Here is a 56422-nt window from a genome sequence, read left to right on the forward strand (position 1 = left end):
TCCAGTCGCCATCGTAGGCCTGTGCGCTGGTGGCAAACGTGACACCAACGGTTGCTGTAACAATGAGCCAAGCGACTATGTGTTTCATGGACGTTCTCCTCTTAAATTTCCGATCTGTCTGGTCGCCAAATATATTCTGACTTGCCGCGATTGAATATAAGCATAGAATGAAATACTAATAATTGATCTTGCGCAAATTACTCATGTTACCTCATGTTTTGCAGTATGCATTTCTCCATCAATTGGATTTATGACCGAGATCAGTAATCCCGACGAATTTACTTGGTATTTAGATTTTCCGACTGATTCTCACGCACAGCATTATTTTCATGCGCCCTGAAATGCTTGAGAACAACTGAGCCGATACATTGTCGGACCGAAGGCGGATTGATCTTGAGATAGATAATTCATTCAAGAGTCAAATGTTGTCACATTCTGGCAATAGCGGCCACGCACTCCGCTGATGTGACCGGAAAATGCTCATGCATGCGTCAGAAATAAATTAATCGCCAGCTTCCAGCATTATCAATCCATACGGAATGTAACGTTATTTGAATATTGATAGCTGGTTTTGAAATCCTCGGTGGCTGTGCTTCAATGCCAGATCGTATCGCAGGGAGGCGCTGATGAGCCCGCAACGCGTCAGTCCAAATAATAAAACCTCCGCCGGTATTTCCCTGTCACCCCGGGAAACCCTGGCAGAACGCTACACCACCGTACGGCGCATGAGCGAGGCGCTGTGCCAGCCGCTGGCGCCGGACGATTACAACCTGCAAGCAATACCGGAGGTCAGCCCAGCCAAGTGGCACCTCGCGCACACCACCTGGTTCTTTGAAACTTTCCTGCTCAAGTATTTTCTTTCCCGTTACCAGCCATTCCATCCTCATTTCGAGCACCTGTTCAACTCCTATTATGAACAGGTCGGTCAGCCGTTCCCGCGCGCGCAGCGCGGGCTGATTTCACGACCCACGACGGAGGAAGTTCTTCGTTACCGCGCGCAAGTCGACGCGGCCATGGCGGCCTTGCTGGCCTCGGCGGAAGAGGCCCACTGGCCCGAAGTGGCGGAGCGTGTCAGCCTCGGTTGCCATCACGAAGAACAACATCAGGAACTGTTCCTGACGGATATCAAATACAACCTCTCGATCAATCCGCTCAGGCCGGCTTACCGGTCCGATCTGCCGAAGACTGACACTGGCACGACCACGTCGCTGGCATGGATCGAACAGCCCGGCGGTGTGCAGGAAATCGGGCATGACGGGAATGGTTTTTCCTTTGACAACGAGACGCCACGTCATCGCGTGTTACTGGCAACTTATGCGCTGGGCTCGCGTCTGACTACGAATGGCGAATTTCTTGAATTTATCGAGGCCGGTGGTTATCAGCGTCCGGAATACTGGCTCGCGGACGGCTGGCGCACCGCACGCGAGAAATCCTGGCAGGCGCCGCTTTACTGGGAAAAGGCTGGCGCCCGCTGGCAAGTTTTTACACTCGCGGGCATGCGTGAACTGAACGAACACGAGCCGGCGTGTCATGTGAGTTTCTACGAGGCCGATGCCTACGCGCGCTGGGCCGGGAAACGTCTGCCGAGCGAGGGCGAGTGGGAGGTGATCGCGAATCAGGAAGCGTTGCGCGGCAACCTGCGCGAATCAGGCTACCTGCACCCGGCGCCCGTCACCGGCGAAGAAAGACCGGCACAACTGTATGGTGACGCATGGGAATGGACCCGCAGCGCCTATGCGCCCTATCCCGGCTACCGGCCTGCCGCGGGCGCGCTCGGCGAATACAACGGCAAATTCATGGTCAACCAGCTGGTCTTGCGCGGCGGGTCGTGCGTCACGCCCGCGGATCATGTGCGCGCGAGCTGTCGAAACTTCTTCTATCCCGCGGACCGCTGGCAGTTTTCCGGCATCCGCCTGGCGGACGACCGATGAACCAACGCGCCATTCGCTTCTACGACGACCATCCGGCACCGGCGACAATGCTGGAAGAAGTCCTGCAAGGGCTGGCGTCACGACCCCGGCGCATCGCGCCGAAATTCTTCTACGACGAGCGCGGCTCGCGCCTGTTCGATGCCATCTGCGAATTACCCGAGTACTACCCGACGCGCACCGAGATGGGAATTCTGGAATCCTGCGCCGACGAGGTGGCGCGCCTGTCCGGGCCGGACGGAACGCTGATTGAGCTTGGCAGCGGTGCCAGCAAGAAAATCCGGTTGCTGCTCGAAGCGGTACGGCCGCGCCGCTATCTCGGCATCGACATCTCGCGTGAATTCCTGCGGCAATCCGTGCAGCGCCTGGCACACGATTACCCGTGGCTTGAGGTGCAGGCGGCTTGCACCGATTTCATGCAGGATTTTGAATTGCCCGGAGGCGCGGGGGAGGGGAAAAAACTCGCGTTCTTTCCGGGATCGACCATCGGCAATTTCGAGCCGCATGACGCTTTGGCTTTTCTGCAGCGGGTGCGTCGCCTGGTGCAACCCGACGGCGCCCTGCTGATCGGCGTCGATCTCAAGAAGGACCCGCAGATATTGCACGCGGCCTACAACGACAGCGCCGGCATCACCGCGCAATTCAATCTCAATCTGCTGCTACGCCTGCGCGATGAACTCGGCGCCGAACTCGATCCGCAGGGTTTCAGGCACCGCGCATTTTACAACACCGCCCGTGGCCGCATCGAAATGCATCTGATCAGCCGCCGTGCGCAGGACATCCGCCTGCTCGGACGGCGTTTCCATTTTGAACCGGGAGAAAGCATCCACACCGAGAATTCTTATAAATATACGCTGGAGGAATTTCATGTACTCGCACGTGGCGCCGGTCTGCGGCCACGTCAGGCGTGGCTGGACTCGGCGCATCTTTTCAGCGTTCATTACCTGAGTGTCGTTTCCCGGTCCCGTCCGCGCGCGGCCTGAGACATCTATCCGGTTCTGGGATTTCCCTCCGTGAGTTCTGCATGCCCTTCGGAGAATATTTATATTTCAGAAGTTTCCTGGCCGTCTCTCTTGAGCGCCAGGGCGTGTTCATAGAGTTTGTTTTTTTTAAGTCCGGTAATTTTGGCGGCTAACGCCGCGGCCTGCTTGACGGGCAGCTCTTCCAGCAGGATTTTGAGCACGCGCCCGGTTTCTTCATCCACGGCACTTTGTTCCACACGTGGTACACCATGTATAAGAATCACGAATTCGCCCAGCTGCTGGTTCGCATCGCGGCCAACCCATTCGAGAAGTTCCGCCAGAGTTGCGGAATGCAGGGTTTCAAACTGCTTGGTCAGTTCACGCGCCAGCACCGCTTCGCGCCCATCCCCGAAAACCTCGCTCATGTCCTTCAGGCTTTCCAGAATGCGATGCGGACTTTCGTAAAAAATCAGCGTGCGGCCTTCCTCGCACAACTTCTCAAACACGGCTCGACGCGCGACCGATTTGGCCGGCGGGAACCCCTCGAACACGAAACGGTCGGAAGGTAAACCGGCGGCGGACAAGGCGGCAATAGCGGCGCAGGCGCCGGGCACGGGTGTCACGCGAATGCCCGCCTGTCGGGCGGCGCGCACCAGATGAAAACCCGGATCGCTCACCAGCGGGGTACCCGCGTCGGTGATAAATGCGATAGACTTACCGCCCTTCAGGATTTCGATTAGTCTGGGAACCTGGTTGCGTTCGTTATGCTCATGGATGGCTTCCGTCTTGGTGCCAATACCGAAATGCCGCAAAAGCTTGCCGCTGTGGCGCGTATCCTCGGCGGCGATCAGATCGACCTCCGACAGCGTCCGCACGGCACGCGGCGCCATGTCTTCGAGATTGCCGATCGGCGTGGCCACGACGTAGAGCGTGCCTTGGTTTATTGAAGCGCTATGACTCATTTTCTTCGCGCATTCTAAACAGGAAACTGAATGAAACCCATCCGCTGGCTGGTCATACCTATAATAATATGTGCGGCGATCCTTGCCGGTTGCGAAACCGTGCCCGTGACGCCCACGGCCTTGCCGCCGGTCAGCACGGACACCGCCGAAAAAGCCGAGCGCGACGGCGAATACCTGCTGGCCGCGCGCGAGTACACGCGCCTCGCCGACACCGCCGAATCGCCCCGGAAACAGGACTTCGAACTGCGCGCCGTGGCCGCCCTGCTCAAGGCCGGCCAACTGCGCGAGGCACGCGCGCGCGTCGAGCCGATCGATGTCACGCCACTGGACGCCTCGTTCACCGCGCGCAAGCGCATCTTGCAGGCGCGCGTGCTGATCACCGAGGGCGCGCACGAGAAAGGCATACGCCAGCTGGACGAGGCCAGCCGCCTGCGCAACCTGAGCCCGGCGCTGCTTTCCGAAATCAGCGGCGTGCGCGCGCAGGCGGAACTCGCGCTCGACAATCCCGTGGGCGCGGCGCGCAACCTCATCGCCCGCGAGCAGTATATCGTTGGCAAGGAGGCCGTCACCGAAAACCAGCAGCAATTGTGGAAAATCCTGGTGTCGATGCCACGCGCCCGGCTCGCCGCCGAACTCAACTTGGCGCGCGACCGGGTGCTGTCCGGCTGGATCGAGCTGGCCTTGATCGCCGTGGACAACGCCGGTCAGCCGCTGCGGATGGGCGCCGCTGTCGAACAGTGGAAAAAGGCCAACCCGAATCACCCCGCGGGAGAGATAGTGCTCGGCACATTGATCAGTCAGGCGCCCAGCATGATTGGCCGCATCGACCGCATTGCACTGCTGCTGCCGCTGACCTCCGGTTATGCCGTTGCGGCTCAGGCGGTGCGCGACGGAATCCTGGCCATGGACGCCGCCAACACCGACCCGGACAAACCCAAGATCAAAATCTACGATACCGGACCGGACCCGTTGAAGGTGCGTGATTCCTATGAGCAGGCCGTCAATGACGGTGCGCAGTTTATCGTCGGTCCCCTCGGACGCGAGGCCGCGGAAACCATCATGCGCCAGGCCAGTATCCGGGTACCAACACTGATGCTGAACCACACCGATGACGATCCGGGCTCGACATCAAAATACCTTTTCCAGTTCGGCCTGCCACCGGAACAGGAAGCGCGACAGGTGGCCGAACGAGCCTGGCTCGATGGGCATCGGCAAGCGGCCGTGCTTTATCCAAAAACGCCATGGGGCGAGCGCATGATGACGGCATGGTCCAGTCACTGGCAGCGACTGGGCGGCGTGGTGGTCGCCAACCAACCCTATAACGAGGAGGATGTCGATTTTTCCGATGCAATCAAAAGCCTGCTCAATATCGGCCAGAGCGAAACGCGCAAGGAACAGATCGAGAAAATGATTGGGCAGAAATTGCGCTCTGATGCGCGTGCGCGCCAGGATATCGATTTCATTTTCCTCGCCTCAGACGCCAAACACGGACGGCTGATCAAGCCGCAGCTCAATTTCTATCACGCCGCGCGCGTGCCGGTGTACTCAACCTCGCACATATTCACCGGCGCAGGCGATGCCATGCGGGACATTGACCTCGATGGCATCCAGTTCGGCGACATGCCGTGGATGCTGGTAGGAGACGGAAAAATACTGGAACTGCGACAGGCGCTGCAACGCGACTGGCCGTACGTCCATACCGATCTCGACCGCCTGTACGCACTCGGCGTGGACAGTTATGCCATCCTCCCGCACCTGGGCCGTATCAGCATGGAATCGGGGGGACGCTTCAATGGCGTCACCAGCGGACTCTCCGTTGACCACAGCGGACGCCTGCAGCGGCAACTGCTGTGGGCACGGTTCAGCCGGGGCGTACCGCGGCTGGTCGATACCTTTCTCAAGCACCAGAACCAGTTCAGGATTGAGAACGATGCGGAAACCCCCGACAAATCTCAGCCGCGGTCGTGAGGCGGAGGATCGCGCCTGCCACCACTTGCTGCAACAAGGACTGACGCTGACAGAACGCAATTACCGCAGCCCCTTTGGGGAGATCGATCTCGTCATGCAGGAGCGCGATACCCTGGTCTTTGTCGAGGTTCGATACCGTGCCCGCGGCGATTTTGGCTCCGCCGCCGAGACCGTGGATGCACGCAAACAGGCCCGGTTACGCGCCACCGCCGAGCACTACCGGCAGAACATACCGCGGGCCTCCAAGAAAGCCTGCCGATTTGATATCGTTGCCATCACCGGTGATGGCGAAGACTGTGACTTTCGCTGGCTTCGGAATGTTTTTTAAATGAAGCAAAAACGGCTCACCGCAAAGGCGCGAAGGACGCAAAGAAAGCCTTTTGTAATGCAAAACACTCGTGTTCCTTTGCGCTCTTTGCGTCTTTGCGGTGAAATCTGTTTCTTTAGAGATACTGAATCGAGGATGTAACGCATGGCCAAGAGCAATCTGCAAGCACAGCCTGATTCCACCGTGCTCATCACGCGCGTGAAAAACAATTTTCAGGAAAGCATCCTGACCACGCGTAACTGCATGGAAGACCTGGCGCCGATTATCGCCCAGGCCGCCTCGCAGATGATTCAGGCGCTGCTGACCGACCGCAAGATTCTTGTCTGCGGCAATGGCGGCTCGGCGGCGGATTCGCAACATTTTTCCGCCGAACTGCTAAACCGCTTCGAGCGTGAACGCCCGGGGCTTCCGGCCATCGCGCTCACCACCGACACCTCGACCATCACCGCCATTGGCAATGACTACCATTTTGACGATATCTTTTCCAAACAGGTACGTGCGCTCGGTCAGTCCGGCGACGTGCTGCTGGGCATCTCGACGTCAGGCAATTCACGCAACGTCATCCGCGCCTTCGAAGCAGCACATGAGCGCGGGATCGTTTGTGTCGCGCTGAACGGACGCGAGGGCGGCGAAATCACCGGCCTGCTCACCGGTCAGGACGTCAACATCTGCGTGCCCGGCTCGTCCACGGCACGCATCCAGGAAGTGCATGGCATCGTCATTCATTGCCTGTGCGACCTTATCGACTATCAGCTGCTAGGCCAGGGCTAAAATGCGCACACGGTATATCTTCCTCACGACCATCCTCGGTGCCATCACGCTGGCGCAGGGCTGCGCGCCGATCATCATCGCCGGCGGCGCGACCGCCGCGGCGGTGGCTACTGACCGACGCACCGTCGGCGCTCTGGTGGACGACAACGCCATCGAGCTCAAAGCGAGAAAGGCGCTTAATTCCGATCCGGAAATCGGTGACGATGTGCACGTCAACATCACCAGCATGAATGGCATCGTCCTGCTCACGGGCGAAACAACGACCGGTGAATTGCGCGACCGCGCCTTGGCGCTGATCCGTGATATCCCGGGCATTCGCAGCATCAATAACAACGTCGTAATCGCGGAACCAACGGCCTTCGCCAACCGCACCCATGACAGCTGGATCACCAGCATGGTCAAAGCCAGACTGATTGGCACCGAGAATATCCGCTCCAACCATATCAAGGTGGTGACGGAAAGCTCCGTCGTTTATCTCATGGGACTCGTTAAACAGAAGGAAGGCGAAATGGCCGCTACGGCAACACAGCAAGTTGCTGGAGTCACCAAGATCGTCAAGCTGTTCGAGTACCTGGATTGACCGACAGCGAACGCAAAATCGTCCGTGACGCCACGCAACTCACGGCACGCCTGTCGCAGCTCGGCCGTCCCGTTGTCTTCACCAACGGCTGCTTCGACATTCTGCATCGTGGGCATATCGCCTACCTCGAAAAGGCCGCGGCGCTCGGGAAATCACTGGTCGTCGGCGTCAACAGCGATGCCTCCGTGCGTCGCCTCGAAAAGGGACAGGACCGCCCCATCAATCCTCTCGAGGACCGCATGGCCGTTCTTGCCGCGCTCGGCTGCGTTTCACTGGTCACGGCCTTCGACGACACCACGCCCTTGGCGCTGATCAAGCTCGTGCGACCGGACCATCTGGTAAAGGGCGGCGACTGGACGCCAGACAAGATTGTCGGATCTGACGTCGTCAAAAGCTCCGGCGGCCAGGTTCATTCCATTCCCTTCCAGTTCGAACATTCGACCACGGAACTGCTGCGCCGCATCCGCTCGCATGACTGAAATCCCCGGCCCATTCGTAGAACGGCTCAAGGCCGTTTTGGGCGCGCAGAATGTACTAACCGATCCTGCCGACCGCTGGCCCTACGGCCAGGACAATTCGCGCAAGCACACACCGCCGGACGCCGTGGCCTTCGCCACCACCCATGCCCAGGTGCTGGAAACGGTACGGCTGTGCCACCAGTACAGCATTCCCATCGTCGCGCGCGGACGTGGAACCGGCACCACGGGCAGCGCCATTCCGGTGCGCGGCGGGCTCGTACTGTCACTCGAGCGCATGAATCGGATTGTCGAGATGGACGCCGCCAACCGCGTCATGCGCGTCGAGCCGGGCGTGATCAATCAGGCCATACAGGACAAGGCCGCGCCGCATGGTTTCTTCTGGCCACCCGATCCCACGAGCAGCGCTTACTGCACGGTCGGCGGCAACATTGCATTGAACGCCGCCGGGCCGCGCGCGCTCAAATACGGCACCACGCGCGAGAACGTGCTCGGGCTCGTCGCGGTGACCGGCAAGGGCGATGAGATTCACACCGGCACCTATACCACCAAGGGCGTGGTCGGCTACGACCTGACACGACTGATCATCGGCTCGGAGGGCACGCTCGCCATTGTCACCGAGGCAACGTTGAAGCTGACACCGCTGCCCGAATCCCGTCGTACCCTGCAGGCGGTTTACGCCAGCGTGCGCACCGCCGCCGCGGCCATATCGCGCCTCATGTCGCAATCGGTCACGCCATGCGCGCTGGAATTCATGGATGCGGCCGCGATCGAGATGATACGCAACTATTCCCAGGCGGAATTGCCGCGCGGGGCCGGCGCGCTGCTCATGATCGAACTGGACGGACCGGAGGCGGCGATGGAAACCGCGGTGGCAACGGTCTCGGCCGCTGCCCGTGGTGACGGCCTGCTGAACCTGAACGCGGCCGGAACCAGGGACGAAGCCGCGGCACTGTGGGCCACGCGCAAAGCGCTATCGCCCGCCCTGCGCAACATCGCGCCGAACAAGTTGAACGAGGACGTGGTGGTGCCGGTCTCCCGCATCCCGGAACTCATCGACGGACTGGAAAAACTCTCGCGCGAGTTCGGCATCCCGATCGTCAATTTCGGGCACGCCGGCAATGGCAATATCCACGTGAACCTGCTTTACGATACACAAGACCCACAGCAGGACAACAACGCGCGCCCCTGCCTGTCGCGCGTGTTCGATCTGGTTTTACAGCTGGGGGGGACGCTTTCCGGTGAACACGGCATCGGCGTGGAAAAGCGCGACTACATCAACCGCGCCATCGATCCGGTAACGCTGGATCTCATGCGTTCGATCAAGCGCCAGTTCGATCCCCGGGGGATTTTGAATCCCGACAAGATCTTTCCATCGCAGTAGTGATCGCAATCGTTCTCGCTGCCGCACGCCTGTTTCGGGCGGATGGGCGGTAGGGATTTTGACCTCGTTTACCATTACGATAAAAACATTGGAGTCCCCAGGCGAAGCAGGCTAAACCTCGGAAATCAAGGAGAACACAATGAAACACGCGCTCGCTTTTCTGACAGTTTTTCTGGCCGCTATCTCATCGACTGAAGCGGCTGATGATATCGACCAGATCAATCAGCTGATACAAGCGGACTTCCGCAAGCTATCAGAAGATCTCGGCGCGGCACTCAGCTACAAGGCCGTGATCCCGGCCACGCCGCTCGGCCTGACCGGCTTCGATCTTGGCGTTGAAGTCACGGCCACGAAGCTTGAAAACCGCGAAGCCTGGAACCGCGCCAGTTCCAGCACGGCGCCTGACACGCTGTATATTCCCAAGCTGCATCTGCACAAAGGCCTGCCGGCGGGATTCGATGTGGGCGCTTTCTATACATCGGTCCCCGGCAGCAACATAAAACTCTGGGGCGCCGAGTTACGCTACGCCATCATCGATGGTGGCACTATCGCACCGGCGCTCGGTCTGCGCGGCACTTATTCCAAACTGTCGGGCGTAAACCAGCTCGATTTCCACACGAAGGGTCTTGAACTGCTGGTCTCAAAAGGTTTCACCATCTTCACACCGTATGCCGGCGCGGGACAAGTAAGGACAGTGTCCGAACCGGTGGGCGTGACGAACGTCAGCAAGGAAGAATTTACGCAGGGGAAATATTTTGTCGGCGGAAATATCAATTTGGGCCTTGTCAATCTCGCGTTCGAAGCCGACAAAACCGGTGACGCCGCTACTTATGGTGCCAAGCTCGGATTTCGCTTCTGACTGTAACGCTCAGCGCCCGAGGCAAGCGCTCTTTCGTCAGTGGGCGCCGATAGTCGCAAAGAAAGAACCGCCCTTGGTCGAACCTGCCACGGTCTCAATAAGAACTGTCACACGGGAACCGGCGGCTAGTGCTCGCTCAACTCCATTTTCTCGCTATCGCGCTTCATGTTGAGATGACCGAGGAACGACATGCCGAGCAGCGCTTCGCGCGGGCTGGAACCCTCGACGATACTGGCATCTACGTTATATAAGGTGATATCACCGACCGTGACGTTGTTCAGCTTGATGTAGTACGTAGGCACCGTGCCACCCGCGGTGTTGACGAAGCCGGGACGGCCCTGTTTGCGGTAATCGAGGCCGATACGATTGGCCACGATGCTGTTCATGCCAATAATGGTGGCGCCGGTATCCACCATGAAACGCACGGGAACCCCGTTGACCAGTCCTTCAACAAAATAATGACCGCTGGTTTCAGGGTAAAGTATTACGCTGCCCTTGCCTTTGGAGGCAAATCCGGCGATCACCACGCCCAACTTCAGCACTTCACGTTTGCCACCGATTTCGATTTCGGCCTTTTCCTCCTGCGTGTCGGTGGCCAGCAGTTTGACGCCCTCCGGACTTTCCTCGCCGCTCTTCAGTATCCGGCGTGCGCCATCCACTACAATAATTGCCTTGTCCTTGAACAAGGCCTGCAACGAAATTTTTTCTACCGCACTGGCGGGATTCGCGGCCAGTAGCAGGCCAGTTAATATGATTAACTTCGTTTTCAGAAATCGCATAGCTGTATTTCCTAAAATCATCGCTGACGATACAATCGCCGCATGCAGGAAATCCTGATATTCCGGCACGCGCCGCACGAAGGGCCCGGTTACCTGGCCGATTACCTCGACCGCCAGCACCTGCCCTACCGACTGGTCCGCATCGACCAGAACGATCGCATACCTTCAAGCATAGACGGGGTTGCGGGGATTGTGCTCATGGGCGGGCCCATGAGCGTTAACGACCCGCTGCCCTGGATTCCGAAAGTCACTGATTTGATTCGAAAGGCCGTCGCGGCGGATGTGCCGGTACTGGGTCATTGCCTCGGCGGGCAGCTCATCAGCAAGGCGCTGGGTGGCGCGATAACACGTAACCCTGTAAAAGAAATCGGCTGGCTGCCCGTTACCCGCGTCGAGAGCACGCTCGCGCAAAACTGGCTCGATGACCTGCCGCGGGAATTCGAGGCGTTTCACTGGCACGGCGAAACCTTTTCTATTCCAGCAGGCGCCACGTGCATTCTGTCCTCGCGCGACTGCGCCAACCAGGCATTCGTCATCGGCAAGACGCTAGCGTTTCAGTGCCACATCGAGATGACCGGTGAGATGGTGCGTGAATGGGCGCGTGTGGGTGCCGACGATCTCGCCCCGGTATGTGCCACCGTTCAGAATCCGCAGACCATGACTGCCAATCTCGATGCGCGCGTCGCGCGGCTGCAAGGCCTGGCCGATAAATTTTACGACCGGTGGATTCAGGGTCTCGGATAACCCATCATCAGGAATCCATGTTAAGAATTGGCATCGATCTGGGCGGCACCAAAACCGAAGGCATCGTCATGGACGAGGCCGGCAAGATTCTTTTACGCGAACGCCTGCCCACGCCGCAGACCGAAGGCTATGACGCCATTCTGCAAAACATTTATACGCTGGTGCGCGACCTCGAGAAAAAAACCGGGCAGGCCTGCCATGTGGGCATTGGCACTCCGGGTGCAATTTCCGCGCGTACCGGCCATCTCAAGAATTCCAACACCGTCTGTCTCAACGGCAAACCCATCCAGCAGGATCTTGAAAAAATCCTGGCCCGCCCGATCCGCATCGCCAATGACGCCAATTGTTTTGCACTGTCCGAGGCACTCGACGGGGCGGGAAAAGAATACGGCACAGTGTTCGGCGTGATTCTCGGCACGGGCGTGGGCGGCGGTATTGTGTTTCACGGAAAACTCCATGAAGGCCCGCAGCACATCGCCGGGGAATGGGGGCACAATATCCTCGAAGCCGACGGCCCGCCCTGTTACTGCGGCAAACGCGGCTGCGTGGAAACCTTTCTTTCCGGACCCGGCCTGGTCTACGACTGGTCGCAGCACGGCGGCGATGCCTCGCTCAAGGCCAACAACATCGTGGCGCTGGCCGAACAGGGTGATGCCGGGGCCAATGCCGCGCTGCAGCGTTACCTTTATCGCTTCGGCAAAGCCCTGTCGGTCGTCATCAATATCGTTGATCCGGACGTCGTCGTACTCGGCGGCGGGATGTCGAATATTTCGCGACTCTATACCGACGGACCCGAACGCGTGGCGCGCCACGTTTTTAATGATGAACTTCGCACCAAAATTCTGCCCAATGTTCACGGTGACAGCTCCGGCGTACGCGGCGCGGCCCAGCTCTGGCCGCCACGAGATACTTAAAGAATCTATTACAAAAACGATTCAAACCACGGGGGCACGAGGAAGAGCATGTAAGGAGAGGAATGGCCCACATTTTTCTGACACCTTCCACTCCCCGTGCTCCCCGTGGTTCCAATTATTTTGTCAGGCGCTCTTAACCACACAACACACATCACCGCGATATCCACGCCGGCCTGCGGCAATAAACCGCATATCCTCCGGTGCACCACGGAGATATTCATGCGTTGTTACAGATATCTCAGGTTCTTGCGCAATATTTGATTCCCGTCATGGTAACCCGCTGTAAACGGGAGTATTCAGGCAACAAGGATCGGGGAAATCCGTTCAACCTAGGTGAAACGTTAAGGAGAACTGTCATGAAACGCACATTGCTTTATGCCGCCCTGGTCGCGGCCATGCTCCCGGCCTTTGGAACCGTGGCCTATGCCGCGGACAAGGATCAGGATCGCCTGCAAACACGCGATCAAGTCCGGGACCAGGACCAGATCTACGGCTCGCAGCTCATGACCGATCAGGAGCGCAACGAGTACCGTAACCGCATGCGCGCCGTGAAAACCGAGCAGGAGCGCGAACAGATCCGCAACGAGCATCACGAGCAGATGAAAGTCCGCGCCAAGGAGAAAGGCATGACCCTGCCGGATGAGCCGCCAGCGCGCGGACGCGGCATGGGTCCGGGCAAAGGAATGGGCCCCGGCATGGGTCCTGGTGGTGGCGCGGGCGGCATGGGACCGGGGATGGGCAACGGACGCCGTAATTGATCCGGCGTTAATCCTCGATTACAGATGCTTGCCATTCTTCCCTCGCCCAGACAGGCGGGGGAAGAAGTCCGTGTCTGCGATATACTGAGCCATCGTGATTCAAGACATTCCGGAGATCATATGACCCGTATTATGGTGTTCGTCCTTTCGTTCGGTCTGCTGGCCGGTGGATCCGCGCCGGCCATCGCCGCCGAATCTGATCATCTCAAGCTCTACCACAAGCAGGGAAATTACGAGGACGTCAAACAGGACATCGAGATAGCTGTCACCAACCGGGGACTGGTGATTGACCATGCCTCGCATATCGGCGCCATGCTCGAACGCACCGGCAAGGACCTCGGCACCACCAAGCCGATTTACGGCAACGCCGGCTCCATGCAATTCTGCTCGGCCACGGTTTCGCGTCGCACCATGGAGGCTGATCCCACCAACATCGTCTTTTGCCCCTACATCATCGTGTATTACACCCTGCACAACGATCCGAAGACGGTATATGTCGGTTATCGCCGGCCGGTTCCGGCGGGTTCGGCGGCATCGAAAAAAGCGCTCGAGGACGTGGAAAATCTGCTCGACGGGATTGTGAAAGAGGCGCTGAACATCAAATAGGGTGGGATTTTCCTTGGCTAGCACGGCGCTTTGGCGTGCCGCGCACCTGACTTATACTCCACTCCCGTTTCTGATTAACGAGAATAACGATTCCATGCGCGTTTCCCGATTCCTGCTTGCCACCGTCCGCGAAACCCCGGCCGAGGCTGAAACCCTCAGCCACCAGCTCATGCTGCGCGCGGGCATGATCCGCAAGCTCGCCGCTGGTATTTATTCCTGGCTGCCGCTCGGCCTGCGCGTGCTGCGCAACGTGGAGAGAATCGTGCGCGAAGAAATGAACCGTGCCGGCGCACTGGAAATGCTGATGCCCGCGGTGCAGCCGGCCGAACTGTGGCAGGAGTCCGGGCGCTGGGACCAGTACGGGCCGGAGCTGCTGCGCATGACCGACCGGCACAAGCGCGATTTCTGCTTCGGACCGACGCACGAGGAGGTCATCACCGACCTCATCCGCCGCGAGATCAAGAGCTACCGCCAACTGCCGGCCAATTTCTACCAGATCCAGATGAAATTCCGCGATGAAATCCGCCCGCGCTTCGGCGTGATGCGGGCGCGCGAGTTCCTCATGAAGGACGCCTATTCCTTCCATATTAATGAGGCCTCGCTGGTCGAGACCTATAAAGTCATGCACGCCACCTATTCGCGCATATTCCAGCGCGTGGGGCTGGAATTCCGCCCGGTCGCGGCCGATAGCGGCGCCATCGGCGGCAGCAACTCGCATGAATTCCACGTGCTGGCCGATTCCGGCGAGGACGCCATCGCCATCTGCTCGAAATGCGAGTACGCCGCCAACGTGGAAATGGCGCAGGCCTTGCCACCGCTCGGCAAGCGCCCGGAGCCGGGCAAGCCGATACAGACCGTGGACACACCGGGGCAACATACTATTGAGCAGGTCAGCAAGTTCCTGAAGGTCGATCCGAAGCAAACTATTAAGACTCTGCTGGTCAAAGGCACCGGCGGCGTTATTGCGCTGGTGCTGCGCGGCGATCACGAGCTGAATGAAGTCAAAGCCTCGAAGCTGCCACAAGTAGCGAAACCTCTGGAATTCGTCACGCCGGGAGAGGTGGAGCTGGCCGCCGGCTGTGAACCCGGCTCGATCGGGCCAGTGGGCATGAAAATCACTGTCATTGCCGACGAATCGGCTTTGCGGCTGGCGGATTTCGTCTGCGGCGCGAACGTCAACGGCAAGCACCTTATTAATGTTAATTGGGGCCGCGATACCGCCGAACCGGTAGTGGCCGATCTGCGCAAGGTGGTTGAAGGCGATCCCTGCCCCGATTCCGGCCAGGGCGAATGTGGCGGCACGCTCTCGATCCGCCGCGGCATCGAGGTCGGGCACATATTCCAGCTCGGCACCAAGTACAGCGAGGCCATGCAGGCGAAAGTGCTCGACGAGGCCGGCCAATCCGTGGTCATGCCCATGGGCTGCTACGGCATCGGCGTGTCGCGCGTGGTCGCCGCCGCCATCGAGCAGAACCACGACGACAACGGCATCATCTGGCCCGACGCCATCGCCCCGTTCCAGATCGCGCTGGTGCCCATCGGTTATGCCAAATCAGAAAAGGTCCGCGAAACCATAGATAAACTTTACAACGAGCTGGTGCACGCCGGTTTCGACGTGCTGCTGGATGACCGCGACGAACGCCCCGGCGTCATCTTCGCCGACATGGACCTGGTCGGCATTCCGCACCGTCTCGTGCTCGGCGACAAGGGCCTCGCCAAAGGCGTGGCCGAATACAAAGGGCGGCGCGATAAACAGCTGCGCGAGGTGCCGCTGGATCAGGTTGCCGGTTTTGTGCGCGAGACAGTTAAAAACTGATGGGCTTATTTAAGGGTGCTGACCCCTTAAATTGACCCCTTAAATTGAATTAATCAGAGATTCCTTAATTTAAACGTCGGGCTGCTAAGTCATCCATAGGCTCGTTTCATGCGAGTTCTCAGTGCCCTCACCATCTGTGGGCTACCGTACCGAATTCGCGCAGGACAAAAAGTACGCTCAAACCGGTGTGATCGGGTGGTCTGCAACTACTCAGTTCCAAGAGCGCCGAAATGTCCGCCAAATCCCAGCCGCAGCAGAATCATCTTCTGGCAGCCTTGTCGCCTGACGTTCAAGGCCGTTTGTTCCCGTACCTGGAACTGGTGCGCATGCCGTTGCGCACGCTCCTATATGAATCCCGGCACCCCATGCGTCACGTTTACTTTCCCACCGACTCCATAGTCTCGCTGCAGTACGTGATGGAAAACGGGGCATCGACCGCGATCCTGGTGGTGGGCAATGAGGGATTGCTAGGCATCACCTTGTTTATGGGCGGGGAGAGCACGCCGAGCCGGTCGCTGGTGCAGAGCGCCGGTTACGCATATCGACTCCCCAGAAAGCGGGTGAAAGAGGAGTTCAACCGCCACGGCCAGTTGCTGATGCTGATGCTGCGCTACACGCAGGCCCTGATTACGCAAATCTCCCAGACCGCAGTTTGCAACCGGCATCATTCGATCGACCAGCAGCTCTGCCGTTGGCTCCTGCTTTCCATGGATCGCCTGTCACATAACCACTTGACGATGACACAGGAATTCATCGGCAACATGCTCGGCGTTCGCCGCGAAGGCGTCACCCAAGCCGCGTTAAAATTGCAGCAGCTAGGCGTGATTTCATATTCGCGCGGATTGATCAAGGTGCTTGACCGGCCGAAACTTGAAACTCTGAGTTGCGAGTGCTACAGCGTGGTCAAGAAGGAAACAGATCTGCTGCTTCATTACCTGCCGCAGCGCCACGTGATTACGAATACCGACTCCATACCCACTGCAACGCTTCGAACGCCATAGGCAGTGAGACGTCAATGAAAACGGTGCTTGGGAAACGATTTCACAGCCGCGGCCCAACAAGGCGCTCCAGCCGAACTTCGCGCCTTCGGGGCTCTTCGGCTGAGCTTAGGCGGTTAGCCCGCCCTATGCAAAAAGAGAGATACTTATGAAATCAAAAGATATAAAAAAAACCGTATCCGCCAAAAAAGCTTCGCTTGGACGCGTGCTTAAGAAAAATGAGAAGATTAAAAAAACTGTCAAGGACGCTGCCAGTGAACTTACATTGGTAAATGAAGTTCTAAAGCAAGAAAAGGTCTCTGTTCCGATTATGAAACAGGCCCTCACTCAGAATGAAGATGTTGAGCAGAAGGTTGCGAAAGCCGCAGGCGATTTGAAGCTGGTTAACATCCAACTCACCGAAGAAATAGCTGACCGAATAGTCATCGAATCCGAGCTCGCCAATACAAAAACCGACTTGGCTGAAGTACGCGACGATTTATCAAAAGCCCAGGTAAAAACGCAAGAAGCGCAACAAATGGCGCTTCAGGACGCACTCACGGGTCTTCCCAACCGTGTCTCATTTGAACAGAGTCTCGACCACGGGTTGATCCAGGCAAAACGGCACGGTTGGGGACTCGCCGTCCTATTTATTGACATCGACAAATTCAAGAGCATTAACGACTCTTATGGTCATGATCTGGGAGATCAGGTGCTGTTGATGGTGGCAAATCGTTTAAAGTCTTTTGTGCGCGATGACGACATAGTCAGTCGCTGGGGAGGCGACGAATTTGTATGCCTGCTGCTGGAAGTCAAGCAAGAAGCTGACGTAACTCAGCTTGCAGAGAAGATGATAAATCGTATTGCCGAAGCTTACGAGTTTAATGGGCATGTTTTTTCTATAATAGCCAGTATCGGTATTGCCATTTATCCCGCAGATGGAGATACGTCTGATATTCTTTTCAAAAATGCCGATACAGCAATGTATAAAGCCAAGGGAACAGAGAAGCGAGTTGTGCTGTTCCGGGAATCGGGTGAGCAAAAAACGGGCTAACAATGCGTGCACTGGACGCTGGGGATTCTGCGCGATTTTCAAGCATTTTTCTACGCTTCGAGTTTTTCCTGCTCCCAAACCTTGCCACGCCCACCCCAGCGCCAGTAACGCAAACCGTTAAGGAAACTCTGAACAAGAGTCGATTAGATAGTAACCCCCTCTCCCTGACAGGGAGAGGGGGTGAGGGTGAGTGATTTTAATAGGTTGTCCAACCCCCTCACCCTGGCCCTCTCCCCCTTTCAGGGGGCGAGGGGACTTAATCAGAACTTCCTTAAGACGCCTTCCTGCGCACTTCCATCACATTCGGAATCTGATCCAGCAGCGCCAGGATGCGCGATAGCGTCTCAATGTTCGGGATTTCGAGCGTGAAGCTCATGTGCGCCACCTGCTGCTTGTCAGTGAGCGTGCTGACCCCGTGCACGTTGATTTTTTCATTCGCCAGCAGTGACGTGATGTCGCGCAACAATCCCGCACGATCGTGCGCGAGGATTTCCACCGCAACCGGATAGGCCGCGCCGGCCTGCGGGCCCCAGCTGACTTCGATCAATCGCTCGTTGTGTTCGTCGTGATGACGCAGGGCGTTGGCGCAGTCGCGGCGGTGAATGGTGACGCCCTCCCCGCGCGTGATGAAACCCACGACCGGATCGCCCGGCAGCGGGTTGCAGCACTTGGCCATGCGCGTAAGCAGATTGCCGATGCCCTGAATAGTGACGCTGGAGGGCTTGGCCGCCGTTCCCGGCGCACGCGGCGTAATCGCCGGTCGTTCGGCCTGAAATTCCTGCCCGGTAAATTCCTGCATCGCATGCATGATCTGCGCCGGCTTGATGTCGCCGCGCCCGGTGGCTTCCAGGAAGTCATCGACTTTCTGGAACTCAAAGCGCTGCGCCAGTTTCTCGAACTTGATGTCGCTGATGCCGAGACGATGGAACTCGCGCTCCAGCACGGCGCGGCCGGCGGCCACGCTGGCGTCGTAATTCTGCTCGCGGAACCAGTGGTTCACGCGCGTGCGCGCCTTGGAGGTGTGCAGATAACCCAGATGCGGCGACAGCCAGTCGCGCGACGGCCCACCTACCTTCACGGTCAGCACCTCGACGCGGTCGCCAGTCGCGAGTGCGTGCGTCAGCGGCACCATCTGGCCGTTGACCTTGGCGCCACGGCAGCGATGCCCAACGTCGGTGTGGATATCGTAGGCGAAATCGAGCGGCGTGCTGCCGGCGGGCAGGTCCACAATCTTGCCCTTGGGTGTAAATACATAAACGCGCTCGCTGAACACCTCGGACTTGAACTGGTCCACGAAGTCGCTGGCGCTCACCATCTCATCCTTCCATACCAGCAGGCTGCGCAGCCAGGCAATTTTGGCATCGTAACTTTTATCGCCGTGTGTGCCTTCCTTATAGCGCCAGTGCGAGGCCACACCCAGCTCCGACTGCCGGTGCATTTCGTGCGTGCGGATCTGCACCTCCACGGTCTTGCCTTGCGGGCCGATCACAGCGGTGTGAATCGAGCGGTAGTGATTCTCCTTGGGCGTGGCAATGTAGTCGTCGAATTCGCCCGGGATGTGCTGCCACAGCGTGTGCGCCACACCGAGCGCGCCATAGCAATCGCGGACGCTGTCCACCAGCACGCGCACCGCGCGCACGTCGTAAATCTGTTCGATGTGCCTGGCCTTGTTCTGCATCTTGCGCCAGATGCTGTAGATATGTTTCGGCCGGCCGCTGACCTCGGCCTTGATCCTGGAACGGGACAGCTCCTGCGCCAAGGTCTCGACAAACCCGGCGATATAGGCCTCGCGGTCTTCGCGACTTTCGGCAATGGCGTTGGCAACCTGCCGATAGGTCTCGGTCTCGAGATAACGGAACGCCAGGTCCTCGAGCTCCCATTTCATCTGCCAGATGCCGAGACGGTTGGCGAGCGGCGCGAAGATATCCATGGTCTCGCGCGCAATGCGCTTTTGCTTCTCCTCCGGCAGCGCGGACAGCGTACGCATGTTATGCAGCCGGTCGGCGAGCTTGATGAACACTACGCGCACGTCCTCGGCCATGGCCAGCAGCATCTTGCGCAGGCTCTCGGCCTGGGCATGTTCGCGGCGCGAACCGGCCGGTTCACTCTGGAATTCCTGGATCACCTTCATCTTGGTGACACCATCGACCAGCCCGGCAACGGACGCGCCAAATTCCTTGCTCAGGTCTTCAAGCGCGATGCCGCCGTCCTCCACCACGTCGTGCAGGATTGCTGCCGCGAGCGTTTCGTGGTCGAGCCCGAGATCAGACAGTATTTTGGCCACCGCCAGCGAATGCAGGACATACGGTTCACCCGAGATGCGACTTTGGCCCGCGTGCGCGCGCGAAGCCAGCACCACGGCCTGGCGCAGGATTTCCTTTTCCGGGTCGGGACGACCGGAAGTGATGGCGGCAAACCAGCCCTCCACACCGCTCATCAGGGGAGTGTCGTCGGTTATCGTTAGGGGCGTGGGCTTGACCATAGGGGATCGTGTATCTTGCTTCGATTTTTCAGAGTGGGGTCGAGACGGCGGGATTTTAACGCCTATAATTCCATAATAGACAACATGATCACCTTCGCCGGAAGGATTGTCCATTCTCCGGCAAGATCAAGATAACCATTGGCATGAATTCCCGTAAAACAATCTCAGTCCTGTTTACCGCCATGCTCATTGCCGGTTTCTTTCATGCCGGCGCTGCGCTGGCTGCCCGCACCACACCAGCCATTGAATCCGCGCCGGAGGCTATCGACCCGGAGCTGCGTGTGCTCGTGAAACAGGCCGCACTCGAAACCGACAGCTTCCAGGACCGCTTCGACGGCGAGGTATGGCTCGCCGACATGTCACAGCGGCTGGAGAGGCGCGTGCCGGATCACGCGTTTCGCATCGAACTGCTCAAGAACGTGCACTACGAGGCGCGGCGCGCCGAACTGCCGCCGGAACTGGTACTGGCGGTCATCGAGGTGGAAAGCAACTTCAGCCAGTATGTAATCTCCGTCGCCGGCGCGCGCGGGCTGATGCAAGTCATGCCGTTCTGGCTGAAGGAGATCGGAAAACCCGGCGACAGCCTGTTCCGCGTCCAGACCAACCTGCGCTTCGGCTGCACCATCCTCAAATATTATTTACAGAAGGAAAAAGGCAATTTGCACGCGGCGCTCAAACGCTACAACGGCACGCGCGAGAGCAAGTATTCCTATAAGGTGGATAAAGCCCTCAAGACCCGCTGGTTCCGGCAATAAGCTCAGTCGCGCACGGAGAAACCGGCGAAAGATTCCGCAACCGTTTCCTGCGCCGTGACCTGTTCAACGCGCGCATGCCGGGGTCCTTGCCGCAACCATTTCTCTAACTGTTTGACTTGCGCCTCTTCACCACAAGCAACCAGCTCCACGCGACCATCGGCAAGATTGCGCACCCAGCCAGACAAGCCCAGCTTGCGCGCGGTATCCTGTGCGGAGGCCCGGAAGAACACGCCCTGCACCTGCCCGGAAACCAGAAAGTGCCGGCAGCGGCTCATAAGACATTATTCACCGCAAAGGCGCAGAGAACGCAAAGACGGCATTTTTCCAATTTCATATTTTTCCTTTGCGACCTTTGCGTCTTTGCGGTGAGATTTATTTTTTAGGCACGTTTCGCTGTTTTTCGAGGTCGCGTATCGCCTGCTCCGCCAGCTGTTGCGTGACGGGCCCGATGCGCTGCGCCATGAATTTGCCTTCCGGCGAGAAGAAAAAATATGTCGGGGTGCCGATGAATATGGCATTGCTGAGGCGGCTGGCGTCTTCCGGATCGCCGATGAGATTCGGAAAGTTCAGGCTCTGGTCCTCGATGAAGCCCTTGGCCTTGGCCCGGTTATCGAAGCCGTCAATGGACAATCCGAGCACGGTGGCGTTTTTCTTCCGGTGCTCATCGTAAAAGAAGGTCATGTGATAAATATCGCGCCGGCAAATGGGACAGTCGGCGGACCAGACCGCCACCACGGTCCATTTTCCCTGGCCGATATATTCATTAACGTTGTGCTCCTTGCCGTCGACATCCTTGAGCCGGAAGTCCGGACCCGCCGCCATCACCAACGCCGGGATCATGAACAATACTGCCAACCACCTGCTGAAACGTAGAAACACGCTAACCTCCTGTTGATACACCAATATACTCGAATCGCTCTGGATGCATTCCGGCGGCGCCAACCCTATAATTCGTCGACTGATTGGAGCCCTCCATGAGCAAAAAATTCCGTACCGAAAAAGATACGCTGGGCGATTATCCGGTGCCCGCTGACGCCTGGTATGGCATACAGACGGCACGAGCCGTCGAAAACTTCCCGATTTCCGGCCGGCGACCCGATTCTGACTTCATTATCGCCCATGTCCGCATCAAGCGCGCGGCCGCAGCAGTCAACCAATCCGCCGGTGTTCTGGAATCGCGTCTGGCCAAGGCCATTACCAAGGCGGCCGATGAAATCATCGCGGGACAATACCACGAAGAATTTGTCGTGGACCGCTTCCAGGCCGGCGCCGGCACCTCGCATAACATGAACAGCAACGAGGTGATCGCCAACCTTGCCAATGTCGCGCTCGGCGGCAAAAAAGGCGAATACAAACCGGTGCACCCCAATGACCATGTCAACATGGGGCAAAGCACCAACGACACCATCCCGACGGCGATACGCCTCGCCGCACTCGCAAAACTGCCGCGCCTGCTTGAAGCCGTCATCGGCATGGCGGACGCCTACAAAAAAATCGCGCAGCGCGAGTCAAAGACGGTCAAGAGCGGACGCACTCATTTACAGGACGCCGTGCCGACCACGGTCGGACGCGAGTTCGCCGCTTACGCCTGGATCTTGAAGCGCAGTGCAGGACAGATACGCGCAACCATCCCTTTGCTGTGTCAGACCGGGCTGGGCGGTTCCGCCGCCGGTACGGGACTCAATACCGTTCCAAAATATGCCGCCAGCGTTGCCAAGGAATTGGCGCGGCTGAGCGGCGAACCGATTCGCGCCGCCGACGATCTCGCGGCACAAATGCAGTCCATGCACGATCTGCAACAACTCTCTAACGCCATCCGCGCGCTTGCGCTGGAATTGACGCGCATCGCCAACGACATGCGCCTGCTGGCTTCGGGTCCGCGCACCGGCTTCGCTGAAATTGAACTGCCGGCGGTACAACCGGGTTCGTCCATCATGCCGGGCAAGGTCAATCCGGTCATGTTCGAGATGCTGAACCAGGTATGTTATCAGGTGCTGGGACAGGATCACGCCATCGCGTTGATGACGCAGGCGGGACAGCTGGAACTCAACGTCATGATGCCGGCACTGGGTTCGGCGCTGTTCGACGCCATGGACTGGCTCACCCACGCCGTGAATGCCACGACTGAAAAAAGCCTGCGCGGCCTCAAGGTCGACCGCGACCGCTGCCGCGAGCTGGCACATACCAGCGTGGGATTGGCCACCCTGCTTAACACCTCCATCGGCTACAGCGCCGCCGCCGAAGTCGCCAAGGAATCCGCGCGCAGCGGGCGGTCGGTGCGCGACATCGTCGCTGATAAAGGCCTGATGAGCACAGCGGATTTCGACCGCCTGGTCGAGCGCGCCGCCATCGACGGGAATATCAGCCCTCCCCGCCGCTAGAATCAGCGAGTTTTGGTCTTTCTTATCCGATAACCCTGCCTGAAATGGTGACTCCCCGGGTGAGAGCTACACTTTCAGGTAGAAGCCCATCCAACACTGTTATATAGATACTGCATGCCCCTGACGCTGGCCGTACCCAACCTGACTGCTCGCAGTACCGACGATATCGAGCTGCACCCGCAGAAGTTTAAAAAGTGGCTCGATGAATTGCCGCTGCTGAACGTCACCGAAACCGGTCGCAAACTGTTCACCACCCTTTCGATTCATAACCGCGTCGAGTTTGAGAGCAAGCTCCGGCTGGAGCTGCTGGAGCTGTTCCGTTATACGGTCAGCCAGTTTACGCTGGAGTTCACCAAACAATACATTGGCCTGCCGCTGCCACTTTCCGAAAAGCACAAGAGTGTCGCCGAACAGAACCGCCAGTTTCAGATGGAGATGGCGAATGGATACAAACGCATCGCCTTAAGCTTGTCTGCTTCATCCGCCGGCAGCACACGGGAAAAAGTGACCCAGGCTCTTGTGATCGAGCGCGCGATACGCTATTTGACCGGCGTACTGGCGGTATCCTTTCAGACGTATTCCCCCTGCCCCCAGGACACCTGGAAGGAAATCCATGCGCTTTACTCGCATGCGGAAGAGCTCGGACTCACCGATATCGCCGTCTTCGATGACATGAACAAGGCAGTGTCGACGTGCAGCGTGAGCCATGCCTACAAACAGGCCCTGCTGCTCGAATTAAGCGATCCCTATCATCTGCCGCCGCGCATGATCGACTGGGCCCACCACTATCTCGACCGCTGGGCGCCGCTGGCGCAACTGACTGCCGCGACCAGCGCCTATAACCCCACCTGCCAGTTCCTGATTGACCTCCAGCTCGACCATGCCGGTATCGCGTACACCGCCGGCACCATTCCGGAGGATCCGAAACGTTATCGCATCCTGAACACGATCGAGTTGGCGCGCCAAGTGCACGCACAGCTCACCCTGCTTGCTAAAGGAGATTTGCCGCCCGCCGAGGGGTTACGGGAGAATTTTTTCAAGGAATGCGGTCAGGACCTGATGCGGCGTCTGGTCAACGACTGGGGTGTAAATCCGCAAAGACTTTTCCGCCGCAGCAAAGAAACCGGCCACCAAGTGGAGGTCGCCATTGGCATGGACCGGGTCAATTACTGGATCAACGGCGGAAAAATATTCGTTGTCAGTTCAAACTTCGTGGGCCCCGTACCGCAACGCACCATGCTCGCCTCCGAGACCACCAAACAGAAGGACATACGCATTCCCGGTCGGGAGCTGTCCGTCTGGGACGTGGAGGACGAAGGCGCCGGCGGTCTTGCGCTTTCCAAGGGTGGTGACATTCACCTGCACATCCAGGTCGGCGATTTGCTCATCACACGAACACCCGGGGATGGTAATTCCTGGACCGTGGGCGTCATTCGCTGGGTTCGCAGCACGGGGGGCGCGCACATCGAAATAGGCATCCAGCACCTTGCCCCCAACGCCGCCCCGGTGGTCATCAAGACCGTCAACGAGCATGGCAAAGAGAGCGACTTCCTGCCGGCGCTGCTGCTGCCGGAAATCAAGCCACTCAAAAAGCCGCAAACGCTGATCACGCACAGCGGGGTGTTCAGGCCCGAAACCGGTGTATTCATGGACAACGGTTACCGCTTATACCAGTTAACACCTACCCGGTTGATCGAGGGCAGTCACTCTTTCGAGCAATTCAGTTTCGATATTCAGAATACATAATATTAAAGACAAAGCCTTGAACCACGGGTAGCACGGGGAACGAAAAATATCTGAAAACAGGGGGACTATTTTTACCCTTTACATGCCTTTCCCCGTGTCCCCGTGGTTTGAATAAATTCTTATTTCAGATATTTCTTAATTCTATTAAGTCCGGCATCACGTCGGACGTTTTCGCCGCCACTGGCGCACCGCCTGCGGACGCCGCCATTCGGGCAGGGTCGCCGTCAGCACCGCCCCCGCCAGGACGATGGTCCACGACAGATAAACCCAGATCAGAAATACCGGCAGCGCGGCGACAGCTCCATAGATCGCCTTGTAGTTCGCGAAGTTCGCCACAAAAAACACAAAACCACGCTTGGCGATCTCGAAAGTCACCGTGGCGAACAGGCTCCCGATCAGGCCGTGACGCCAGCGGACGCGATAATTCGGCACCACGACGTACAGTGTCCAGAAAACCAGCCATTCGAAAATGATCGGTGCCGCCGCCAGTAAAAAAACCTTCAGTCCGCCGAAGGTCGCGTCGCGCGCGAAAAGCGGCAGCGAAACCAGATAAGAAGTGGATGACAGGGTGATGCCGATCAGCATCGGTCCCAGCATCAGCAGCGCGCCGTAACTGAGGAAACGGTGCAGGCGTTTGCGGGTTTGCGGCACGTGCCAGATGTCGTTGAACACCCGCTCGATCGTGGCCATGAGCATGAGTGAGGTCAGGAAAAGTAACAACAGGCCCCAGATCGTGAGCTTGCCCGCATTGGCGGCGAACTTCTGCAAATAACCGCTGACCGCCTCGCCCGAGGCCGGCACGAAATTGCCGTAGACGAACTCCTGCACCAACATCATCCATGACTGAAATATTTCAAACCGCGAAAAGATAGCAAACATCACGGCCGTGAGCGGCACCAGCGCCAGCAGTGTCGTAAACGACAATGCCCCGGCCACGCGCGTACAACGGTCTTCCCGGAACCGTTGCACGACCCAGCGCAGCAAACGAAGGAATGCCTGGAGAAAGTTCATGTCCCTATGTTAGTCGAATTATCACCACTGGCACTTGCCGCCGATGCGGCTCAGCGGTCAAAATCAGGGGCTTGTTATCTGCCCAAACAACGTCCGGAGGACCGATGTCCGTTACGATCTATCATAATCCCCGCTGCTCGAAATCGCGCCAGACCCTGGCGCTGCTGGAGAAACGCGGGATCGAGCCGGAGATCATCGAATATCTTGTCACACCACCGACGGAAGCGGAACTCAAGCGACTACTCAAGCTCCTCGGAATCTCGCCACGAGAACTCTTGCGCACGAAAGAAGAAGAATACAAACAGGCTAAACTCGATAAGCCGGATGTTTCCGACGCGGAAATTATTCGTGCGATGATTAAATATCCGCGCTTAATGGAACGGCCCATCGTGGTGGCAGGCAACAAGGCCGCACTCGGCCGCCCACCTGAGAATGTCCTGAAGATTCTCTAGACAGTTTCCACGTTCTCGCGGCCCAGCTCCTCCAGACGGCGCAGGAAGGGAATGGTCACACGCCGCTGCTGCGTGAGTGAGGCCTGGTCGATGCGGTCCAGCAGGTCGAACAGCGAGGGCAGATCGCGCGGGTAGCGGCTGAGAATATAGCGCGCCACGTCTTCCGGCATTTCGAAACCGCGATGCTGCGCACGCAGCCTCACAGCTTCCAGTTTTTGTACGTCATCCAGGGGCTGCAAGGCGTAGCCCGTGCCCCAGGCAAGACGACTGACAAGATCGGGAAGTTTCAAACCCAGCCGGTCCGGCGGCGCGATTGCTCCAATCACCAGCATACCGCCGACGGCGCGCAGACGCTCGACAAGACTGAACAGTGCTGTCTCCCATTCCTTGCGGCCCGCGGCGCGTTCCACGTCATCGAGACACACCAAGGGCGCCGTCTCGACGCCTTCCAGCAAAGACGGCGTCAGCTCCACGACATCGGCCAGCGGCACGTACACCGGCGCAATACCCAGCTCCTGCGCCAAGCGGCAGGCGGCCTGCAACAAATGGGTCTTGCCTGAACCCTCCGCGCCCCAAAGATACATCATCGGTTCCGATGCCTTCTCGCGTGTCGTGGCCGTCACCACGGCGGTGCGCAGCCGTTCCAACACCTCCCGATTGGGCCCGGCAAGAAAATTACTGAAGGACGACCCGTCCTTCAGACGCAGGTTAAGCGAAAGCTGGCAGCTCACGGCGGGGGGCGGCGCTGCGCGCGGCGTTTGCGCACCGGACGGTCCGCGGCGCCAGCGAAATAAAATTCGCGCAGGTGCCCCAGCCAGACCTTCAGCACCGCCGCCGCCGGCAGCGCCAACAGGATGCCGGTGAAGCCGAAGAGCTGTCCGCCGGCCATGATGGCGAAGATCACTGCCACCGGATGCAGGCCGATGCGGTTGCCCACCAGTTTGGGCGTGAGCCAGAAACTTTCCAGCACCTGTCCGACGAGAAACACGGCGCCGACGCCCAGCAGCAGCATGACGTCCTGGAATTGCACCCAGACCGCGAAGGCCGCCGCCAGCAGGCCGGTGATGAAACCCAAATAAGGCACGAAGCTCACCAGTCCCGCCAGGATGCCGATGAGCAGCGCGAGATCGAGCCCGACCAGGGACAGGCCCACGGAGTAAATCGTGGCAAGCGACAGCATCACCAGCAGCTGGCCACGCAGAAAACTCCCCAGCACTTCATCGGTCTCGCGCGCCAGCAATGCCGCCTGCACATGCCGGGACGGCGGTAACAGGGCCAGCGCGCGCGCCGGTAATTTGTCCCAATCCAGCAACAGATAAAACGTGACCACCGGTACCAGCATGGCGCTGACGACCCAACCGATCACATTCAGGCCCGACTTGGCGACATAAAGGAAGAAGCCGGTCACCCAGTCACCCACCTCGCTCCAGTTCCCGAGCAAGGTCTCGCGGATCGCCGCCACGTCCACTTTCAGTTCGACACCCAGCATCGCCTGCAGCCACGGCAGCGCAGTTTTTTGCAACCAGTCGAAATAAAGCGGCGCCTTGGTGATGAAGGAACGGACTTGAGCTTGAATGGCCGGGACCAGCAAGAACAGCAGCAGCACCAGCAACAGCACGAACACCAGGAACACCAGCGCCACCGCCAATGGCCGCGGGAAATGCCAGCGCTGCAAACGGTTCACGACGGGATTACCAAGATAGGCCAGCAGGCCGCTGACCAGGAACGGCGTCAGGATCGGAGCCAACAGGTAAACCAGCCAGGCCGCCAGCGCGGTCAGGGCCAACTGGGACAGCAGGCGGCTATCTGTCATGGGGCTCCTTCACGAGCTCGACATCCTTCATCACCAGCCAGATCCAGAGATAATGCAGGCCGCTCGCGACCGTGGACAGCAACACACCATATATCAGCACATCGACCAGCGGGGCATAAACCATGTCGAACGCTTGCTGCCCCAGAATAACGATGACCAGGGATATTTGCAGGAAGGTATTGAACTTGCTCAGCCAGCTGGGGTTCATTTGCACCGGCCCGATCATCGAGGTGTATATAAGGTAGCCGCCCACGATCAGAAGATCGCGGAAGGCCACGGTGAGCATGAGCCAGAACGGGATGTGATCCAGCATCATGAGCATGACGTAACTGCTCAAAAGCAGGATCTTGTCGGCCATCGGATCGAGAATGGAACCCAAGCGGCTTTCGAAATGGAAGCGCTTGGCGATAAATCCGTCGAGTCCGTCGGATACCCCGGCAATCACGAATACCGCCAGTGAAAAGGCATACTCCTCGTCTTTCAAGAGCAGGATGAGCACCGGCACCAGGCCGATACGGGAAATCGTGATCAAGTTAGGAAGCTGGGAGATACTCAACATGTTTTCGCTCACATTTCCAGGGTCAGCCCCGGCTGCGGATTTATCAGCAACAGCGCGTGCCGGATACCGCCGCAAGCTATAGTCAGGGCTGGTCCAAGTCAACCCTGGCACCGTTGCTTGACGCTCCGCACTGACCGTGATTGTCGCGGATACGCTGGAGGTTTACGCCAACTCCGGCACGCCCTACCATACGCATCCCTGACGAATCCCGGAGCCTGACGTGAACAAACCGCGCGTTTCCCTTACCTATCGCGATGCCGGCGTGGATATCGATGCCGGCGACGCACTGGTCGAGGCCATCCGCCCGATCGCAGGCGCAACCATGCGGCCCGGGGTGCTGGCGGGCGTCGGCGGCTTTGGCGCGCTGTTCGAGATTCCACCGGGCCAATACCGCGAGCCGGTGCTGGTCTCAAGCACCGACGGCGTCGGCACCAAGCTCAAGCTCGCCATCGAACTCAATCGCCACGACACCATCGGCATCGATCTGGTGGCCATGTGTGTCAACGATCTCATCGTGCAAGGCGCGGAGCCGCTGTTCTTTCTCGATTATTTCGCCACGGGCAAACTGGACAACAGGGTGGCGGAGCAAGTCATCCAGGGCATCGGCGCTGGCTGCCGCCAGGCGGGCTGCGCGCTCGTGGGCGGTGAAACCGCAGAGATGCCGGGCATGTACAGCCAAGGTGATTACGATCTCGCCGGTTTCACCGTGGGCGTAGTCGAAAAATCCAAAATCATCGACGGCTCACGTGTTAAAGCCAATGACACGCTCATTGGCATTGCCTCCAGCGGTGCTCATTCAAATGGTTACTCGCTCATCCGCAAGATTATCGAGGTACGCAAGGCCAAACTCGATCAACCGTTCCACGGACGTCCGCTGGGAGAAGTCTTGCTGGAACCCACGCGCATTTACGTCAAACCACTGTTGACGCTGATGCGCGAACTGTCGGTGCACGCCGCGGCCCACATCACCGGCGGCGGTCTGCCCGGCAACGTCCCGCGCGTGCTGCCAGCGGGTGTGCGCGCCGTCATCGATTCGCGCGCCTGGAAGCGGCCCGCCATCTTCGACTGGCTGCAGGAAATGGGCGGCATTGAAGATTTCGAGATGTACCGCACCTTCAACTGCGGCGTGGGCATGGTATTAGTGCTCGACGCGGCCGATGCCGAAAAAGCCCTCAAACAGCTTGAAGCCTCCGGCGAAACCGCGGCGATCATCGGGCACATCGAGGCCCATTCGGGAGAAGATCAGGTCGTCATCCTCAAATGAGCGGGGCCAGCGGTGGCATCGTGGTGCTGGTTTCGGGTCGCGGGAGCAATCTACAGGCCATCATCGATGCCGTGCATGACGGCCGCTTGCCGGCAGACATTCACGCGGTTATCAGCAGCGAGCCCGGCACCCCGGCCATGGCACGCGCACGCACGGCGGGCATTCCAAATCATGTCGTGAATCACCGCGACTTCCCGGCGCGCGAACTATTTGATCAGGCCCTCATACAGCGGGTAGATTCCTATGAGCCACGTCTGGTTGTGCTCGCCGGTTTCATGCGCATCCTGAGCGAGAGCTTCATCAATCATTATTCCGGCCGACTCATTAACATTCACCCCTCCCTGTTGCCGGATTTTCCGGGGCTCAACACCCACGCGCGTGCCCTGCAAAGCGGCGCGAAATCCCACGGAGCCAGCGTGCATTTCGTCACGCCTGAAGTGGACGGCGGGCCAGTGATTATTCAGTCAGCCGTACCGGTGTTGCCGGATGACACGCCTGAAATTCTGGCCGAGCGCGTTCTCACTGAAGAACACCGGATTTATCCGTTGGCGATCCGCTGGTTCCTGGACGGACGTCTGTCGGTCGAGGGTGGGCGCGTGCTGTTGGATGGGGAACAACGGCCAGAGCAGGGTTTAGACCGCCAGATAATTACCCACAACGATTCTCCGGAAACTGGCTGACATGCTTGTTTTAAGGTATTTTTTTCCCTGCCAGCGGGGAATAAACTGACCGAGGCCCCCGTCAAGAACCATAACGTCCGCCACCGGAAAGCACAATCTGCCCCATTATGGATGTCTTCAATTTCCTGGGTCGTTCGCGCGAAGCCAGGCTGCAACTTGAGCAACATCGCCAGCGGCTCTATCGCATCGCCTACGCCTGGACGCACAACGCGTCGCTGGCGGACGATCTGGTGCAGGAAACGCTGGCGAAGGCACTGAAAAAGTCTGGTCAGTTGCGTGACCCGAACGCGGGCGATGCCTGGTTGTACAGCATCATGTCGAATTGTTACCGAGATCACTTCCGCCGTCTTCGCGCGACGGATGAAATTGATGAAAACACAATAATTCATGATTCCACCCCGGAGAAGGAGAGCAGCGAGCAGGAAATTGTCCTCAAGGTCAGGGCGGCCATTGCCAAGCTGGCGGAGGGGCAACGTCAGGTCGTAACCCTGGTGGACATTCAGGGACTGAGCTATATGGAAGTGGCGCAGATACTGAATGTACCGATCGGCACCGTCATGAGTCGTCTGTGCCGCGCGCGTTACGCCCTCAAGGACCTGCTGGTTGATCTGGCACCGAAACTTGCTGCCCAAGAAGTTAAAATCCGGAGAATCAAATGAACGAACAACCGAAGTTTTCTGAAGAATTCCTGAACGCCTTCGTCGATGACGAATTGACGCCCGATGAAAAGGCACAAGCCTACGCACGGTTGTCCGACGATGTAGTGCTCAACCACCAGGTATGCGAACTTCGCAAGGTGCGCGATTTGGTCAAATTGGCTTACCAGAACGTACCTGTGCCCAATCGGGGCATGACAAGCATCGCCGCTGTCAGCAAGAAATATTGCAGCAACGGCCTCGCGGCCGGGCTGGCGCTCGTCATCGGCATCTTGGGAGGCTGGTTTCTGCACCAGTCTTCTCAGGCGCCGCAGAATACCGCCACCGCACAGGTAATGCCCGCCGCCGATGAACCGGTCAAGGTGTTATTCCATGTGAGCGACGGCAACGAGCAACACCTCAAGACCGTGCTGGACGAGGTGGAAAACCTGCTGCAGTACTATCGCAAAACGAACGAGAAGGCACGAGTCGAAGTAATCACCAACGGCGGGGGGCTGACTCTGGTGATGAACGGCGTCTCGCCTTTTGCCGATCGCATACAGCGCATGCAAAAGGAATACAAGGATCTCACTTTCATCGCCTGCCAGAACACCATCGATCGCGTCCAGCAGGAACTGGGCTTGACGGCGAAGCTTTTGCCGGGGGTGGTCGTTATCGATTCCGGCGTGGCGCAGATCATGCGTCGTCAGCACCAGGGCTGGGCCTATTTACAAGTCTGATTGTCAGCAGAACACCAACCATCCATAACTAAGGAGAAACATTCATGCACAAGACATTTTTACTCAGCCTCATCGCGGCGTTCACCCTCGGCTGGATTTCGGTCAACACCAGCCACGCCGCGGAGGGCGGCAGCAAGGTTCTTTATCACGTCAACCTGGGAAATGAGCAGGCCACCGACGCGCTGCGGAATATCAATAATCATCTTGCCGTGGATCCCTCGGCAAAAATCGTTGTCGTGACTCACAGCAAAGGCGTCGATTTCCTGCTGGATGGCGCGGAAGACGAGAACAAAAACCCGTATAGCGGCACGGTCGCCAAGCTTGCGGCGAAAGGGGTGGAGTTCCGGGTCTGCCAGATTACCCTGGAGCGTCGCAAGATCGACCCGAAAAAACTGATCCCGGAGGCCAAGCTTGTTCCCTCCGGCGTCGTGGAAGTGACAAAACTTCAAACACAAGGGTATGCCTATCTGAAACCCTGAAGCGGGGCCTGATATGGCAATAGACACCAGAGTGCTTCAGAAAGATAACGTAGCCCTCAAGGCCTGAAGCATTTCAAAGTCTCTCTCCTCCAGCCCGCAGCGCATCGCGGGCTTTTTTTTGTCCGGGTGACTCGTTATCCTAGTCGCCCGCGCGCTGCCAGCGTCTCCCGGATATCACATCAACCGATGCAAGAACTTCTGGAAATCATTCCCTCGAGAGAGGCCATTCGCGTTTTCCTGAATTCGTCTTCCACCTGGTTACAGGTCGGCGTATTCACTGCCGGGTTTCTGGTAGTGAAGTTGCTCTCCAACTGGCTGCAACCGCGCCTCCAGACCATGATCCAGCCTGGCGCCCTTGACGAGGGTATGCGTCGCACCGCCGTGCGCTCGGGAGCACTGGCGCTGGTTCCGCTCATGCTCTGGTTGTGGCTACTGACCTCCAGCGCCATCCTGCGCCATTACGGCTGGGACACCGGGCTGCTGCGACCGGCCATGATCCTCGCCGGCGCGCTCGCGCTGATCCGCATGGGCGTGTTCGTGCTGCGACACAGCCTCAGCCCCGGTGGTCCGCTCAAGGCCTGGGAAGGCGTATTGACGATAACCATCTGGACCCTGGTAGCGCTTCATATTCTCGGCTGGCTCCCACGGATCGAGCAGATGCTCGACGACTATGCATTCACCTTCGGCACAGTGCGCGTGTCCCTGCTCAATGTCCTGAGCTTCGCCTTGTCCATCGCCGTCATGCTGCTGGTCGCGCTGTGGCTGTCCAATGCCATACGCGGCCGGGTGGCGCGCAGCCGCGCGCTCGACGAAAGCATGAAAATCGCGTTATCGAAACTGATCAAGTTCGTTCTGCTCACGCTCGCCGTGCTCGCCGCCATGGTGTCGGCGGGCATTGATATCACGGCCTTTGCTGTTTTTGGCGGCGCTCTCGGTGTGGGACTCGGCTTGGGCTTGCAGCGTGTGGTGAGTAATTTTGTAAGCGGATTCATTCTCGCCTTCGAGGGCTCGATCCGGCCGGGTGACGTCATCAGTTACGGCGACACTTATGGAACCGTGAAGGCGCTGCACACGCGCCACATCGTCATCCGCACGCTCGACGGGCTCGATATCCTCGTCCCTAATGAGAATCTCCTCACTACTGACATCACTAACTGGTCCTATGCCGGTGACAGGAAAATCCGGCTGCGACTGCCGGTGGATATCAGCTATAACGACGAACCGGAAGTGGCACTGAAACGGCTGGAGCGACTGGCACGGGATAATCCGCGCGTGCTGAAAGATCCGCCTGCGTCGGCGTTCCTGCTGGGTTACGGTGACAACGGCATCAATCTTGAACTGCGTGTCTGGCTCAGCGACCCGGATATCCGGGGAGAAATTCGCACCGAGCTGTATAAAGCGATGTGGACTGACTTTCACGCCGCGGGTATTACTTTCCCCTTCCCGCAACGCGATGTCTATATCAAGCAATTTGCGGGTCCGGCAACTTCCCCTGCTGACGCCAGATCAGGTAATCGCGCAGGATCTGCGCGTGGTCGAAAACGAGAGGCGAAGGCAAAGCCTCCGGGCTGAAAATCGCCACGCCCGCCGCATCGTCCTGCGCCCGGGGCTCACCCACGGCCTCGGCAATATAAACCGCCGAGGCCGTGTGACTGCGCGGGTCGCGCCGCGGATCGGAATAACATCCCAGCAATGTCTTGAGTGTCACGCGCAGCGCCGTTTCTTCTTCGGCCTCCCGCACGGCGGCGTGCTCCACCGATTCACCGACATCCACGAAGCCGCCAGGCAAGGCCCATCCGTGCGGCGGATTCTTGCGCCGGATCAGCACAATTGGCACGTCCGGACGATCCTTGAGTTCAATAATAATATCCGTGGTCAATGCAGGTGTTTTCGGTGCCGGCATGATCTTTTCTCTTTCCAGGGCGCGCTTGTCGGCTGTTCCGCATGATAATGCTCGGAATGTGCCTGTTTCGAGTATACTTGCATAACGCACTGGTGAATGAAACGAGGCTTTAACGAATGCTTGAAGGATTGATCACTCTCCCATGGTGGGGATACATCATCGCCGCTCTCATCCTGACTCACATCACGATTGCCGCTGTTACCATCTACCTCCACCGACATCAGGCCCATCGGGCCCTCGATCTGCATCCCATCGTCAGTCACTTCTTCCGCTTCTGGCTGTGGTTGACGACCGGCATGGTCACGAAAGAGTGGGCCGCCATCCATCGCAAGCATCACGCCAAGGTGGAAACACCGGACGACCCGCACAGCCCGCAGCAGTTCGGTATCCGCAAGGTGATGTGGCAAGGTGCGGAACTCTATCGCAAAGAGTCGAAAAACCTCGAAACGATGGAGAAGTACGGCCACGGCACGCCGGATGACTGGATCGAGCGCAACCTGTACTCACGCCATAGCGCCAAGGGCATCGGCTTGATGTTCGCGATCAACGTGGCGCTGTTCGGCCCGATTGGCATTACGATCTGGGCGACTCAGATGATCTGGATTCCCATTTTTGCCGCCGGCATCATCAACGGGGTTGGCCATTACTGGGGTTACCGCAATTACGAAGTCAGCGACGCCAGTACCAACATCGTGCCCTGGGGCATCCTGATCGGAGGCGAAGAACTGCACAATAATCACCACACCTTCGGAAGTTCCGCCAAGTTTTCCTCCAAGTGGTGGGAGTTCGACATCGGTTGGATGTACATCAACATAATGAAAGCCTTGGGGCTCGCGCGTGTAAAGAAAATCCCGCCTGCCCTCACCTGCGATACGGCCAAAGAACACATGGACATCGAGACGGTGAAGGCTGTCATCACGGCACGCTTTCTGGTCATGTCCCAGTTTGCACGTGAAGTCATGCAAAACGTACACCGCGAAGAATTGAAAAAGGCAGACCGCTCCGACCGCGATTCCTGGGCCCTGCTCAAACGTGCACGGCGTCTGATGGTGCGCGAGGCGGCGCTGCTCGACGAGACATCCCATCGCTGGCTGAATGATGCCTTGGAGAACAATGGCACGCTCAGAACGGTATATATGATGAAACAGAAACTTCAGGACATCTGGCAGCGTTCTGCCAGCACACAGGAACACCTGTTGCGCGCGCTGCAGGAGTGGTGCCGCGAGGCTGAAGCCACCGGGATCCAGGCCTTGCAGGATTTTTCGCAGAAACTGCGGACTTATACCCTGGTGCCGGTCACTGCCTGAGAACTCATTGAACCAACACAATTTTGTCATGAACAAAATTGGACGGCCGTAAGCCGGCCCGAGCGTATTTTGCGAGGGTGAGCCCCAGGGATGGGGCGAACAAAAAAGCCCGCATCATGCGGGCTTTTTGTTGAGCACGAATTTTCCTCAGGCCGGAATGGAAAAACGTTTGTGCAGCGGGCTGTGGCGCGGGAAGTGCGCCAGCAGGAACTTCATCTGATCCGCCAGAATCCGCTTGCCCTGGAGGTATATATATTCGGCGTGGGTCGGCATGAACGGCACCGCGAGCAACTCCAGCCCAGACTGTTCCGGCGTACGGCCCGCCTTGTGGTTATTGCAGCGTTTACAGGCGGTGACGACGTTATTCCAGGAATCCGTGCCGCCCACGCTCAACGGGATAATGTGGTCGCGCGACAGGCCGCGAGGGGAAAACTGCTCGCCGCAGTACATGCACAGATGTGCGTCGCGGGCGAACAGCGTCTGATTGTTGAGCGGCGGAACGTAATGCGCGCGCGCCTTCAGGACAGCGTGACTGTCGCCGTGAGTGGCGACGATGGAATTGATTTCGAGGACAGAACGCTTGCCGGAGATGGCGTTGTAGCCGCCACGAATCTGATAGAGCGGCACGCCGCAGGTGTAAGCCACCTGCCCCAGGTGATAGACCCGCACAGCCTCTTTGAAGTCAATCCATTCAAGCGGCATTCCGGATGCATCGGTCCTCAAGACTTGCTGATTTAATGTATACACAGATGGCCTTCCCTAACTCATCAAGCTCACGAGCGATATTTATGTCAGAAAACATGGGGGTTGTACATAGCCAGACAACCGCGCCCCGGATCGGCCATGCTTCCTGTTGCTCCTTGCTTAAGGATAGCGGAAATAACAAAGCCCGGCAGGGCCAGGCTTTATTTTCAGATACGGAACGGGTCACGCCGCCTATTTGATCTTGGCTTCCTTGTAGGCCACGTGCTTGCGAACCACCGGATCATATTTCCTGAATTCGAGCTTGTCCGGGGTGGTGCGCTTGTTCTTGGTCGTGGTGTAGTAATGACCGGTACCCGCACTGGAGACCAGCTTGATCTTTTCACGTGCTGACTTGGCCATGGCTTATACCTTCTCGCCGCGGGCGCGCATCTCGGCCAGCACGGTATCTATGCCCTTCTTGTCGATGGTGCGCAGCCCATTGCTTGAGAGGCGCAAGGAGATCCAGCGTTTCTCGCTTTCCACCCACAGACGGCGTTTTTGCAGATTCGGCAGAAAACGGCGGCGGGTCTTGTTGTTCGCATGGGACACGTTATTGCCCGCGCGTACGCGTTTGCCCGTCACCTGACATACTCTCGACATCGGAAATCTCCCTAAACGGATGCCCTAAGGGCTCTCAAAGGACGGCTTTTATATCAGATATAGGCATTTCTGGGTAGGCCCTGAAATCAGATCAGCGAGAACCATCAAATCAGGCCCCGTTCGCTGAAAGAAACCGTCTCTCCGTCCCCCACCACCAAGTGATCCAGTAATCGAATATCTACCAGGGTCAGCGCCTCCTTCAGGCGATCAGTCAAAAGCTCGTCCGCCCGGCTGGGCTCGGCCACCCCCGAGGGGTGGTTGTGCACCAGAATCACGGCGGCGGCATTGTGCTTGAGCGCGCGCTTGACGATCTCACGCGGATAAACCGCCGTGCCGTTCAATGTTCCCTGGAACAATTCCTCAAAGACCAGCACGCGGTGGCGGTTGTCCAGAAACAGCACGCAGAAAACCTCATTCTTGCGGTCCCGCAGCTGCGCCTGGAGAAATTCCCGGGTCTCCCGGGTCGAACCGAGCGTAATCTCGCGCTTGAGTTTCTCGGCCAGAAAGCGCCGGCCCATTTCCAGGCTCGCCTGCAGTTGCACGTATTTGGCCTCGCCGAGCCCCGGAGTTTCACACAGATCCTCCGGAGCGGCCGCCAATAATTCACGCAAGCTGCCATACCGATCGATGAGATCGCGCGCTACGTCCACGGCGGTTTTACCGGGTACGCCGGTGCGGATGAAAATGGCCAGCAGTTCGGCATCGGAAAGCGCAGACGGGCCACGTTGCAGGAGTTTCTCGCGCGGGCGTTCGTGTTCAGGCCATTGGTTTATGGTCTTCGGGCTATTCTTGGTCTTTTTCTTACCCATTTGTTCCCCCCTTCCCGGGCAAGTACACTTTAACATATGGGTACCCTCACCAATAAGCGCATCCTGCTCGGCGTCACCGGCGGCATTGCCGCCTATAAAAGCGCCGATGCCGTCCGGCGCCTGCGCGAGGCCGGCGCCGAGGTGCGCGTCATCATGACAGCCGGGGCAACGGAATTCATCACGGCTTTAACCCTTCAGGCGGTGAGCGGTCACCCGGTCTATCAGCACATGTTCGATACCGGTGCCGAAGCAGGCGATGTACAGGGACGTACAAGTGCCGCGGGAGGCAGGATGCCGAGAGCGGCCATGGAACATATTGATTTGGCGCGCTGGGCCGACATCGTGCTGGTCGCTCCGGCCAGCGCGAATTTTCTGGCGCGACTGGCGCAGGGCCGCGCTGACGATCTGCTGACAACCGTATGTCTCGCGACTGAAGTGCCTGTCGCTGTCGCGCCAGCCATGAACCAGCAGATGTGGAGCAATGCCGCGACTCAGTCGAATCTCGCTATGCTCAAAAAAAATGGCATCAGCATTTTCGGCCCGGCGGAGGGATCGCAGGCCTGCGGTGAAGTCGGCCCCGGGCGCATGCTGGAGCCGGCCGATCTCGTGAAGCTGGTTTCTGATCTGTTCACCACCGGTGAACTCGATGGACTAACCATGATTGTCACAGCCGGTCCCACCTGGGAAACGATCGATCCGGTGCGAGGACTGACCAATCGCAGCTCCGGCAAGATGGGCTATGCCGTCGCCGAAGCCGCCGTCGAAGCCGGGGCGCGGGTGATTCTGATTTCGGGACCCACGTCGTTACCCGATCCTGCGCGCGTGCAAACGATCCGTGTGGAGAGCGCGCAGGAAATGTACGATGCCGTGCACGCCCATGTGCGCGCGACGAATATTTTCATCGGCGTGGCGGCGGTCGCCGATTATCGTCCGGCACAGAAAGCTGGCAATAAAATCAAGAAAACCGATGAAACGATGACGCTGGAGCTGACGCGCAACCCTGATATCCTGGCGAGCGTGGCGGCACTCAAGCCCGCGCCGTTTACCGTGGGTTTCGCAGCCGAAACGGAAGACCTTGAACAACAGGCGCGCCAGAAGCTCAAAAATAAAAACCTCGATCTCGTCGCGGCCAACCGCGTAGGCCCCGGTCTCGGGTTCGGCACGGATGAAAGCAGCCTGCTGCTGGTCGAGCATGAGACCGTTACCGAGCTTCCGATCCAGCCAAAGACAAAGCTTGCGCGCGCGCTGATCCACCATATCGCCGCAAGATATCGCGCCAAAAAATTCGCCACCGTGCACGTCCTACGGAGACCCTGATGCAGAAAGTGGAAGTGAAAATCCTCGACAAGCGTATCGGCGCCGAATTTCCAATGCCACACTACGCCACTCACGGTTCCGCGGGCATGGACATGTACGCCTGCCTGGACGAACACCTGCACATCGCTCCCGGTGAGACACATCTTATTCCTTCGGGCATCGCCATTCACATCGGCGAAGCCGGTCTCGCCGCGGTGTTGCTGCCGCGCTCCGGACTCGGACACAAACACGGCATTGTTCTTGGGAACCTCGTCGGACTCATCGATTCGGATTATCAGGGCCAGATATTCATTTCGGTATGGAACCGCGGCCATGAGCAGTTCACCATCGAGCCCGGCGACCGCATCGCCCAGATGGTGTTCGTTCCGGTGGTGCAGGCGCAATTCAGCGTCGTCAAGGAATTCGAGGAGAGCCGTCGCGGTGAGGGCGGTTTTGGCCACTCCGGAAGAAAATAACCTGATCTTGCCGTCGCATATCCGTAATTTACCGCCACGGGTCGGAAGTCAGGGCACCTTGCTGGCTAGCGTCGGCGGCGTCTTCTATGTTTACAGATAGGACAATCATTGTCCGGTGCAGGCCCGTTACGGCCTGACAAGAGGATTCGCGGTACATGGCCCAGTCGCTGACACGCATTCATCTTCAGGTATTCCTGATTCTGTTATTGTGCTTCTCGGCGATCGGTTATGCCGGTTACCTCGCCCTGCGCGACATGCAGTGGTCGTCCTATCGTGAACGGGTTTTACAAACCTCTCAAGAAACGGCTGCCCGGATAAACAGGCTTTTGACACAACAACGTCAGGCGCTTGAAAAAACGACACGCCTGCCTGCCGTGGTAATGGCGCTGCAACGTGGCTCTTCTGTGGCTCGATCGCATAAAGAGGATGAAATTGAATCCCAGCTGCCCGGTGTTGTCTCGGTCCAATTGATGTCGCACAACAATTCCGGAGGTTTGTCGTCCGCAGAGGCGCTTGATCCGGCTTGCCTCGACTACGTCCAGCGCATGGCAAAAACGAACACACCGGCTGTTCCGGAATTTCATGCCACGGGAACACCCGCTGCGCATTATGACCTGGCGGCACCCATCATGAATGAGAACCGGAGTCTGGCAGGATATCTTCTGGCCAGATTTTCCAGCGCGCCCTTGCAAGCGATTCTTGATCAATCCCTGCCTCCACATGCCTACATGGAATTGCAGCAGCCTGTGTCGGGCGCAGAAACACAGGCTGTGCTGACGGCAGGCGAGCCCTCCGATACGGTTACTGTCAGCAGTGAACTCGGCAATAGCCACTGGACACTGATATATCAGCCGGCTGAAACACCCTCTCTGATCCTGTCCGGAAGCAGAAAAATTTACTTTGCCATAATTCTCTCAGCCTTCGTCATTATCACTATCGTTCTGTTTCGCCTCTACCGAAAAACTCTCAAGGCAGTGCGGCACGATATTCATTCGTTGGTTCGAATGTTCCGCGACCTGCGTGAAGGCAGCGTGCGGGTCGAGTATCCGATGGCTTTGCGGGAATTCGCCGAGATTTTTGATTATCTGCGTGACCGTGGCCAAAAACTGGTCAAGGAAAAGGAAAAACTCAGGGACATGGGACTGATGGATCACCTGTCGCAGCTCGGTAACCGCCGGCACTTCGAGACGCGACTGCAAGAGCTGTTCGACGCCTCCAAGGCCAGTGGTCTCTCATCCGTGCTCATGATCGACATGGATCATTTCAAAGCCGTAAACGACAAACATGGACATGATGCCGGCGATGCGCTGATCGTCGGCTTCGCCAATGCCCTGCGCAAGGTGGTGCGCCAGACTGACGTACTCGCCCGTCTCGGCGGCGATGAGTTCTGCATCATCTACTCTTACGCGCCACTGGAAAAAGCCACGGTGCTGGTGGAACGCCTGCGCAAGCAGCTGCCGCGCGAAATACTGCTGACCAAGGGCGTGATGCATCAGCTGCGCTGGACTGGCGGCCTGAGCGCCATGTCCGACAAGGACACTAAACCGGACGATGTATTGTGGCGCGCTGACCAGGCACTGCTGCAGGCCAAGGAAGCCGGACGCAATGTTACAAAAGTTTCTGACCCCGTCGCCGGTCTTCCCGCGAAAAAGAAGATCATCGTTGGCTGATGATGGTGTTTTTTCGTCGCGGGGCTGCGCTTCACCTCGCCTGATGCGAAGGGATGCGGTAAACTGCCTCGTCGAAGCTTCCAATCCATAAAAAAACCATGTCAATATCCAAACCCGCCGGCATCGCGGCGGCACACGACCTTCCTGCGGAGATCTTCAAGGCCTATGACATCCGGGGCATTGTCGGCAAGACACTCACGCCGGAAATCGTCGAGCGCATCGGGCAGGCCCTGGGCAGCGAGGCGCTGGCAATAAAACAGAAGCGCTTCGTGATCGGACGCGACGGGCGCCTTTCGGGACCAGAACTGTCGGCGGCACTGGCGCGCGGCATCGCCCGCAGCGGCTGCGACGTGGTGGACATCGGCATGGTACCGACCCCGGTGGTGTATTTCGCGATCCAGCATCTCGGCGCCGGCTCTGGCGTAGCCGTTACCGGCAGCCACAACCCTCCCGATTACAACGGCCTCAAGATGGTCATCGGCGGCATTACCCTCTCGGGTGAGCTGATTCAGAAGCTGCGTGTTCGCATACTCAATAACGATCTGGTATCGGGCCAGGGAAATATCTCATCGTCAGACGTACGCGCAGCCTATCTCGATCGTGTGGTCAGTGACGTAAAGCTCGCGCGCCCGATGCGCGTGGCCGTGGACTGCGGCAATGGCGTGGCGGGCGAGATGGCTCCTCAATTACTCAAGCGCCTCGGCTGTCAGGTCACTGAACTTTTCTGCAAAATTGACGGTACTTTTCCCAATCATCACCCCGATCCGAGCAAACCGGAAAATCTCGAAGATCTGATCGCCGAAATCAGAAAGGGCGGTTACGACGTGGGCCTGGCCTTCGACGGTGATGGCGACCGCCTCGGCGTCATCGCGCCGGACGGCCACGTAATCTGGGCCGATCGCCAGATGATCCTGTACGCGCGTGACGTGTTGTCGCGTCATCCCGGCGGCGAAATCATCTACGACGTCAAATGCTCGCGCACGCTCGATGCCGAAATCCGAAAGGCCGGCGGCAAGCCCACCATGTGGAAAACCGGACACTCGTTCATCAAGGCCAAGCTCAGAGAAACCGGCGCCTTGCTCGCCGGTGAAATGAGCGGGCATATCTTCTTCAAGGAACGCTGGTATGGCTTCGACGACGGGCTCTACACCGCCGCGCGCCTGCTTGAATTACTCTCGCGCGACCCACGCCCGACGCAGGAAATCTTCGCCTCCCTGCCCAACACGGTGAACACACCGGAATTGAATCTCAAGTTTGCCGAGAGCGAGCATTTCACCGTTATCAAGGAACTGGTCCAACGTGCGCACTTTCCAGACGCGAAACTCACCACCATCGACGGCCTGCGCGCGGATTTCCCCGACGGCTTCGGCCTCGTGCGTGCCTCCAACACCACACCGGTGCTGGTGTTCCGCTTCGAAGGTGACAACAAAGAAGCATTGGAAAGAATTCAGAAACGCTTCCGCGAACTCGTCCTGGCCGTCCGTCCGGGGCTTGCGCTCCCGTTTTAATCGTTTTCCAATAACCGTTTCTCAAAAACCGCCCGCCAGCTCGGTGAAAGCGCGGGCAGGCGCGCGGCGCGTTCGTATTCCTCACGCGTGCCGCGGTCATGCCGCAGCCGGAACACGTCGCTCACGCAGAGAGAATCGGCATCGTGCGCGACCCGCTCGATGGCATCACCCGCGGCTACCCTTCCCTCCTGCAACACTCGCAGATAAAAACCGGTGCGATTGGCCGTGGCGAAACGGGCGGGGAATTGATCGTCACCCATGCGGATACCGAGCTTGAAACAGGGCGAGCGCGGCTGGGTGACCTGCACCCGCGCCTTCCCGATCTGAAATTCATCGCCGATGCAGACCGTATCTTCCAGCCAGCCGGTAATGGTGAAATTCTCCCCAAAATGCCCATGGGAAAAATCGTCACGCCCCAGCTCGGCTTCCCAGAAAGCGTAATGTTCGAACGGATAGGCATAGACCGCCTTGTCCGCCCCGCCGTGCACGCGCAAATCGGCCTGACCGTCGCCGTCCAGGTTCAGGTGCCGCAATAATATCGGCCCGACCACCGGTTCCTTGAATATGCCGGTACTTACCACCCGGCCCTCGTGGGGTACCGGACGGGGCATGCCAATGTTGACGGACATCAATTTCATCGCCTTGCCTCTGCGTAGAATGGGAATTAGCGGGGATATTGCCGGTCAATGTATACCGCAATCCGTCTTGAGGCTAAACTATTGATCATGCTGCACTGGTTTCTCACAGAACTGAAGACCATCGGACGGAGCACACTTGCCCTGGCGGGCGTGCTGTGGCTAATCGCCGCTGGCGCCCCCTGCGTCATGGCACAAACGTCGGCGCCGGACTCCGTTCCCAGCCACTGCCCGGAGCACGCGAAGCATAATGGCGCCGGACATGCCGTCATGCCGGATTGCGGACCCGTGACCGCGATCAACTGCCAGTTGCCCGACACGGGCACGCCGCTTGCAGCCAGCCTCGGCGATTTCGCCATGACACCGGTGTTATTGGTTACCCTGCCGGTTCCTGTGATGCTGTCGGACAACGGCCAGCAGCCGCGGCCCGATTTCTTCGCTCCCGATATTCACGCTCCTCCGCTTCACATCCGGTATCTCAAGCTGATCTTGTAGTTCTCTCCCGCGCGTTCACACGCGCTGTCGTTTTTTGTTCACGACTGCAAGGAGAGATTCATGTTTATTCGTTCTGTTTTACCCCGCATCGCGGGAATCCTGATCATCCAGCTGGCCACTATGTCCGGCGCCCTGGCGGCGCCTGAATTGACGTTGGCCGAGGCCGAACGCCTGGCGCTCGAACACGCGCCTTGGCTCGCGCACCACCGCACCAACGTGGATGCCGCCGCCGAACGCGCGGTGTACGAAGGAAGACTGCCAGACCCGCAACTCGTCGTTGGCGCACTCAACGTTCCCGTCGATACCTACAAGTTCAATCAAGAGGACATGACCATGACCATGGTCGGCATACGCCAGTCGTTTCCTCCCGGCGATACGCTCAAGCTCAAGGAACAACGCGCCGAGAAGGAGCTCACGCGCGAGCAAGTGCGCGTGGACATGGAGCGCCGCAATCTGCTGCGGCAGGTGCGCCAGACATGGATCGAGCTCTATTTCCAGCAACAGTCGCTGAACACGCTGGAAGAGCTGCGCCGCCTCGCGCGTAAACAACTGGAAGCGGCGGAGGCGCGCTATCGTGCCGCGCAGGAAATGCAGCAGACAGTGCTGAAAGCGCGTCAGGCACTGGCGCGCGTGCATGAACGTGAACCAATGCTACGCGCGCAGGCATCACGCTTGCAGGCGCAGTTGGCGCGCTGGGTGGGCGAGGCCGCCTATCAGCCCCTGCCATCCGAACTCCCTTCCCTGCCGGTTGTATCTGAAACATTCGATCACACCCGGCACCCCGAATGGCTCGCGGCCCAATACGGGCTGGAACAAGCGCGCATCGAGGTCGAGATGGCGCGCCAGGAATACAAGCCGGGATGGATGTTCGATCTTTCCTACGGTTTCCGCCGGCCGATGCCGGACGGCACTGAGCGACCGGACATGGTGACCGCGATGGTGACGCTGGATGTGCCCATCTTCCGGGAGAAGCGCCAGGACCGGCGGCTGGCGGAAAAACAGGCCATGGAAACCGGCGCCCATTATGAAATCGAAGACAAGCGTCGCGAGCTCGAGGTCATGTACCGCTCCATGCGCGCCGAATTCGAGGCGCTGGTCGAGCGCGAGAAAATATTTGTGCAGGAGCTGCTTCCCGCCACCCGCCGCGAGTCCCAGGTCACCGTGGCCGGGTTTGCGCGCGATCAGGCCGAGAACCGCGAAGCGCTCATGAAGGCGTTCGACACCGAACTTGAATACACGCGCCTGCGCGCAGATCGGGCCAAGGCACAGGCGGAACTTTTGTACCTTACCGGAGAACCACAGCCATGAATCGGAAAACGAAACTCACTGTGACAGCCGGCGCTGTCGTTGTACTGGGCATCGCCGTTGGTTGGTATTTTCTGGGTTCCAGCAAAAGTCCTGTCGACATCGAAAACGGTGTAAAGACGGAGCGCCAGATTCTCTACTGGACCGACCCCATGGTGCCCGGATATCGCAGCGACACGCCCGGCAAGTCGCCATTCATGGACATGGATCTCGTGCCGGTTTACGCGGACGAGGCCGGTGGCAGCGGCGCCCCGGTGATCACGGTCCGACCGGAGTTCATCCAGAATTTTGGCGTGCGGACACACAAGGTGACAAAGGGAGGCGCCGTACACACTATCACGGCGCAGGGCTATTTATTTCGTGACAGTAGCGGTCTTCGGGTTCTGCTGGACACTTTCGACCGCGAAATGAACTGGGTGCGTGCGGGATTGCCCGCAGAAATCCGTGTTACGGATTTTCCGGGGCGTCAATGGAACGGGACGGTAGAAAGCGTGAAATCCGACGTGGATGTCGGCACGCGATCCCTCAAGGCAAGTATACGCATCACCAATCCGGATGCCGTGCTCAAACCCAACATGTATGCCGAGGTGATCATCCGGGACCTGCGGCGCCACGACCAGAAAATCATGGTGCCGACTGAAGCACTGATCCGGACCGGATTCCGTACTGCCCTGCTGCTGGCACTGGGCGGCGGCCGGTTTCAGCCGATCGAGGTGGTGCCGGGCGAGGAATCCGGCGACTGGATAGAAATCCATCAGGGCATCAAGGAAGGCGATGTGGTCGTGACATCGGGCCAGTTCCTGATTGATTCCGAGGCGAGCGTGCGTGCGAGCTTCCAGCGCATGGAATCCGCGCCCGCCGATCCGCAGACCGGCAATCAGGGGAATAAACCGTGATTCTCCACATCATTCGCTGGTCCGTCCGCAATCGATTCCTAGTCCTTCTGCTGACGGCCATCTTGGTCGCTTGGGGGATATTCTCCCTCGTGCGCACTCCGCTAGATGCTATCCCCGACCTTTCCGACGTGCAGGTCATCGTCCAGACCAGCTATCCCGGCCAGGCGCCGCAGGTGGTGGAAGATCAGGTGACCTACCCGCTGACAACCGCCATGCTCTCGGTGCCGGGGGCGACGACCGTCCGCGGGTTTTCCCAGTTCGGCGAGTCTTTCGTGTATGTGCTCTTCAAGGACGGGACCGATCTTTACTGGGCGCGCTCGCGCGTGCTCGAGTACCTGAGCCAGGTTCTTCCGCGCCTGCCGCGCGGTGCGCGGCCCGCGCTCGGGCCGGATGCCACGGGTGTCGGCTGGGTTTACGAATACGCACTGATAGACCGCACTGGCAAACACGATCTCGCGCAATTACGCACGCTGCAAGACTGGTTTCTCAAATATGAACTGCGCACGATTCCGGGCGTGGCCGAGGTTGCGACCGTGGGCGGCATGGTAAAGCAATACCAGGTGGTGGTGGACCCGGTAAAACTTCGCGCGTACCGGCTCACATTAGAAAACGTTCGCAGCGCTATTCAGAATGCCAATCAGGAAACCGGCGGATCGGTCATCGAAATGGCCGAGGCTGAATACATGGTCCGCGTCCGCGGATATCTCAAGAACGAAAAAGATTTGCGCACCGTACCTCTCGGCGTGACGTCCACTGGCGCGCCCATTCGCCTGGATCATGTGGCCAATATACGGATTGGACCTGAGATGCGACGTGGAATTGCCGAGCTGAACGGCGAAGGCGAAGTCACGGGCGGCATTATCGTCATGCGTCACGGGGGAAATGCGCTGGCCACCATCAACGCGGCCAAGGCCAGGCTTGAGACCCTCAAGAAGAGCCTTCCGGAAGGCGTGGAGATCATAACGACCTATGACCGTTCAGCGGTCATCAAAAATGCCGTGAGCAATCTCACCGGGACGCTCATCGAGGAATTTATCGTGGTGGCGGTTGTATGCCTGGTGTTTCTGTTCCACCTGCGTTCCGCCCTGGTGGTTGTTGTCACGCTGCCGATCGGCATTCTCGTCAGTATCATCATCATGAAATACCAGGGGATCAACGCCAATATCATGTCACTTGGCGGCATCGCCATCGCCATCGGCGCCATGGTGGATGCCGCCATCGTCATGATCGAGAACGTGCACAAGCACATGGAAAAACAAAAGGTAACTGACGAGAACCGCTGGACCATCATCCGCACCGCCACCGAGGAGCTCGGCCCGCCGCTGTTTTATTCGCTGCTCATCATTGCGCTGAGTTTCATCCCGGTGTTTGCCCTCGAAGCCCAGGAGGGGCGGCTGTTTGCTCCGCTGGCCTTCACCAAGACCTACGCCATGGCCGCCGCGGCGGTGCTTTCGATCACGCTGGTGCCCGTGCTCATGGGCTATTTCATCCGTGGTCGCATCCGCGGCGAACAGGAAAATCCCGTGAGCCGCGGGTTGATCCGTGCCTACCGGCCAATGCTGGGCTGGGTGCTGGCACGGCCCAAACAGATATTGTGGGCCGCGACAGCGCTGGTGGCGCTGGGCGTCTTCCCCCTGACACAGCTCGGATCCGAATTCATGCCGGACATGGATGAGGGCGATATCCTGTACATGCCCACCACCCTTCCCAGCCTCGGCGCCGGCAAGGCACAGCAGCTTCTGCAGCAGACGGACCGGATACTTAAAACCTTCCCCGAGGTGGAGAGTGTATTTGGCAAAAGCGGGCGCGCGGAAACAGCAACCGACCCGGCACCGCTTTCCATGTTCGAAACCACGATTCAGCTCAAGCCGAGATCCGAGTGGCGGCCGGGAATGACCGTGAAAAAACTCATCGAGGAGATGAACGAGGCCACGAAGTTTCCGGGGCTGTCCAACGCCTTCGTCATGCCAATCAAGACCCGCATCGACATGCTGACCACCGGCATCCGCACGCCCGTCGGCATCAAGGTTTCCGGGCCATCGCTGGCAACCATCGATCTCATCGGTCGTGACATCGAAACCGCTGTACGCGATGTGAGGGGGACGGTATCGGTTTACTCCGAGCGTGTCACCGGTGCGCGTTATGTGGATGTCCGCATTGACCGCCAGCGTGCCGCGCGCTTCGGCATGAACATCTCCGACATCCAGGACACCGTGGCCACCGCCGTGGGCGGCATGAATATTACTGAAACCATCGAGGGACGGGAACGCTATCCGGTCAATATACGCTATGCCCAGGATATACGCGGTTCACTTGAACGATTACGCGCGTTACCACTGGTCACCATGAGCGGTATCCAGATCGCTCTGTCTGAGGTGGCCGATGTTCGCGTGGTGGACGGCCCGGACATGATACGCAGCGAAAACGCACGTCTTTCAGGATGGACCTACATTGACATGCGTGACCGTGACATCGGTTCCTACGTAGCCGATGCCAGGCGCGCGGTGGAAGAAAAGGTGAAACTGCCGCCAGGTTATTCGCTGCACTGGACCGGCCAGTTCGAGTACATGCAACGCGCCCTCGAACGCCTTAAGGTAGTTATCCCTTTCACGCTGGTCATTATCCTGCTGTTGCTCTACCTCAATTTCCGCAACGGCATGGAAGTGCTGATCGTAATCGGCACCTTGCCGCTGGCACTGGTGGGTGGTTTCTGGTTGCTGTATTTCCTCGGTTACAACCTGTCGGTTGCCGTTGCGGTGGGCTTCATCGCACTGGGCGGCGTGGCGGTCGAAATCGGCGTGGTCATGCTGGCCTACCTCGATCATGCGCTCAAGCGGCGCGAGAATGAGCGCGGTGCGGCGGGCCAGAAGCTATCGGTCAATGATGTGCGCGAGGCGGTCATCGAGGGCGCCCTGTTGCGCGTGCGGCCCGTGACCATGACCAAGGTGGCAATCATCGCCGCCTTGCTGCCAATCTTATGGAGCGAGGGAACGGGGTCAGAGGCCATGCAGCGCATCGCGGCGCCGATGGTGGGCGGCATGCTGAGCGTGGCCATCCTGACGCTCGCCGTGATTCCGGCGGCCTATTTCCTGTGGCAGGAATACCGCATCAGAAAGTCTGGAAAAAAGAATTAAAAGTCACTATCAAAATGAATAACAAAATCCTAAACCACGGGGAACACGGGGAAAAACAAATGGACCAAACCAGATTTCTTGGGCATTTTAGCTATCCCCGTGCTCCCCGTGGTTCTGAGTTTTTATTTTGTTAGACGCATTAGTCGCGCTTGCGCACGTAATAGTGGAAGGTTTTTCCTTCTTCTTCCGTGCGCAGCAGTTCATGACCGGTGCGCTTGCACCAGGCCGGAATGTCCATGCGCGAACCGAAATCGGTTGAAATCAGCTCGAGCACTTCGCCCGGTTGCATGGTCTTGATGGCGCGGTGCGCCTGCTTGAGCGGTTCCGGGCAGCATGTGCCCGAGGTGTCCACCGTCCGGTGTGGTTTGTCCTGGGCCACGACCATCCTCCCTTGTCAGCAATTACTCCATGGATGCCCTAGATTTAATGATTATTTACCGCAAAGACGCGAAGGACGCAAAGAAAAACTCAAGAATTTTGAAGTAAAAATCTTTGCGCTCTTTGTGCTGTACAGGAAGTACGAATGTCGCGGGCGCAGGGATGCGCGGGAGCGACCGCCTTTGCGGTGAGAACTGGTGTTTCTCAGAACTTCCCTAACATATCCTGCCGCCAAGACCGGATATAATCCCGCACCATGGGCAGGAACCGTCTTCCACCGGCCAAGAGCTCGGCCTACATCACGCCACAAGGCGCGCAACGTCTGCGCGAGGAACTGGATTATCTGTGGCGCGTGAAGCGGCCGCAGGTGACGCAGGCGGTATCAGAGGCCGCCGCCCAGGGCGATCGATCGGAAAACGCCGAATATATCTACGGCAAGAAACAATTGCGCGAAATAGACCGGCGCCTGCGTTATCTGCAGAAACGGCTCGAATCGCTGGTGATTGTGGACCGTCCGCCATCCGATGTCTCGCGCGTTTATTTCGGCGCCTGGGTACGGCTGGAAAACGAAGCTGGAAATATCGCTGAATACCGCATCGTCGGCCCGGATGAATTCGATCTCGAAAAAGGCCTGATCAGCATCGACTCGCCGCTGGCCCGCGCGCTGCTCAAGAAAACCGTGGATGACGAGATCACCGTCGTTCTGCCCCAAGGACGTATGGTCTACACCGTCCTGGAAATCAGCTATCGGCGGTTTGACGCAAGGGACCGATAACCCGCGACGCTGGGCCTTTGTTCGTTCTTTTAGAACATTTCTAATGATGGATGGTGGCGTTGTCGTAAGCGACAGGCAACCATCCCGCGTCATTCCAATGCTTAGCCTACTAAATTGGTCTAATATTTGCATAAACAACTAAATCAATTCTAACCGGTGGGGCACCCATCTTGGCGAGCGACTCCAGACGCGTAATCAATGTCTCCATCGGCCTGCTGGCTGTGGGCGTGCTCGTGCTCACCGGCGTACTGGCGCTGAACGCCTGGCGCGATCTCCGATCCGCGCGGCAGACCACGCATATCAACGCGCTGGTGGACACGCTCATCGAGGGCGCCGCGAAGACCGCACTCGAGCGCGGCACCGCCATGATCGCGCTGGGCGAGCCGCGACCGTTACGACCGACGCACCTGCAAAAACTCCGGGATATCCGCGAAGGCTGCAATTCGCTCTGGGAGAAGGCGCAAGCGCTCGCCCGCGAGGCCGCCGCCCATAGCCCGGCCCGGAAAGATCTTGAACAGGACATCGAGCGCACGGCGCGGGCCCACGAGGCACTGCACCGCGTGCGCGTGCATGTGGACAACGATCTGCTTCAGGACCGGAGCGACGATGCCGGCGCCTTCGAATGGTTCGACACCGCCACCCATTACATCAGCGAGACGCGGCATCTGCGCGAGGCCACCGGCGATGCCGTGGCGCAGCCGGGCGAGGCCTTCCTCTACAGTCTGCGGATCAAGCGTTATGCCTGGCTCCTCGCCGAGTACACCGGGCGCGAGCGCGCCGTCATCGGCTATTACATCGGCCGTCATCGCCCGGTACCGGCCGCGCGGCTGGACGATCTCAAGGCCTGGCGCGGCGTGGTCGAACAGGCGAACGAGCGGCTTACGAGCATACTGGAAAGCCAACACGTACCACCCCCGGTCCGCGCCAGCATCGCCTCGATGCTGCAGGACCACAAAAAACGCTTCGAGCCGAGCCGCCGGGCGGTGTACGCCGCCGTCGGCACGGGAAACTATCCACTGACCACCGATACCTGGATGGAATCCGCCACCCACGCGGTGGACGCGGCGCTCATGGTCGTCCACACCGCCTCGACCGAAGTTGACGCCAACCTGAAAGGGGTGACCCGCCTCAGGTCGCAACAACTGGTGTTTTTCCTGGCGCTGACGGTGATCGCTCTTACCGTCGCCACGATCTCCATGACCTGGGTACGCCGCACCGCCAACGCCCTGTTCCACGAAAAAGAGCTTGCCGAGGTGACACTGCATTCCATCGGCGATGCCGTCATCACCACCGATGCGCAAGGCCATGTCGACTACATGAATCCCATCGCCGAGACGCTCACCGGCTGGGGCGTCACGGAGGCGAAGGGGCGCCCGCTGAATGAGGTTTTCCACATCGTTAACGGCGTCACGCGCGAGGCGCAGGTCAATCCGGCTGAAAAATGCCTGAAGGAAAACCGCATTGTCGGCCTGGAAAATAATACAGTGCTGATCAGTCGCGACGGCACGGAACGGGTAGTCGAGGATTCCGCCGCGCCGGTCCGCGACCACGGAGGAAAAATCGTTGGCGCCGTCATGGTCTTCTACGACGTGACGCTGATGCGCAACTCGCCGCATCTGCTCTCGCACCACGCCACACACGATGCGCTCACCGGCCTCATCAACCGGCGCGAGTTCGATCGCCGCCTGACCGCGCTCGTGGAAAACGCCAAGGCCAAGAACCTGCATCACGTCCTGCTCTACCTGGACCTCGACCAGTTCAAGATTGTCAACGATACCTCCGGGCATATCGCCGGCGACAAGCTGCTGCGGCAGTTGTCCTTCCTGCTCAAGAACCGCATTCGCGGTTTGGACACGATTGCCCGCCTCGGCGGCGACGAATTCGGCGTGCTGCTCGAATCCTGCCCGATGGAGCCGGCACTGCGGATAGCCAATGACCTCGTCCGCCTTGTCAACGACTTCCGTTTTGTCTGGGAAGGAACCACATTCGAGATCGGCGTCTCGATCGGCGTGGTTCCCGTCACCGCGGAGAGCGTCAGCCCCGTGGCGCTGCTGAGTCAGGCGGATTCCTCCTGCTATGCGGCCAAGGACAAGGGGCGCAACCGTGTCCACGTGTACCAGCCCGATGACGCGGAAATGCTTCAACGTCATGGAGAAATGCAGTGGGTGTCGCGTATCCGCCGGGCCATCGAAGAGGACCGCTTCGTGCTTTACTGCCACAAGATTCTTCCGCTGACGCCCAACCCGGACGGGGACCGCTACTGCGAAACGCTGCTGCGCATGATCGATGAATCCGGCGCCATCGTGCCGCCGATGGCCTTCCTCCCGGCGGCGGAACGCTACGACCTCATGCCAATCATTGACCGCTGGGTGATACGTAACTCGCTTGCCACCTTCGGAAAACACCGCCGTGAGATTGCCGGTCCCACCCCTAACTGTTTCATCAATCTCGCCGCCGCCTCGTTGTCCGATGAAAACATGTTTGACTTTATCCGCGAGCAGATCGAGTCAGCCGGGATGCCTCCGGAAATGGTTTGTTTCGAAATCACGGAAACCGCCGCCGTGGCGAATCTGGATATTGCCGTGGCTTTCATGGAGAAACTCAAGAAGCTGGGTTGCAAGTTTGCGCTCGATGATTTTGGCAGTGGCATGTCCTCGTTTACCTACCTCAAGAACCTGCCGGTGGATTACCTGAAAATCGACGGCTCCTTCGTCCAGAACATGGCCACCAACCCGACCGATTGCGCCATGGTGGACGCCATCAACCGCGTGGGCCACGTGATGGGGATCAAGACCATCGCCGAATTCGTGAAAGACGCTGCCATCCTGGGAAAGCTCAGGGAACTGGGGGTGGATTATGCGCAGGGCTTCGGCATCGCCATGCCCGTACCGATGGCCCAACACCTGTCCAGTGGAACTAACGGGTGTTGCGCGGTACCGGGCTCGCCGGAGAAACCATCCCCGTGATATATCCTGGAGCGCGATGCAGCCCAGCTTCGGGCCCACGCACAGAATGAATCCGGCTAGGCCGCCGCCGGATTGCCGGAACCGGCAATCCCCGGTGGCCGATCGAAACCGGCCAGCTTGAGAACATCAATTTCGCCGAGCTGCGAGCCGAATTTCTCCACCGGGACCGGCCCGCCAAATAAAAATCCCTGCATATCGTGACAACCGATGGTCTTGAGAAAGCGCGCTTGTTCGCGGGTCTCGACGCCCTCCGCGAGAATGCCGAGCCGCAAGCTTTTCGCCATAACCGCGATCGTGGTGGTGATGGCAGCATCGCCACGGTTGCGGGTGACATCACGAATAAAGGAGCCGTCGATCTTGAGCAGATCGATGGGGAAACGCCGCAGATAATTGAGCGAGGAATAACCGGTTCCAAAATCGTCGATGGAAAGCGTCACGCCGATTTCCTTGAGCTCGTGCATCAAGTCCAGCGCCTGCTCGGCATCGTCCACTAACACGGATTCAGTGAGTTCCAGCTCCAGGGAACGGGCCGGCAATCCGCTTTCCTCGAGCGCCTGGCGCACACTGCCCGGCAAGGTTCCGGCGCGGAACTGCTTCATGGACAGGTTCACGGAAACATTCAGCGAGTGGTGTCCCGCTTCATGCCAGCGCCGTCCCTGCAGACAGGCCTGCTGCAGTACCCATTCCCCCACAGGAATCACCAGGCCGGTGTCCTCCAATAACGGGATGAAGTCATCCGGCATGACCAGTCCGCGGCTGGGATGCTGCCAGCGCAACAGCGCCTCCGCGCCCGTCACGGTTCCGGTGGCGGTGTTGACCCGCGGCTGGTAATAAATAAGAAATTCCCTGTTCTGCAAGGCCTGGCGCAAACCCAGCTCATAGTCGAGGCTCTCCTGGGCGCGCGCTTCCATCTCCTGCGTATAAAAGACAAAGCAGTTGCGGCCGGACTCCTTGGCGGCGTGCATCGCGGCGTTGGCGTCCTTGAGCAGCCGCTGGATATCCTGTGTGACGCCAGGATAGAGGGCGATACCGATGCTGGCAGTGACGACAATCTCACGACCACCGATTTTCATCGGTTCGGAGAATTTCTGAATCAGCCGGTTGGCCGCCTGCGCGGCATGCTCGTTTGAAGGCAGCCGCTCCAATATAACCGTGAACTCATCTCCGCCGATGCGGCAAGCCGTGTCCGAGGCCCGCAGACAGGCGCGAATGCGCTTCGCTGCCTCGATCAGAACTGTGTCACCACACTCGTGCCCCAGGCTGTCATTGATGACCTTGAAGCGGTCGATGTCAATGAACATGACCCCCAGCGATTTCTGCGCGCGGTTGGCCACAGCCGTGGCATGCTGAAACCGGTCCTTGAACAGCGAACGGTTCGGCAGTCCGGTTAGCGGGTCATGATAGGCCATGTAATGCATCTGCTCCGCCTGCGCCCGTCGCTCCGAACTTTCATGCAACCGTATGATGCGGTCCGCGCGGCGCACGATCATCAACAGAAAAAGATAAAGCAGAAACAGGATGAAAATAACGCCTGTGAATACCTTATATTGCGTTCGCTCGATCTCCGCCACCAGAGACGTTACATCGGAGTAAATTTCAAAAACTCCCTCGACAGGGCCGCCCGGTATTCTGCGAACAGGAATGTATGACGACAACAGATTGCGGTTTTCTATGACCTGTTCGGTGGCGGAAAAACGATCGCGAAACACCAGATCGCTTTCGGTCTGTCCGGCTTTGGCCTTCTGAAAACCGGCATTGCCGGCCTTGTGCTCACCGATCTGCTTCGGTTCCGTCGAGTAAACCGTCAGACCGGACATATCGTATATCTTCACCTTGACTACATGCAAACCACGAATCTTCTGGAGCACATCCTCGCGCAGACTGGCCACTTCGAGTTGTGACGCAAGTTCGTGCGCGGGAATGCCGGCAGCGCGCGTAACAAAGTCAGCGTATTTGGGCCACAAGGAGTTGGAAAGTGACTGGGCGAGGAAAACGTTAGACTGCGTTTGCTGCTCCATCAGGGATCGCACCGCAATCGTGCGATAAAAAACGCCGAGCGCGGCCGCCACCAGAACGATGCCAAGAAGACTCGCGATGGAATAGGTGCGTGTGAGGCGAAACATTACTTGCCCCTCGAAGTTAATCTGCTCTTTTCTTCAAGCGGCATCTGAAAGAAATTCGAGTTCAACCAGTTCCAGACCGTCAATCGAGGTGCATTGCACCACCACGGCGTAGTGGCAAATAATATTCGTATCTGCATGGGGTAAAATGTCAGTGGTCGCCACCCCTTCCCTGACGCCGGAAAGCACCTGAAAGCGACGCGCCTTGCACTGTATTCCTGTCCGGGTTTCCATGGCCTGCTCCTTGTAGCCTTCCTGTCTCAGGAAGTGCATAGGTTGTGCCATAAACAGCTATATCCCTGACTCCCGCTGGGGATGCACCAAAATGACCCAGGGCTGAAAATAGGCCGAAATCAGTCGTAAAGGAGGAAATCCCCTTGAATTAGCGGCTTTTCCCGACGCTTGGCCTGCCGGCCTGCGCCATCGGCAAAGGCCCACGCAGCAAGGCATAAGGCATCGATTGAGGCCTTTCGCGCAGATTGAAAATACCGACATGCAAGTTTCAAGCGCCGCCCAGGTACATATGGCGTACGTCATCGTTG

The 56422-nt window shown here is 58.6% G+C and carries 57 protein-coding genes (2 of these 57 running past the window's edge); 37 read left to right on the plus strand and 20 right to left on the minus strand.

The features are described from left to right. A protein-coding gene (locus NUV55_RS10320) for a hypothetical protein (RefSeq protein WP_296672677.1) crosses the window boundary here: on the minus strand, window positions 1-88 show its start. The gene continues 314 nt to the left of window position 1, outside the view; 88 of the gene's 402 nt are visible here — the first part of the coding sequence; it begins with the start codon at window positions 86-88; its stop codon lies off the left edge, out of view. 538 nt (window positions 89-626) lie between these two features. Here NUV55_RS10320 and egtB point away from each other — a divergent pair. Beyond that, window positions 627-1931, plus strand: coding sequence for an ergothioneine biosynthesis protein EgtB (gene egtB, locus NUV55_RS10325; RefSeq protein WP_296672679.1), 1305 nt, complete (start codon window positions 627-629; stop codon window positions 1929-1931). Continuing rightward, window positions 1928-2911 carry an L-histidine N(alpha)-methyltransferase gene (gene egtD / locus NUV55_RS10330; protein ID WP_296672680.1) on the plus strand — a complete coding sequence of 328 codons (984 nt, stop codon included), beginning with the start codon at window positions 1928-1930 and terminating at the stop codon, window positions 2909-2911. The genes egtB and egtD overlap by 4 nt, the downstream gene beginning before the upstream one ends. Before the next feature lie 59 nt (window positions 2912-2970). Here the strand turns inward: egtD and rsmI are convergent, their stop codons facing one another. Beyond that, a complete protein-coding gene (gene rsmI, locus NUV55_RS10335; protein WP_296672682.1) occupies window positions 2971-3852 on the minus strand; it encodes a 16S rRNA (cytidine(1402)-2'-O)-methyltransferase in 882 nt (293 codons plus the stop codon). A 30-nt stretch (window positions 3853-3882) separates the two neighbouring features. Between rsmI and NUV55_RS10340 the strand changes: the two genes are divergently transcribed. The 7 genes from NUV55_RS10340 to NUV55_RS10370 all read left to right on the plus strand — a co-directional run bounded on the left by NUV55_RS10340 (window position 3883) and on the right by NUV55_RS10370 (window position 10218). Then, on the plus strand, window positions 3883-5820 hold the full coding sequence (locus tag NUV55_RS10340) for a penicillin-binding protein activator (protein WP_296672685.1): 1938 nt from the start codon (window positions 3883-3885) through the stop codon (window positions 5818-5820). Next, complete coding sequence (locus NUV55_RS10345) at window positions 5783-6148, plus strand: YraN family protein (protein ID WP_296672686.1); 366 nt, start codon at window positions 5783-5785, stop codon at window positions 6146-6148. The genes NUV55_RS10340 and NUV55_RS10345 overlap by 38 nt, the downstream gene beginning before the upstream one ends. Window positions 6149-6292: 144 nt before the next feature. Then, a complete protein-coding gene (locus NUV55_RS10350; RefSeq protein ID WP_296672689.1) occupies window positions 6293-6919 on the plus strand; it encodes a phosphoheptose isomerase in 627 nt (208 codons plus the stop codon). 1 nt (window position 6920) lies between these two features. Further along, a complete protein-coding gene (locus NUV55_RS10355; RefSeq protein ID WP_296672692.1) occupies window positions 6921-7499 on the plus strand; it encodes a BON domain-containing protein in 579 nt (192 codons plus the stop codon). Beyond that, window positions 7496-7978, plus strand: a complete 483-nt coding sequence (gene rfaE2, locus NUV55_RS10360; protein ID WP_296672694.1) for a D-glycero-beta-D-manno-heptose 1-phosphate adenylyltransferase — start codon at window positions 7496-7498, stop codon at window positions 7976-7978. Before NUV55_RS10355 ends, rfaE2 begins: the two co-directional genes overlap by 4 nt. After that, on the plus strand, window positions 7971-9359 hold the full coding sequence (locus NUV55_RS10365) for an FAD-linked oxidase C-terminal domain-containing protein (RefSeq protein ID WP_296672696.1): 1389 nt from the start codon (window positions 7971-7973) through the stop codon (window positions 9357-9359). Before rfaE2 ends, NUV55_RS10365 begins: the two co-directional genes overlap by 8 nt. 139 nt (window positions 9360-9498) lie before the next feature. Continuing rightward, entirely contained in the window at window positions 9499-10218 is a 720-nt protein-coding gene (locus NUV55_RS10370; protein WP_296672697.1) for a hypothetical protein, read from the plus strand. Window positions 10219-10343: 125 nt separating this feature from the next. Here the strand turns inward: NUV55_RS10370 and NUV55_RS10375 are convergent, their stop codons facing one another. Beyond that, the gene (locus NUV55_RS10375) at window positions 10344-10997 is read right to left on the minus strand and encodes a TIGR02281 family clan AA aspartic protease (RefSeq protein ID WP_296672699.1); all 654 of its coding nucleotides are present in this window, start codon (window positions 10995-10997) and stop codon (window positions 10344-10346) included. Window positions 10998-11039: 42 nt separating this feature from the next. On the opposite strand from NUV55_RS10375, the gene NUV55_RS10380 reads away from it, so the two are divergent. The 7 genes from NUV55_RS10380 (at window position 11040) to NUV55_RS10410 (ending at window position 17866) form a co-directional block, all read left to right on the plus strand. Next, the gene (locus NUV55_RS10380) at window positions 11040-11741 is read left to right on the plus strand and encodes a type 1 glutamine amidotransferase (RefSeq protein ID WP_296672701.1); all 702 of its coding nucleotides are present in this window, start codon (window positions 11040-11042) and stop codon (window positions 11739-11741) included. Between the two features lie 17 nt (window positions 11742-11758). Then, window positions 11759-12655, plus strand: coding sequence for an ROK family protein (locus NUV55_RS10385; protein ID WP_296672703.1), 897 nt, complete (start codon window positions 11759-11761; stop codon window positions 12653-12655). A gap of 356 nt (window positions 12656-13011) precedes the next feature. After that, window positions 13012-13413: a hypothetical protein gene (locus NUV55_RS10390; RefSeq protein ID WP_296672704.1), complete on the plus strand. Its 402-nt coding sequence runs from the start codon at window positions 13012-13014 to the stop codon at window positions 13411-13413. 120 nt (window positions 13414-13533) lie between these two features. After that, window positions 13534-14019: a hypothetical protein gene (locus tag NUV55_RS10395; RefSeq protein WP_296672706.1), complete on the plus strand. Its 486-nt coding sequence runs from the start codon at window positions 13534-13536 to the stop codon at window positions 14017-14019. Between the two features lie 94 nt (window positions 14020-14113). Continuing rightward, complete coding sequence (locus tag NUV55_RS10400) at window positions 14114-15835, plus strand: proline--tRNA ligase (RefSeq protein WP_367280401.1); 1722 nt, start codon at window positions 14114-14116, stop codon at window positions 15833-15835. Window positions 15836-16065: 230 nt separating this feature from the next. Then, window positions 16066-16836 (plus strand): Crp/Fnr family transcriptional regulator, encoded by a 771-nt coding sequence (locus NUV55_RS10405; protein WP_296672709.1) that lies wholly within the window; start codon window positions 16066-16068, stop codon window positions 16834-16836. A gap of 145 nt (window positions 16837-16981) precedes the next feature. Then, on the plus strand, window positions 16982-17866 hold the full coding sequence (locus tag NUV55_RS10410) for a diguanylate cyclase (RefSeq protein WP_296672710.1): 885 nt from the start codon (window positions 16982-16984) through the stop codon (window positions 17864-17866). Between the two features lie 271 nt (window positions 17867-18137). Here the strand turns inward: NUV55_RS10410 and relA are convergent, their stop codons facing one another. Beyond that, window positions 18138-20303, minus strand: a complete 2166-nt coding sequence (gene relA, locus NUV55_RS10415) for a GTP diphosphokinase (protein WP_296672712.1) — start codon at window positions 20301-20303, stop codon at window positions 18138-18140. Between the two features lie 188 nt (window positions 20304-20491). Between relA and NUV55_RS10420 the strand changes: the two genes are divergently transcribed. After that, window positions 20492-21103 (plus strand): lytic transglycosylase domain-containing protein, encoded by a 612-nt coding sequence (locus tag NUV55_RS10420; protein WP_296672714.1) that lies wholly within the window; start codon window positions 20492-20494, stop codon window positions 21101-21103. Window positions 21104-21105: 2 nt separating this feature from the next. Here the strand turns inward: NUV55_RS10420 and NUV55_RS10425 are convergent, their stop codons facing one another. Together NUV55_RS10425 and NUV55_RS10430 are read right to left on the minus strand one after the other, a co-directional pair. After that, the gene (locus NUV55_RS10425) at window positions 21106-21378 is read right to left on the minus strand and encodes an acylphosphatase (protein ID WP_296672715.1); all 273 of its coding nucleotides are present in this window, start codon (window positions 21376-21378) and stop codon (window positions 21106-21108) included. Window positions 21379-21475: 97 nt separating this feature from the next. Then, window positions 21476-21982: a peroxiredoxin gene (locus NUV55_RS10430; protein WP_296672717.1), complete on the minus strand. Its 507-nt coding sequence runs from the start codon at window positions 21980-21982 to the stop codon at window positions 21476-21478. 95 nt (window positions 21983-22077) lie between these two features. Here NUV55_RS10430 and NUV55_RS10435 point away from each other — a divergent pair, with 95 nt between their 5' ends. Both NUV55_RS10435 and NUV55_RS10440 read left to right on the plus strand, forming a co-directional pair. Beyond that, entirely contained in the window at window positions 22078-23484 is a 1407-nt protein-coding gene (locus NUV55_RS10435) for an aspartate ammonia-lyase (protein ID WP_296672718.1), read from the plus strand. Between the two features lie 114 nt (window positions 23485-23598). Continuing rightward, window positions 23599-25230, plus strand: a complete 1632-nt coding sequence (locus tag NUV55_RS10440) for a hypothetical protein (RefSeq protein WP_296672720.1) — start codon at window positions 23599-23601, stop codon at window positions 25228-25230. 156 nt (window positions 25231-25386) lie between these two features. Here the strand turns inward: NUV55_RS10440 and NUV55_RS10445 are convergent, their stop codons facing one another. Continuing rightward, window positions 25387-26241, minus strand: coding sequence for a YihY family inner membrane protein (locus NUV55_RS10445; protein ID WP_296672722.1), 855 nt, complete (start codon window positions 26239-26241; stop codon window positions 25387-25389). Between the two features lie 104 nt (window positions 26242-26345). Here NUV55_RS10445 and arsC point away from each other — a divergent pair, with 104 nt between their 5' ends. After that, the gene (gene arsC, locus NUV55_RS10450) at window positions 26346-26693 is read left to right on the plus strand and encodes an arsenate reductase (glutaredoxin) (RefSeq protein WP_296672724.1); all 348 of its coding nucleotides are present in this window, start codon (window positions 26346-26348) and stop codon (window positions 26691-26693) included. Here the strand turns inward: arsC and hda are convergent. Genes hda through NUV55_RS10465 form a run of 3 tightly spaced genes read right to left on the minus strand, consistent with a single transcriptional unit; the run spans window position 26690 to window position 29065 of the window. After that, a complete protein-coding gene (gene hda, locus NUV55_RS10455; protein WP_296672725.1) occupies window positions 26690-27424 on the minus strand; it encodes a DnaA regulatory inactivator Hda in 735 nt (244 codons plus the stop codon). The two genes, arsC and hda, sit on opposite strands and share 4 nt — an antisense overlap. Next, window positions 27421-28506 (minus strand): AI-2E family transporter, encoded by a 1086-nt coding sequence (locus tag NUV55_RS10460; protein ID WP_296672727.1) that lies wholly within the window; start codon window positions 28504-28506, stop codon window positions 27421-27423. Before NUV55_RS10460 ends, hda begins: the two co-directional genes overlap by 4 nt. Further along, window positions 28496-29065: a CDP-alcohol phosphatidyltransferase family protein gene (locus tag NUV55_RS10465; RefSeq protein ID WP_296672728.1), complete on the minus strand. Its 570-nt coding sequence runs from the start codon at window positions 29063-29065 to the stop codon at window positions 28496-28498. Before NUV55_RS10465 ends, NUV55_RS10460 begins: the two co-directional genes overlap by 11 nt. Before the next feature lie 220 nt (window positions 29066-29285). On the opposite strand from NUV55_RS10465, the gene purM reads away from it, so the two are divergent. The 6 genes from purM to NUV55_RS10495 all read left to right on the plus strand — a co-directional run bounded on the left by purM (window position 29286) and on the right by NUV55_RS10495 (window position 34435). Further along, on the plus strand, window positions 29286-30329 hold the full coding sequence (gene purM / locus NUV55_RS10470; RefSeq protein ID WP_296672730.1) for a phosphoribosylformylglycinamidine cyclo-ligase: 1044 nt from the start codon (window positions 29286-29288) through the stop codon (window positions 30327-30329). Then, window positions 30326-31009, plus strand: a complete 684-nt coding sequence (purN, locus tag NUV55_RS10475) for a phosphoribosylglycinamide formyltransferase (protein ID WP_296672732.1) — start codon at window positions 30326-30328, stop codon at window positions 31007-31009. The genes purM and purN overlap by 4 nt, the downstream gene beginning before the upstream one ends. Window positions 31010-31116: 107 nt before the next feature. After that, complete coding sequence (locus NUV55_RS10480) at window positions 31117-31668, plus strand: sigma-70 family RNA polymerase sigma factor (protein WP_296672734.1); 552 nt, start codon at window positions 31117-31119, stop codon at window positions 31666-31668. Beyond that, window positions 31665-32384 (plus strand): DsrE family protein, encoded by a 720-nt coding sequence (locus tag NUV55_RS10485; RefSeq protein ID WP_296672736.1) that lies wholly within the window; start codon window positions 31665-31667, stop codon window positions 32382-32384. The genes NUV55_RS10480 and NUV55_RS10485 overlap by 4 nt, the downstream gene beginning before the upstream one ends. A gap of 44 nt (window positions 32385-32428) precedes the next feature. Further along, a complete protein-coding gene (locus NUV55_RS10490) occupies window positions 32429-32863 on the plus strand; it encodes a DsrE family protein (protein ID WP_296672737.1) in 435 nt (144 codons plus the stop codon). 186 nt (window positions 32864-33049) lie between these two features. Next, window positions 33050-34435, plus strand: a complete 1386-nt coding sequence (locus NUV55_RS10495) for a mechanosensitive ion channel domain-containing protein (protein ID WP_296672739.1) — start codon at window positions 33050-33052, stop codon at window positions 34433-34435. Here NUV55_RS10495 and NUV55_RS10500 read toward each other — a convergent pair. Further along, on the minus strand, window positions 34326-34766 hold the full coding sequence (locus NUV55_RS10500) for an NUDIX hydrolase (protein WP_296672740.1): 441 nt from the start codon (window positions 34764-34766) through the stop codon (window positions 34326-34328). The two genes, NUV55_RS10495 and NUV55_RS10500, sit on opposite strands and share 110 nt — an antisense overlap. A 116-nt stretch (window positions 34767-34882) precedes the next feature. On the opposite strand from NUV55_RS10500, the gene NUV55_RS10505 reads away from it, so the two are divergent. Then, window positions 34883-36073, plus strand: coding sequence for a fatty acid desaturase (locus NUV55_RS10505; RefSeq protein WP_296672742.1), 1191 nt, complete (start codon window positions 34883-34885; stop codon window positions 36071-36073). A 147-nt stretch (window positions 36074-36220) separates the two neighbouring features. Here NUV55_RS10505 and NUV55_RS10510 read toward each other — a convergent pair whose 3' ends face one another. The 4 genes from NUV55_RS10510 to radC all read right to left on the minus strand — a co-directional run bounded on the left by NUV55_RS10510 (window position 36221) and on the right by radC (window position 38226). Then, complete coding sequence (locus NUV55_RS10510) at window positions 36221-36775, minus strand: HNH endonuclease (RefSeq protein ID WP_367280402.1); 555 nt, start codon at window positions 36773-36775, stop codon at window positions 36221-36223. 234 nt (window positions 36776-37009) lie between these two features. Further along, window positions 37010-37177, minus strand: a complete 168-nt coding sequence (gene rpmG / locus NUV55_RS10515) for a 50S ribosomal protein L33 (protein WP_296672748.1) — start codon at window positions 37175-37177, stop codon at window positions 37010-37012. A gap of 3 nt (window positions 37178-37180) precedes the next feature. Further along, on the minus strand, window positions 37181-37417 hold the full coding sequence (rpmB, locus tag NUV55_RS10520; RefSeq protein ID WP_296672751.1) for a 50S ribosomal protein L28: 237 nt from the start codon (window positions 37415-37417) through the stop codon (window positions 37181-37183). A 104-nt stretch (window positions 37418-37521) separates the two neighbouring features. After that, window positions 37522-38226, minus strand: coding sequence for a DNA repair protein RadC (radC, locus tag NUV55_RS10525; RefSeq protein ID WP_296672753.1), 705 nt, complete (start codon window positions 38224-38226; stop codon window positions 37522-37524). Window positions 38227-38262: 36 nt separating this feature from the next. Here radC and coaBC point away from each other — a divergent pair, with 36 nt between their 5' ends. The 4 genes from coaBC to NUV55_RS10545 all read left to right on the plus strand — a co-directional run bounded on the left by coaBC (window position 38263) and on the right by NUV55_RS10545 (window position 43176). Next, on the plus strand, window positions 38263-39543 hold the full coding sequence (gene coaBC, locus NUV55_RS10530; protein ID WP_296672757.1) for a bifunctional phosphopantothenoylcysteine decarboxylase/phosphopantothenate--cysteine ligase CoaBC: 1281 nt from the start codon (window positions 38263-38265) through the stop codon (window positions 39541-39543). Beyond that, window positions 39540-39998, plus strand: coding sequence for a dUTP diphosphatase (gene dut, locus NUV55_RS10535; protein ID WP_296672804.1), 459 nt, complete (start codon window positions 39540-39542; stop codon window positions 39996-39998). The genes coaBC and dut overlap by 4 nt, the downstream gene beginning before the upstream one ends. 155 nt (window positions 39999-40153) lie before the next feature. Further along, window positions 40154-41668: a diguanylate cyclase gene (locus tag NUV55_RS10540; RefSeq protein ID WP_296672759.1), complete on the plus strand. Its 1515-nt coding sequence runs from the start codon at window positions 40154-40156 to the stop codon at window positions 41666-41668. A gap of 98 nt (window positions 41669-41766) precedes the next feature. Next, window positions 41767-43176 (plus strand): phosphomannomutase/phosphoglucomutase, encoded by a 1410-nt coding sequence (locus NUV55_RS10545; protein WP_296672761.1) that lies wholly within the window; start codon window positions 41767-41769, stop codon window positions 43174-43176. On the opposite strand, the gene NUV55_RS10550 is transcribed toward NUV55_RS10545, so the two are convergent. Next, a complete protein-coding gene (locus tag NUV55_RS10550) occupies window positions 43173-43814 on the minus strand; it encodes an MOSC domain-containing protein (protein WP_296672764.1) in 642 nt (213 codons plus the stop codon). The two genes, NUV55_RS10545 and NUV55_RS10550, sit on opposite strands and share 4 nt — an antisense overlap. A gap of 48 nt (window positions 43815-43862) precedes the next feature. On the opposite strand from NUV55_RS10550, the gene NUV55_RS10555 reads away from it, so the two are divergent. From NUV55_RS10555 to NUV55_RS10570, 4 genes are read left to right on the plus strand one after another with little or no spacing between them, the layout of a single operon-like run. Then, complete coding sequence (locus NUV55_RS10555) at window positions 43863-44306, plus strand: hypothetical protein (RefSeq protein ID WP_296672766.1); 444 nt, start codon at window positions 43863-43865, stop codon at window positions 44304-44306. A gap of 60 nt (window positions 44307-44366) precedes the next feature. Continuing rightward, window positions 44367-45614, plus strand: coding sequence for a TolC family protein (locus tag NUV55_RS10560; protein WP_296672769.1), 1248 nt, complete (start codon window positions 44367-44369; stop codon window positions 45612-45614). Continuing rightward, entirely contained in the window at window positions 45611-46507 is an 897-nt protein-coding gene (locus tag NUV55_RS10565) for an efflux RND transporter periplasmic adaptor subunit (RefSeq protein WP_296672772.1), read from the plus strand. The genes NUV55_RS10560 and NUV55_RS10565 overlap by 4 nt, the downstream gene beginning before the upstream one ends. Continuing rightward, the gene (locus NUV55_RS10570) at window positions 46504-49641 is read left to right on the plus strand and encodes an efflux RND transporter permease subunit (RefSeq protein WP_296672773.1); all 3138 of its coding nucleotides are present in this window, start codon (window positions 46504-46506) and stop codon (window positions 49639-49641) included. Before NUV55_RS10565 ends, NUV55_RS10570 begins: the two co-directional genes overlap by 4 nt. A gap of 139 nt (window positions 49642-49780) precedes the next feature. Here the strand turns inward: NUV55_RS10570 and NUV55_RS10575 are convergent, their stop codons facing one another. Then, window positions 49781-50020: a sulfurtransferase TusA family protein gene (locus NUV55_RS10575; protein WP_296672776.1), complete on the minus strand. Its 240-nt coding sequence runs from the start codon at window positions 50018-50020 to the stop codon at window positions 49781-49783. A gap of 255 nt (window positions 50021-50275) precedes the next feature. Between NUV55_RS10575 and greB the strand changes: the two genes are divergently transcribed. Next, a complete protein-coding gene (gene greB / locus NUV55_RS10580; RefSeq protein WP_296672777.1) occupies window positions 50276-50794 on the plus strand; it encodes a transcription elongation factor GreB in 519 nt (172 codons plus the stop codon). A 170-nt stretch (window positions 50795-50964) separates the two neighbouring features. Then, entirely contained in the window at window positions 50965-53760 is a 2796-nt protein-coding gene (locus NUV55_RS10585) for an EAL domain-containing protein (RefSeq protein WP_296672779.1), read from the plus strand. A 56-nt stretch (window positions 53761-53816) separates the two neighbouring features. Here the strand turns inward: NUV55_RS10585 and NUV55_RS10590 are convergent, their stop codons facing one another. The 3 genes from NUV55_RS10590 to NUV55_RS10600 form a co-directional block, all read right to left on the minus strand. Then, window positions 53817-55883 carry an EAL domain-containing protein gene (locus NUV55_RS10590; protein ID WP_296672780.1) on the minus strand — a complete coding sequence of 689 codons (2067 nt, stop codon included), beginning with the start codon at window positions 55881-55883 and terminating at the stop codon, window positions 53817-53819. A gap of 33 nt (window positions 55884-55916) precedes the next feature. Further along, a complete protein-coding gene (locus NUV55_RS10595) occupies window positions 55917-56165 on the minus strand; it encodes a hypothetical protein (RefSeq protein WP_296672783.1) in 249 nt (82 codons plus the stop codon). A 217-nt stretch (window positions 56166-56382) separates the two neighbouring features. Further along, window positions 56383-56422, minus strand: the 3' end of a protein-coding gene (locus NUV55_RS10600) for an ABC transporter ATP-binding protein (protein WP_296672785.1). It continues 680 nt past the right edge of the window; only the last 40 of its 720 coding nucleotides appear in the window; the start codon falls outside the window, past its right edge; its stop codon occupies window positions 56383-56385.

This window comes from Sulfuricaulis sp. (assembly GCF_024653915.1).
Lineage (GTDB): Bacteria > Pseudomonadota > Gammaproteobacteria > Acidiferrobacterales > Sulfurifustaceae > Sulfuricaulis.

What these genes read in the sequence shown, in the direction of transcription:
- egtB (WP_296672679.1), top strand. Translation starts at nt 627, where the DNA reads ATGAGCCCGCAACGCGTCAGTCCAAATAATAAAACCTCCGCCGGTATT.
- egtD (WP_296672680.1), top strand. Translation starts at nt 1,928, where the DNA reads ATGAACCAACGCGCCATTCGCTTCTACGACGACCATCCGGCACCGGCG.
- rsmI (WP_296672682.1), bottom strand. Translation starts at nt 3,852, where the DNA reads ATGAGTCATAGCGCTTCAATAAACCAAGGCACGCTCTACGTCGTGGCC.
- NUV55_RS10340 (WP_296672685.1), top strand. Translation starts at nt 3,883, where the DNA reads ATGAAACCCATCCGCTGGCTGGTCATACCTATAATAATATGTGCGGCG.
- NUV55_RS10345 (WP_296672686.1), top strand. Translation starts at nt 5,783, where the DNA reads ATGCGGAAACCCCCGACAAATCTCAGCCGCGGTCGTGAGGCGGAGGAT.
- NUV55_RS10350 (WP_296672689.1), top strand. Translation starts at nt 6,293, where the DNA reads ATGGCCAAGAGCAATCTGCAAGCACAGCCTGATTCCACCGTGCTCATC.
- NUV55_RS10355 (WP_296672692.1), top strand. Translation starts at nt 6,921, where the DNA reads ATGCGCACACGGTATATCTTCCTCACGACCATCCTCGGTGCCATCACG.
- NUV55_RS10365 (WP_296672696.1), top strand. Translation starts at nt 7,971, where the DNA reads ATGACTGAAATCCCCGGCCCATTCGTAGAACGGCTCAAGGCCGTTTTG.
- NUV55_RS10370 (WP_296672697.1), top strand. Translation starts at nt 9,499, where the DNA reads ATGAAACACGCGCTCGCTTTTCTGACAGTTTTTCTGGCCGCTATCTCA.
- NUV55_RS10375 (WP_296672699.1), bottom strand. Translation starts at nt 10,997, where the DNA reads ATGCGATTTCTGAAAACGAAGTTAATCATATTAACTGGCCTGCTACTG.
- NUV55_RS10380 (WP_296672701.1), top strand. Translation starts at nt 11,040, where the DNA reads ATGCAGGAAATCCTGATATTCCGGCACGCGCCGCACGAAGGGCCCGGT.
- NUV55_RS10385 (WP_296672703.1), top strand. Translation starts at nt 11,759, where the DNA reads ATGTTAAGAATTGGCATCGATCTGGGCGGCACCAAAACCGAAGGCATC.
- NUV55_RS10390 (WP_296672704.1), top strand. Translation starts at nt 13,012, where the DNA reads ATGAAACGCACATTGCTTTATGCCGCCCTGGTCGCGGCCATGCTCCCG.
- NUV55_RS10395 (WP_296672706.1), top strand. Translation starts at nt 13,534, where the DNA reads ATGACCCGTATTATGGTGTTCGTCCTTTCGTTCGGTCTGCTGGCCGGT.
- NUV55_RS10400 (WP_367280401.1), top strand. Translation starts at nt 14,114, where the DNA reads ATGCGCGTTTCCCGATTCCTGCTTGCCACCGTCCGCGAAACCCCGGCC.
- NUV55_RS10405 (WP_296672709.1), top strand. Translation starts at nt 16,066, where the DNA reads ATGTCCGCCAAATCCCAGCCGCAGCAGAATCATCTTCTGGCAGCCTTG.
- NUV55_RS10410 (WP_296672710.1), top strand. Translation starts at nt 16,982, where the DNA reads ATGAAATCAAAAGATATAAAAAAAACCGTATCCGCCAAAAAAGCTTCG.
- relA (WP_296672712.1), bottom strand. Translation starts at nt 20,303, where the DNA reads ATGAGCGGTGTGGAGGGCTGGTTTGCCGCCATCACTTCCGGTCGTCCC.
- NUV55_RS10420 (WP_296672714.1), top strand. Translation starts at nt 20,492, where the DNA reads ATGAATTCCCGTAAAACAATCTCAGTCCTGTTTACCGCCATGCTCATT.
- NUV55_RS10425 (WP_296672715.1), bottom strand. Translation starts at nt 21,378, where the DNA reads ATGAGCCGCTGCCGGCACTTTCTGGTTTCCGGGCAGGTGCAGGGCGTG.
- NUV55_RS10435 (WP_296672718.1), top strand. Translation starts at nt 22,078, where the DNA reads ATGAGCAAAAAATTCCGTACCGAAAAAGATACGCTGGGCGATTATCCG.
- NUV55_RS10440 (WP_296672720.1), top strand. Translation starts at nt 23,599, where the DNA reads ATGCCCCTGACGCTGGCCGTACCCAACCTGACTGCTCGCAGTACCGAC.
- NUV55_RS10445 (WP_296672722.1), bottom strand. Translation starts at nt 26,241, where the DNA reads ATGAACTTTCTCCAGGCATTCCTTCGTTTGCTGCGCTGGGTCGTGCAA.
- arsC (WP_296672724.1), top strand. Translation starts at nt 26,346, where the DNA reads ATGTCCGTTACGATCTATCATAATCCCCGCTGCTCGAAATCGCGCCAG.
- NUV55_RS10460 (WP_296672727.1), bottom strand. Translation starts at nt 28,506, where the DNA reads ATGACAGATAGCCGCCTGCTGTCCCAGTTGGCCCTGACCGCGCTGGCG.
- NUV55_RS10465 (WP_296672728.1), bottom strand. Translation starts at nt 29,065, where the DNA reads ATGTTGAGTATCTCCCAGCTTCCTAACTTGATCACGATTTCCCGTATC.
- purN (WP_296672732.1), top strand. Translation starts at nt 30,326, where the DNA reads ATGAGCGGGGCCAGCGGTGGCATCGTGGTGCTGGTTTCGGGTCGCGGG.
- NUV55_RS10480 (WP_296672734.1), top strand. Translation starts at nt 31,117, where the DNA reads ATGGATGTCTTCAATTTCCTGGGTCGTTCGCGCGAAGCCAGGCTGCAA.
- NUV55_RS10485 (WP_296672736.1), top strand. Translation starts at nt 31,665, where the DNA reads ATGAACGAACAACCGAAGTTTTCTGAAGAATTCCTGAACGCCTTCGTC.
- NUV55_RS10490 (WP_296672737.1), top strand. Translation starts at nt 32,429, where the DNA reads ATGCACAAGACATTTTTACTCAGCCTCATCGCGGCGTTCACCCTCGGC.
- NUV55_RS10495 (WP_296672739.1), top strand. Translation starts at nt 33,050, where the DNA reads ATGCAAGAACTTCTGGAAATCATTCCCTCGAGAGAGGCCATTCGCGTT.
- NUV55_RS10500 (WP_296672740.1), bottom strand. Translation starts at nt 34,766, where the DNA reads ATGCCGGCACCGAAAACACCTGCATTGACCACGGATATTATTATTGAA.
- NUV55_RS10505 (WP_296672742.1), top strand. Translation starts at nt 34,883, where the DNA reads ATGCTTGAAGGATTGATCACTCTCCCATGGTGGGGATACATCATCGCC.
- NUV55_RS10510 (WP_367280402.1), bottom strand. Translation starts at nt 36,775, where the DNA reads ATGCCGCTTGAATGGATTGACTTCAAAGAGGCTGTGCGGGTCTATCAC.
- rpmG (WP_296672748.1), bottom strand. Translation starts at nt 37,177, where the DNA reads ATGGCCAAGTCAGCACGTGAAAAGATCAAGCTGGTCTCCAGTGCGGGT.
- rpmB (WP_296672751.1), bottom strand. Translation starts at nt 37,417, where the DNA reads ATGTCGAGAGTATGTCAGGTGACGGGCAAACGCGTACGCGCGGGCAAT.
- radC (WP_296672753.1), bottom strand. Translation starts at nt 38,226, where the DNA reads ATGGGTAAGAAAAAGACCAAGAATAGCCCGAAGACCATAAACCAATGG.
- coaBC (WP_296672757.1), top strand. Translation starts at nt 38,263, where the DNA reads ATGGGTACCCTCACCAATAAGCGCATCCTGCTCGGCGTCACCGGCGGC.
- NUV55_RS10540 (WP_296672759.1), top strand. Translation starts at nt 40,154, where the DNA reads ATGGCCCAGTCGCTGACACGCATTCATCTTCAGGTATTCCTGATTCTG.
- NUV55_RS10545 (WP_296672761.1), top strand. Translation starts at nt 41,767, where the DNA reads ATGTCAATATCCAAACCCGCCGGCATCGCGGCGGCACACGACCTTCCT.
- NUV55_RS10550 (WP_296672764.1), bottom strand. Translation starts at nt 43,814, where the DNA reads ATGAAATTGATGTCCGTCAACATTGGCATGCCCCGTCCGGTACCCCAC.
- NUV55_RS10555 (WP_296672766.1), top strand. Translation starts at nt 43,863, where the DNA reads ATGTATACCGCAATCCGTCTTGAGGCTAAACTATTGATCATGCTGCAC.
- NUV55_RS10560 (WP_296672769.1), top strand. Translation starts at nt 44,367, where the DNA reads ATGTTTATTCGTTCTGTTTTACCCCGCATCGCGGGAATCCTGATCATC.
- NUV55_RS10565 (WP_296672772.1), top strand. Translation starts at nt 45,611, where the DNA reads ATGAATCGGAAAACGAAACTCACTGTGACAGCCGGCGCTGTCGTTGTA.
- greB (WP_296672777.1), top strand. Translation starts at nt 50,276, where the DNA reads ATGGGCAGGAACCGTCTTCCACCGGCCAAGAGCTCGGCCTACATCACG.
- NUV55_RS10590 (WP_296672780.1), bottom strand. Translation starts at nt 55,883, where the DNA reads ATGTTTCGCCTCACACGCACCTATTCCATCGCGAGTCTTCTTGGCATC.
- NUV55_RS10595 (WP_296672783.1), bottom strand. Translation starts at nt 56,165, where the DNA reads ATGGCACAACCTATGCACTTCCTGAGACAGGAAGGCTACAAGGAGCAG.